Here is a 57,671-nt window from a genome sequence, read left to right on the forward strand (position 1 = left end):
AGAAGATCGGGAGTTACATAAAGTTCTACAACGAGAGCAGATATCAAAAAAGATTAAAGTGCCTGACTCCGATTGAATATCGAAATCAAGCACTATTAACCTAATACCATGATGTTTAATTTAATTAACTGTCTACTTGACAAGGATCAGTTCAAAAATTCGTTCAGGCTTTTGTTTTTTATATCTGTATCTTTTTCAAGGTAGCCTCTTATTATAGCTTCAGTAGGGAGGTGGATATCAAGCTGCAACTTGGATTCTGTCATGCTCTCCAAGACAAATTCAAGTATAATGGCCTCAGGGCTGTCGTGAAGGCAGAGACAAGACCCACCGTACACCATTCCTTTTCAAATGGCGCTTGTAGAAGGCGCTGTCATATCTGTTACGTGCAAATCTATCCAGCTTATGGACGATAACGGTATCAAATAAACAGTTATTGCTATCTTTTATCATCTGAAGAAACTGGGGTCTGTTATCTGTAGTTACAGAGCGTGCTTCATCTTCGTACACTTTAACTATTTGAATTCCATTTCTTTCTGCATACTCTTTGATTGCCCTTGATTGGGCTTTAATAGACCCTTCTCTTTGGTTATCAGAGTTGTAACGGCAATATATAGCTGCTGTCACTTTAATCACCTCGCAAGTACTTTGATTATGACAACTTCATGTAGAATAAATTTAACCCAAAAGAACACCAGTTCGACTGGAGTTCGAAATAAAAGTCACTAGATATACTCTAGTAACTTTTGATTTATGGTTCAAGATAGTTGATATTCTTATTTCGAACATACTATCATAAAGTTCAGTGAAATTAAAGCTTATAGTGGATTACTTTGAAATCAAATTAAATCCATTAACAGGATCCCAGGTATATGAAAGACCCAGATTAGTTACAAAGTCGTAAGTTAGAGGTATATAATTTATATTCTTATAATTGATTATTGGATAAGTATTATTTACCCATAAGTTGTTGACTATTATGCCCTTATTGACTTTTGTTACATATGCAGACATTCCACTCCAAGAAGAGCCATCCGTGAACATATGTTTAAATTGCTTAGTATTCTTAAGTCCAATCGTCCTAGAAAACTTCAAATTACTAGCATCAGTCCAGTTATAATTTATATCAAGATAATATACTATATCAAAAGTTATAGGAATATAGGTTATATCTTTGAACAGAAGTGGAGGATATTTTGCATTTGCAGTGTTTATATTGACTCCATCAATTTTAACCGAAGTATTTGGAACTTTGGCAGAGATTTTTACGGGAGATGTAGCATTACTTCCACCAGAAGTAGAGGGAGTAGAGCTACCGCTATAAGGGCATCTTCCATTTGGATGTAAATGAGCAGGTTTACCTCCGCAGTGGTAGTGATAGTAGCCTAGTCCACTTACATTTTTGTTGTCTCTGTGTCCTCCGGAACTATCGGTTCGTCCGCTGTGTCCAAATGCAACTGATGATGTCAAAAGTGCAAATGATACTGCCAATAATGATGCTTTTTTCATAAAACGCTTTTTTTTCATTTATCAAAACCCCTTTATATATGAATTGGTATTACTTACAAGTTATCTTTAAAACTTTCTGTATACATTAGCTTTAGATTCTAAGAGTTAAAATATCTCAAACACTCCCAATGGCTCAAAATAAACTATGTAGTTATCTACTGTAGCAAATAACCCGTGTTTTTCTCTGTAGTAATTCAGGGCGCTTTCTATAAATTCCTCAGTAACCTCCAGAAAATATGCCAGCTCATGCCTATTTCTCACCCCTGATTTATAGGCATTCACTAAGTCTATAAGGCCTATAAGCTTTTCATATTCCCAGTTATGGGCTGTTTTCTCAAGCTTTCTATTGGAGACTTCCGATTGATCCAGTATGTCCCCCACAGTAGTGTAGTGGTGGCCTAGTTCTTCAGCTATTAAACAGGCCTTTTCTGCATTAGTAAGATTGTTGTTTATGGCAATATTGCTATCAGAATAGAGCCCCTTAAATATTTTCAAATTATATCTTACAGCCCCTTTAATACCTTACAATCCTTAAATTAGAGTATATTTCCACCTATTCCTATAAATAAGCTGATATGAATATCTCATATCAGTAGCTTATCAAAACTATTTACTATACTCTTCTAACAACTTTAGAATATCCCTAGAACATCAAGTTCCTTTAGGGTGGAGCTCCTTGCACCTTCCCAAAGTACAAGCCCCTGTAACTGCCTTTATATCTGAAAGGCTTTTAGCCCCATTATCTATAGCGTCAACTATCTCTTGCTCGGTTACATTGGAGCAGTAGCATATTATAGTGGACATGGTGTTAATCCTTCTTTCTTTTAGAAAGCACATACTTCTTGAAATTCTCAATTTCTTGTAACTCATCTTCGGTATACTCGTCTCCATCGTGATGGGCCGCTATGATATGTACTTCTTCTATATTGCGAACATCCGTCCTGCCTAGAAGGTAGTCTAGAGATACGTTGAAAAAATCAGCTATTTTTTCTAATAACTCTAATTCAGGAACTTGCTTTCCTTGTTCATATCTTGAAATAGAGCTTTTATTCAAAAAAAACTTTTCAGCTAATTTTTTTTGAGTAAGATTTCTTTCTTGTCTTAGCTCTTTAAATCTTTGTTCAAATGAAGTCAAGACAACATCACCACCTTAATATACATTATATTGTAAGTTGCTTAAAAAGAAATAAAAATTGCGTAAGAAGAAACTTTTTTACTAAAGAGGTTGATAGATTGCGTGAAAAGCATATAATAGAGATAATTAAGTTGCATTAAAAACAATTTCCGGGGGTGGAATTTTGGAAAAAGAAAAGTTAATATGGATGAAAAAATTCTAATTAGTATAAAACCTGAAACTAAAGCACATATTTCTGGCTCTTAAAGATTTATAGATTCTAAAAGTGATATGTTGATTCAGATTTCAGATGTTTTTGTTGGAACTCTAAGGAACATTAGAACAGGTAATCTCAGAGCTTCTTTATCACTCTGATAGCATACAGAACTTAAATATATTGTAACTTTTCAAATCAATTCTAGGATAGCATTATCAAGAATACTCGTTTGGTGTCTTTTTATCTTCTTCAATGTGTTCACAAAATGGAGTTATCTATTTAGATTATGCTTATTGTTTGATATAATCTAGAGAAAAGCTAATAACTACAATCAGGGGGTAATGGAGTGGCAGAACTAGGAGCAATAATGACATGGACTTTCACAGGGGAAACAGGGATTCCGAATGAAATAGGAGAAATCCTTGTAGATGGAGAAGTTCCAGAAGTAGCATACAAGACTATAAGGGACGTAGCAGTAATAACAAACAAGAGAATCATAATAGCGGACAAGCAAGGTATAACCGGAAAGAAGGTAGAGGTATATACGATACCTTTCAAGTCCATCGTAATGTACTCAAGCGAAAATGCTGGACTATTAGACTTCAATGCGGAGCTTGAGCTTTGGACTAGGGCAGGCAAGTTCAAGCTGAATCTAAACAGGGGCGTAGATATCAGAAAACTGGACAGGATAATCGGAAAGCACATATTATAGGAAGAAACTCGACACAAATATCAAATGTGTCTGTATCGAGTCTACCATAAAAAGCCTCAAGGCCTGAACAATTAAAAATTCGTTCAGGCTTTTTACATACAGAAAGGAGGAGCCCATTTGAAAAAGCATAAGCAGTTCGGAATAATGGTTGGTTTAAATAAAAAGTCATCTTTTGAAGGTTGGTTCTGCAAGATCGACGACAGAGAAAACGATTTGATGATATCAGTTATATGGGGATATACGACAGATGAAAAGACAAAACATTCCTTTATCCAGTTTCAAGACTCTCTAGAGCATAGAACTAGATATATTCGCTATCCCATTGAAGCGCTGAGCTGGACAGAGGACCCTTTTACGCTGAACATAGGGAAGAATCGACTGTCCCAAGAAGAGATGAAACTTGAATTCGTATCAGAGGGAGTGGAAATCAAAGGTGAGTTTCGCTTTGGAGAATTCGAGACGATAGAGGAATCGTTCCTAAAGCCAAATATAATGGGCTGGCTGAGCTATCTTCCGAATGAATGCAATCACGCCATCATAAGCATGAATCATAGAGCTTGCGGCAGTCTTAAAATAGGTGGCAGTGAGTGGGAGATTTCAGAGGCCGACTCCTATATAGAGAAAGACTGGGGTACAGGCTTTCCAGAGGAGTACGTATGGGTTCAGGACAACAGCTGGGAAGGCAGTTCTGTAGTCTTCAGCTACGCCTCTGTTCCGATGCTTGGAAAGCACAGGAAGGGCTTTTTTCTACTGCTCCACCACAGAGGCAGAGAGTACAGGTTCAGCAGTATAGAGGGAAGCAAGATGCTGGACTTCAAGGCTACAGCGGAAACATTTGAAGCCACAATCAAGAAAGGGAAGTACATATTGAACCTAAAGGCAAGGCAGCTGAACCCAGTGGAACTGGCTTCGCCGGACTCGGGAGAGATGAAGGCCAAGATAAGGGAGTCGCTAGACGGCAGGATTGAGTTGAGTTTAGACGAAAAAAACGGAAGGCTGTTAAGCCTGGAAAGCGAAAGGGCATCTATAGACATCGACTTTGGGAAAGCAGCTGTTTCAGATTAAATTTGCACAACTGAAGATTATCCATTAGAATTGAGAGAGTGATTTGAGGTGTTAGGAATATATAATTTCAGGGGTGGTAATTATGCCAGACAGATTTGCTATGGGCATACATGTAAATATGCTTGCATTGGCGGTGCTTGCTCTCATAGCTTTAAATATAAGAAGACGTCCAGACAGGGAAGACTACGTCCAGAAGACTTACTGGGCTATGGTTATGGCCAACACGGTGATGATACTTATAGACATAGCGGTGGATACGCTAAATGGAAGAGACGGTGAAGCGCTGAGGTCACTTCATATTGGGGTAGAGACTGCTGAGTATGCGCTAATACCGTTAGTTGGGATGATATGGACCACTTATGTGGAGCAGAGGATAGACAGGTACGGAAAGATATCTAAAATGAAGCTTGCCTTGATCGCCGCTCCTTTTGCGATCAACTTCGCCATAGTCATCATGAACCTTGGCAGGGGATTTATGTTCAGCATAGACGAGATGAACGTATACAGCAGGGGGGAGTTTTTCTGGATAAATGTCGTAATCTCCTACATCTACCTGGTGTACTCGTTTGTGAGAATAGTAAAGAATAGGGATTCTATCAGGAGGAGCGACTATAGATCGCTGCTTATATTTCCCTTGCTCCCTTTTCTAGGAGGCATCTTGCAGAGTCTGTTTTACGGTGTCACTCTTATATGGACAAGCACCGCTTTTTCGCTGCTCATAGTCTTTGTAAACGTGCAAAACGATCAGCTGAACAGAGACCACCTCACAGGCCTTTACAACAGAAGACAGCTGGACGGATATCTGACTAGGCATATAAGCAGCGCTGAAAGAGAGAGACTCCTGGGCGGAGTTATGATAGATGTAGACGGATTTAAAGACATAAATGACAAATATGGCCATGTAGAGGGGGACAAGGCGCTCGAGTACATCGGGGAGATACTGATCCGCAGTTTCAGGAGAGAAGACTTTGTAGCGAGGTATGCAGGCGATGAGTTCATGGTGCTTTCAAAGGTGGAAGACTACGGAGATTTAGAGCGAATAGTGGGAAGGCTTAAAGAGTCGATGGACAGCTTTAATAAGTCCAACTACCTTCCCTACAGAATATCTGTAAGCGTAGGCTACGACATACTGGACAAGGACATTTACAAGACTTCGGAGGAATTTGTAAAGCATGTGGACAAACTGATGTACGAGCAGAAGAGGAGAATCACTTGATCATAAGTATACTTCAGAATACTCTGGTGAGATATGCGATGGCTGGGTATAAACTAACGTATGTGAAAATCAAGTCTTGGAATTGCTTAAACTGGAGGAGTGAAATTTGAAGTCTAGAAGGAAGTTGACATCGCTTGCGCTGCTAATTGTAATCATGATGATGGGTGTTAGGACAGCCCACAGCAGCTCGGAAAGCTATCTAAATCTCTCGGGAACAGAGTATTTGTACATAGAGGAGGTAAATCCTATAAAGATATGTGTAGATCCTGACTGGTATCCCTATGAGAAGATAGACGAAAGCGGAAACTACATAGGAATAGCATCTGATCTTATAGAGATTATCTCGGTTCGAACAGGCATAGAGTTCGAAGTGGTTCAAACAGAGGACTGGAATCAGAGTTTGGAGTACTCAAAGCTAGGAAAATGTGATGCTTTAGCTTTTTTGAACGAGACGGAAGAGCGAAGCAAGTGGCTCAAGTTCACAGATACGTACTTCAGCGATCCAAACGTCATAATAACGAGAGAAGATCATCAGCCCGTAACTGACTTAGCCTCTCTTGAGAACAAGAAAGTGGCTTTGCCAGAAGGGACAAGCGTAGAGGAGAGAATAAGGTCGAAGTTTCCGAACCTCGAGATAGTAGTTGTGGACTCGGAGAATACTGCTATAGAGTATGTGGAGAACAGAAAGGCTGATATGACAGTCAGGTCTCTTTCCATGGCTGCGTATGTGATAAAAGAGGAAGGTCTTTTTAACCTGAAGATAGCAGGCGAAATCCCAGGGCTTGACAACAATTTTAAAATAGGCGTAGCTTCTGGAGACGAAGTCTTGGTTGAGATATTGAACAAGGGGATAGCCACCATCACGGATGAAGACCTAGAGAGAGTCAAGAACGAGCATATATCGGTAAATATAGAGAAGACATTCAACTACAAAGCGTTTTTAATTGGGAGCGGAATCTTTGCCACTATTTTCTTGGCGGTGCTGGTCTGGATAAAACAACTTAAATCTTTAAACAACAAGCTTAGATCAAGGCAGGAAGAGCTTTCAATACTCAGCAAGCAGCTGTCAGAGAGCGAGGCGCTCTACAAATCTATACTTAGCGCATCTCCAAACGCCATAATAATTTCAGACAGGGAGGGATACATAAGCATGATCTCGCCAGCTACTATCAGGATACTTGGATATCAAGGCGATGAAAGCCCTGTGGGCAGAAATATTATGGAGCTTTTAGACCGGGATAGCCAGCTGAAGGCCAAGGAAGACATAGAGGCGATATACAGGGGTGAAAGCACAGGCATTGTTGAGTATATAGGAGTTAGAAAAGATAAGAGCAGATTCAATATAGAGTCAAGCAGCGACCTGATAAGGGATGAAGAGGGGAACCCTAAAGACATGGTTTCTGTAGTAAGAGACGTTACAGAGAAGAAGAAGATAGAGGAAGAGCTGAGAAAGAGCGAAGAGAAGTACAGGATGCTCTCGGAGGAGCTTCAAAGAAAAAACGAAGCTCTGAGTGAAAGCTCCATTGTAGATCAACTTACTGGAATAAAAAACAGAAGGTACTTTGACCAGAAGATAAATGAAGAGAAGAACAGGGCTGACAGACAAGGCACAAAGTTCTCTATAATACTCTTTGATTTAGATAAATTCAAGAGTGTAAACGACGCTTATGGACATGACATAGGAGACGATGTCATAGTGAAGACGGTGGAGGTTATTTCCAAGATAATAAGGCAGACAGACAGCTTTGCTAGATGGGGTGGCGAGGAATTCACAGTGCTTATGGAAAACACCGGGATAGAAGGCGCCATAGAGGAAGCTGAGAGAATGAGAAGCGCTGTGGAGAACATAGAGCATCCAGTCGCAGGCAAGGTGACTATAAGTATAGGCGTGTCGGAGTACACCCTTGGAGAGAAGGTGGAGACTCTGTTCAAGAGGGCTGACGAAGCGCTATACGAAGCAAAACGCAGCGGCAGAAACAAAGTCATTTCCAATGTATAGTTTTTTATACAGTCATTCAAGAGAGGAGCATGTAGATGAGAGGAAAGCTACTGAATCCACATACTTTTACGGTAGAGCAAGCGGAGTCGGAAACAGACTCAGATAGGTCGTTGGGACTTTCTTCAGCTGAAGCCAGGAGAAGGCTTGAAACTTATGGGAAAAACACATTAGAAGCAGGGGAGGACGTTTCGGCCCTTAAGATACTATTTGAGAATGTGAACAATATAATAGTCTATCTCTTGATAGCGGCTGCATCAGTGGCCTTCGCTATGGGAGATACGGTGGAGGGATTCTCTGTAATAGTGGCTATACTCATAGCTGTGATTTCTGGATTTGCATCTGAGTACAAGGCCCAGAAGTCGGTTGAGTCGCTTCAGAATATGGTGAAGACATTTTCGAAAGTCAAAAGAGATGGAAAGATAGTTGAAGTGCCATCAGAGGAGCTAGTGGTTGGTGACATCTTGTTTCTAGAAGAAGGCGACTCGGTTGCGGCAGATGCGAGGCTAGCGGAGTCAAACAGTTTAGCGACTATAGAGTCGGCGCTTACAGGAGAATCTGAAGCTGTAAACAAAGACGCGAGTTTTAAAGGAGAAGAGTATATACCGCTGGGAGACAGGTCCAACATGGTCTACACTGGAACGGCTGTGACCAGGGGAAATGCATATGCAATTGTCACAGGCACGGCGATGGATACTGAAATAGGGAATATAAGCAAGCTTCTGAGCGAAAGTGGAGATAACACTACGCCGCTGGAAGAGCAGTTGAACAGGCTGGGAAAGACCCTTATACTCTTAGCTGGAGTGGTTGCGCTTATAGTCACAGTGCTGGGCATTCTCTCCGGCGAGGAGATTTACTCCATGATAAAGATAGGCATAATACTGGCCATAGCAGCTGTGCCAGAAGCGTTGCCGGCAGTTTCCACTATAACTCTTGCAATTGGAATGAGAACAATGGCCTCTCACAATGCACTTGTAAAGAGTCTTCCAGCTGTAGAGACGCTGGGGTCGACAACTGTGATATGCACAGACAAGACGGGAACGCTTACAGAGAATCAGATGACAGTTCAGAAGATATACATTTCAGGTGGAGCAGATTATGATGTGGAAGGCAGCGGGTATGAGCCGAAAGGGCGGATACTCAAAGACGAGGACCTGGTGAATCTCGAAAAAGACGCTGAGCTAGAGAAACTGATAGTTGCGGGCGTACTTTCAAGCAACGCGTCTCTAGTAGAAGAAGAAAGCCAGTACAGAGTGCTGGGAGATCCTACAGAGGGCGGAATAGTTGTGCTTGGAAAGAAAGTAGATGTAGACAGGGAGCGCCTTGAGTCAAGCGGATACTCTAGGGTTGTCGAGGTTCCTTTTGACTCCAAGGCAAAGTATATGGCTACGCTTTATAGGACACTTACCGGTGAAAAGAAGCTTTATATAAAAGGCGCCCCGGATGTGCTCACGGAGATGGCCAGAAACAGTCCTAAAGAGCTTGAGAGGCTGGAAAAGGCAAACGACAGCTTTACAGAGCAAGGAATGAGAGTGCTGGGAATAGGAGCAGTAGAAAACTACAGCGGCGAGGAAAGCGAAAGCTCTGTGAAGCGAGCGCTAGCAGGCGGAATAGATATTCTGGGCTTTATAGGAATACTGGATCCTCCTAGAGAGGATGTAAAGCAGGCAATAGATGAAGCCCAGAGTGCCGGCATAAGGGTCATCATGATTACGGGAGACCACCCTAAGACGGCATCTATAATAGCTGGGCATATAGGCATGAAAAACACAGAGGTTGTTATAACTGGAAGAGAGATGGACGAGATGTCTGACGAAGAGTTGGCTGAAAAGATAAAGTCGACTTCTATATTCGCCAGAGTCTCTCCTGAAAACAAGCTTCAGATAGTCAGGGCTCTCAATATAGCAAAGGAAGTGACCGCCATGACAGGAGATGGAGTGAACGATGCCCCGGCCCTAAATGGGGCGGACATAGGCATATCCATGGGAATTAGAGGCACGCAAGTTGCCAAAGACGCTTCAGACATGATACTTACCGACGACAGGTTCTCGACCATAGTGGATGCCGTAAGAGAGGGAAGGACTATATTCGACAATATAGAGAAATTCGTGTACTACCTTTTCACCTGCAACATAGTCGAGATACTGGCTGTATTCTTGACCATAGTGATTGGGATGCCTATGCCAGTGCTGGCACTTCAGATACTCTGGATGAATCTAGTTGTGGATGTACTTCCGGCTATGAGCCTTTCCTGGGAGGCTGGAGAGAAGGACATAATGAAGCGAAGCCCAAGAAACCCAGAGGAGGCCATAGTCACAAGAAAGTTCCTGATAAAAGTCCTCTGGAACGGCGCGCTCATAGCGTTGGGATCGCTTGCTGTGTTTGGATATGCTCTTTACGCAGGGTACGACATTGAAACTTCAAGGACTATGTGCTTTTCAGCCATGGCATTTGGACAGCTCTTTCACGTATTAAACGCTCGAAAGAAGAATCCTCTGGGGATTGGGAAAGATTTTCTTAAAAACAAGCGGCTAGTGTTGGCTATTGCGAGCTCTTTGGCGCTTCAGGTACTGGCAGTGTACCTGCCTTTTTTCAACAGGGTAATGGACACAAAGCCGCTTAGCTTTTACAGCTGGTGGATAGTGGCTCTGGGATCGATTCTGCCAACCTTGATAATTCAGCTGTCAAAGCATAGGGAAAATGCAAATAAAACAGTGGGTTAAAATAATGGAATCTACAAACTATTGTACAATCAACGGGAATTGAGATATAATAACAGTAGGTATGAGAATGTAATAATGTTTAGGAGGAATCATCATGGCAAGTGGACAAGCTTTAGGAATGATAGAAACTTATGGACTTACTCCTGCGATAGAGGCTGCTGATGCAATGGTAAAGGCGGCTGGAGTGGACTTATGGGGATACAAGTCAATAGGCTCTGGAATAGTGACGGTTATGGTAAGAGGGGATGTAGGGGCTGTTAAAGCTGCTGTAGACGCTGGTACTCGTATAGCAGAGCAGTTTGGAAAAGTGAACGCAGTTCACGTTATCCCGGCGCCACATATAGAGCTAGAGAAGGCATTGGCCGACAAAATGTAAACCAGAGAGATACAGCGATGTATCTCTTTTTTCTTGTCCGCAAATGTTGAAAAAAGATGGAATAAGGTATATCATATTCTAGTGATGATTGGAGGTCGATTTTTTGAAGGCAAAACTAGACAGTTTAAGGGCTCAAGAGGCCATAGAGAAACTCAGGAATATATCAGAAGAGCTGAAAGATATATTTGTAGAGAGAGACAATGTGATAGACAACAGCATAAAGGCGCTTGTGACAGGACAGACGGTGCTGCTTATAGGGCCGCCTGGAACGGCCAAGAGCGCTCTTACAACAGAGCTGTGCAGGCGTATAGACGACGGAAGGTATTTCTCCTGGTTGCTCAACAGGACTTCGGACCCGGCGGAGATACTGGGGCCTTTCAGCATAAAAGAGATGGAAAACGACAAGTTCGTAAGGGTTACAAAGAGCAAGCTTCCAGAGGCGGAGATAGTATTTCTAGACGAGATATTCAAGTGCAACGAGCCTACGCTCAACATACTGCTACCTATAATAAACGAGAAGCTGTTCTACAACGACGGAAATCCGGCGGAGGTTCCGCTTGTGACTCTCTTTGCGGCTTCGAACGAGTTCCCGGAAGAGGATTCGCTGATGGCGCTATACGACAGGATGATATACAGGATGTACGTGGACTACATAGGAGACGTGCAGAACAAGATGATAATGTTCAGGAAATTCCTCGGGGGAAGCAAATCCGACAGGTATACGACTATAAGCTTAGAGGAGCTGGGCTTTCTGAGGGAGGCACTTCAGGAAGTCGAAGTAGACGAGTCGATACTGAAAGAGTATATATATATCATGAACGCCCTTATGCAAGAGGGAGTCACCATATCTGACAGAAGGCAGAACGAGGCGCTAAAGGTGCTGAGAGTAAACGCCCTCTTAAACAAGAGAGACAAAGTCGTGACAGAGGACTTCGAGGCGCTTAGAGACGTGCTCTGGAACGACCTTTCAGACATGGAGATAGTGGAGGAAGTGCTGAAAGAGAGGCTGCTTTCGCCTTTCGAGAAAGAGTACAACGAGGTCGTGGGAAAATACGAGAACATAGTGTCGGCGACCAAAAATATACAGGACACAAGAATGCTGGTTGAAATGAAGGGGTCTGTGGAGATGCTGCTCGGGAAGGTGGACAGGATTCTCAAGGAAAAAGACATAATGGACAAGACAAACCTAAACAAGTTCACAGCTATAAGAAAAGAAATAGATAGGTTCCTAGATACACTCACGGTGCAGATAGGCGATGAAGACGACATGATGTTTTAGAAAAAAACGGGAAGTGTAAAGAGATGGGCAAAGAGAACAAGTCAAGAAACAGCGTAGTAGCTACTGAAATGGAGTTAGACATATACTCCAATATATTTGAGAAGTCGCCTAGGCTCACAGGAGAGCTAGAGGAGTACAGCGAGACTCTAAGGGGTGTTCGCGCACTGTCTGAGGACATCTACCTTATGCTCTTTAAATACGAGCCTGAGATACGAAGTTTCAAGGAGCTAGAGCCAAAGTACAGGCTAAACGGAAAGCTTGTACAGGAGATGGATCAGAACCATGAGATAAAGTCGCTCAGAAAGAGATGTGAATACAAGTACCTTAACTCCATAATAGCTACAGAGATAATGCTGAGAGAGTCGGTAGCGGCGGTAAATGAGAGGCTTGAAAAGAGCCTTACGCTTAAGTCGAAACTCAAGAGCTTGAACAAGGCTGTAGATGAGTACGACAAAAGTCCGTCAGATCCGCTGGAGCTGGAGATAGACAGATATACGGAAGAAGTTTGTGCGGAGCTTGCAGAGACCAACTTCTTCTACAAGGTGCTCTCGGACAGCTACAAGGAGTTTGTAACTGTCTTCAACACCATAAAGAACTGGGGGCTGGACGACGGAAAGCTGACAACTGCTTCTTACGACGAGAAGATGATGGTTGCCGGAAAGCTCAGGAAGCTCAAGAAGGTCAGGGATATCTCGGAGATGGCTGGCAGGTTCAAAGCCTCAGCCAGCAGCCTCCAGAGGAAGAAGACAAAAGAGGATGGAATGGAGATATGTGGAGTCGAGATCGGAAACGAAATCCATAGGGTGCTGCCTTCCGAGAAGATACTGCTTGCAAATGAAAAGACCAAGAGAGGCTTTTTGAAGAAGTACACCCAGAAGGAGCTGCTCTCCTACAAGTACAGAAACAACAGGTCCAAGTCCAAGGGGCCCATAATCTGCTGTATAGACACCTCGTCTTCTATGGAAGGGGAGCTAGAGGTATGGTCCAAGTCTATAGCCATGACGCTTATGGACATAGCTTTCAAGCAGAAGAGGGAATTTGTGGCTGTGCTCTTCTCCTACAAGGTGGGTCAGGTCATAGAGTTCAACAAGAACAGGATAGACCCTTCCAAGATATACGATCTTGCCACGGCTTTCTTTGGGAGCGGGACCAACTTTGTGGAGCCGCTTAACGAAGCCATAAAACTTATAAACACTGCGAAGTACAAGTACTCGGACATAATATTCATAACAGACGGAGAGGCTCCTCTAGACGACGAGTTCATAGCCGAGTTCAAGGAGATAAAGGAGAAAAAGCAGTTCCGAATGATAACTGTGAACGTATCCGACAAGATAGAGCCTGCGCTTGACCAGATAAACGACATACAGATACTCTTAAGAGAGCTGACAGACGAAGCCGTAGACGGCACAAACGAGACTATATTTTCTATATAGTCTCGTTTTTTTGTGCAATCATCACATTCAGGGGTATAAGTCACTATATAAAAGAGGAATGGGGGGATTTCAGTGGATGCCAAACTGGAAAAAATAACGGAGTACTACGAAAAGAGCTGTGTCTACGGGAAGATATACGAGGATAGGTACGAAGGGGTATGCAATCTAAAAGACTACATAGACCCGGACGATTTTTACAATATATACGTGAAGAACATAGGCGGGACAGAGCTGAACGATGAGATATACCTTTTCTCCAAAAAGCTTATACTGAAGCTTTCATTTCAGCTAAAGGCCAACGGTGTTTTTGCAGACTACAAGGTCTACAGAGTTTCAGAAGTACTCAACATAAGGCTAGTAGACGACATAACCTACGGCCAGGAGGTGTCGCTTGACATAGACTTCAAAAACGGAGATAGCATTCAGATCGACAACAGAGAAGACTCAAGCGAGATTGAAGAGGAGTTTGCTCAGAAAAGGAAAGAGATAAACAAGCAGATTCTGGAATCGGTGTTTAGGGATATGATCAAGATACTGATATAGCAGAGACATCCTGAATGCACATGAATAGAAAAAGCAAATATATAAACAAAAATGTATAGATATATACTATTTTTCAAATACAGGGACTTCAAGTATAATCTAAGAGGTTAAAATCCATACAATTTATATGCAATTATAGAGTAGTGGATTCGAGATTATACTAGGAGGAGAAAAAATGTTTAAAAAAAGTATTTCGATTTTACTGGCATTCGCCATGATGTTTGGGCTTGTCGCATGTGACAGCTCAAGCAAAGAGAGCGGAAGCGATGAAAAGCAAGAAGCTTATAAAATAGGTATAGTTACACCGACACTTTCTACAAGTGAGGATGAGTTCAGGGCAGGAGACGAGATGGCGAAAGCATACCCTGACATAGTAAAGCATGTAACTCTGCCAGAGAACTTCAACGCTGAACTAGAGACTGGGATATCTCAGATACTCAGCTTGGCGGACGATCCAGAGATGAAAGCTATAATAGTGAACTCTGGACAGACTGGTCTGCTTCCGGCTTTCGAAAAGCTGAAAGCTGAAAGGCCTGAGATAATAACTATGGCCACTATGCTAGATGAACCTGAGCTGATGTCTAAGTATGTGGACATAAGCTTTTCAACAGACTGGGTGAGAAGAGGAGTTACGATTCCTACTAAGGCCAAGGAAATGGGTGCCAAGACTTTTATCCACTACTCTTTCCCTACTCATATGGCAAAAGAGGTTGTGGCTGCCAGAAGAGACGCAATGAAGAAGACTTGCGAAGAGATAGGACTAGAGTACGTAGAGATAACTACACCTGACCCACAGACAGGGGATGGACCAGCGGCTATGCAGCAGTTCTTGAGAGAGGACATCCCAAGACAGATTGAGAAATATGGAGCTGACACTAATATATTCGGAACAAACTGTCCTATGTACGATGTAATAATAGACGAGGCATTAAAGCAGAAGTTTATAGTGGCTGAGCAGTGCTGCCCAACTCCAACTCAAGCATATCCTACGGTTATGAATCTGGAGATAGAGGAAGCGGACCTTGGAGACTATGACAAGATAAACGAAATGATAAGAGAGAAAGCTGCAGCTGCCGATATGACAGGAAGGCTTTCAGGATGGGCTATGCCTTCACAGATATACGTGCCTAAGTTCGAGATAGAGCTTGCAAAGTATCTCATAGAGAACGACGTGAAAATAGATGAGAAGATCTTAAACAAAGAGTTCATGGATGACTTCTCTGAGAAATCTATGGGAACTAGAGCCGACATGCAACAGGTAAGCTCTGGCATAGACAACTACTACACTCTTATACTGGAGTCAATATACTACTAAAATTGCTATGAGGGATAATCCCTCATAGTATTTTTTATGCACAATTATACAGGGAGGTAGGAGCGAATTGGAAAGCGTACTGAGAGTGGAGAAGCTTCACAAGCGGTTCGGAGAAGTTGTGGCGTTGCACAGCATAGACTTTGAGCTTAAAAAAGGCGAGATACACGGTCTGGTAGGAGCCAACGGGTCCGGAAAGAGCACTTTTATGAACATACTCTTCGGAAGCCAAAACATAAGAGAGAGCGGCGGATACGGCGGGAAGATATTTATAGATGAAAAAGAAGTCGAGATAGTTGACAGCAGAAGCTCCATGAGAGAGGGCATAGGCATGGTGCACCAAGAGCTCTCTTTGATTGGAGAGCTGAGCGTAAGCAGCAATATAAAGCTGAACAGGGAAAACATAGTCGGTGGAACCGAGAGATTCAAGCAATTTGCTATAGTGGATGAAGCCGGAAACAGGAAAGAAGCTTCGGCGGTGCTCTCGAAAGTAGGGGTGGAGATAGACACGGGTGCGAAGGCTAAGAACTACTCTACAAATCTAAAGCAGTTTATAGAGATAGCTAGAGAGCTGGACAACGAAAAGCTGAAGGTGCTCATCTTGGACGAGCCGACCTCTTCGCTGAACGTAGAGGAGACAAATCTGCTCTTGGATCATCTGAGACAGATAGCCTCGGAAGGCATATCCATAATTTTCATATCGCACAGGCTAGACGAAGTGACAGATATCTGTGACAGAGTGACGGTGCTTCGGGACGGAGTGCTGATAAGCCAGTACACAAGAGACGAGTACGACATAAAGCGGATAGCACTCGACATGATAGGAAAAGAAGTCGTGCAGACAGCCAAGACAAGCGGCAGAAGAAGCGAAAATGGAATCTTGAAATTCGACAGAGTCAGCATAAATTCAGGAGACAGAAATCACGAGGATATATCCCTAGAGGTGAGAGAAGGAGAAGTCCTGGGGATAACCGGGCTTGCAGGACATGGTCAGGAGATATTCGGGTATGGAATCATGGGTCTCTACAATTTAGAGGGCAGCGTACTATTTGAAGGCAAGCGGGTATATCCTGGGAAAGACGCCTTCCAAAAGGGGATATATTTGCTTCCAGACGAGAGAAAAGAGCTCGGGCTACTGATAGAACAGAGCGTTTCTGAAAACATGGTGTTTGGATCGCACGTCAGGAGAAAGGAGTTCCTAAAGCATCCATCGCTCGGACCTCTCTCCGGCTTCAACCAAAAGACAATAGACAGCTATGTGGACTCCATGATAGAGAGCTTGAACATAAAGACAAAGAGCAGAAGCCAGACAGTAAGAGAGCTGAGCGGAGGAAACCAGCAGAAGGTCTGCATAGCCAGAGCCATATCTGTAAAGCCCAAGCTGCTCTTTGTAGGGGAGCCGACAAGGGGAATAGATATCTACTCTAAGGAGATAATACTCAAGATGCTCCTAAAGCTGAACAGTGAAGAGAATACAACTGTGGTGATATCTTCGGGAGAGGTCTCGGAGCTAAAGAGAGTATGTGACAGAATAGCCATAATGTACGAGAACAGAGTCTTCGAGATATTCGAGGGCGATTTCGAAAGCGAAGCCTTTGCACTGGCCATGTCTGGAAGGAGAGTGGATTAGATGATGAAAAACAAGATAGGACTTCCGCAGTGGATAATCATATGCTACCTCTTGATACTGCTGGTACTAGTCAAATTCACAGGCATATCCTATATAGACATACTGAACGAATCGCTTGTAAAGTGGGTGATGAACGGGGTCCTTGTGATATCGCTGCTGCCGATGATAAACGTCGGGGCCGGCAGAAACTTCGGCCTGCCTATAGGTATATCTGCGGGCCTTGTTGGGATATGTATAGCGCTGGAGTTCAAGCTTACAGGCTGGACAGGATTTCTGATTTCAATGGCCGGCGGGTCGGCTGTAGCCATTTTATTTGGCTACGTATATTCGCTTGTGCTGAACAGGCTGAAGGGAAACGAGGAGATAGTGGCCACTTTTGCAGGCTTTTCCTTTATACCTGTGATGAACTTCTTCTGGACGTTGGCTCCGTTTAAAAACAGGCAGATGCTCTACCCTGTAGGGGGAGAAGGCCTGAGGCCTAAGATAAATTTGGACCAGTACTTCGGCGGAGTGCTGGACAATTTCATGGTCTTGAGTCTAGGGAGATTGCAGATACCCCTGGGGCTTATAGTCTTCTTTGCGGCCATTGGATACGGACTGTATAGATTTCAAAAGACAAGAATGGGTGCCACAATGGCGGCCATAGCTCAGAACGAAAAGTTCGTACAGCTTTCAGGCGTGGACGTAAACAGGTACAGGACTTATGCTATAATCATGTCAACTGTGCTGGCCGCAGTCGGGATAGCGGTGTATTCGCAGAGCTATGGAATTGTGCATCTCTATGACGGCCCGTTTATGATGGCTTTTCCTGCTGTTTCCGCAATCTTGATAGGGGGGGCAAGCAGAAAGAAGGCGACTGTATTCCAGGCCATGGTCGGAACATATCTTTACCAGACCACTTTTTTGATATCTGTGCCGGTAGCAAACACTTTGCTCATACCGGAGATGGCAGAAGTCATGAGGATGATAATCACAAACGGCATAATTCTCTACGCATTCTTGCATGAAGGGGTGAAAAAAAGTGAGAAAATATAACAGCTACTACGTGCCGATATGTTTTTTTGTACTATCTGTATTGGGAATAATGCTTGCAGAGGTGAGCACAAGCTTTATCCTAGGCGAGCTCTACTCTAGGTTTATCAGAAACGGTGTCTTTCTTCTGGCGCTTATACCTCCTATTATGGCCGGGATGGGAATAAACTTTTCAATCACTGTAGGAGCTATAGCGGCTCAGATGGCCATGGTGGTGGTGATAGATTTAGGGCTTGAAAAGACAGGCGGATTTTTACTGGCCATTGTTTTGAGTGTGCTCTTCGCACTGGTGCTTGGAAATATAATAGGCACTGTGCTGAACAAGGCCAAGGGAAAAGAGATGATAGCCAGCATGGTGATAGGCTTTCTGGGCACCAACATATACCTTCTGATTTTCATGGTGGGCTATGGAACGGTCATAAAGCCGTTTAGTGAAACCACTCTTATAAGCAGCGGAATAGGGGTGAAGAGCATGCTGGATGCGGCTAGGTTCAGATCTCTTTACGAAGGAGTGCTTCCCATAAGAGTTGGAAACGTATCGGGGTCGCTAGTTCCAGTCTTGGCGGTTCTGGTGCTTGGTTTAGCGGTGTGGGGCCTTACAAGGTCTAAGCTAGGCTACCATATGAAAGCCGTTGGAGAGGACCAGACTCTGTCTGAAAAGGCCGGCATAGACGTAGACAGGGTGAGAAAGAGCTCTATAGTACTGTCTACGGTGCTTGCCTCACTTGGACAGCTTATGTTTATACAGAATATGGGGGTCTTGAACGTGTATACGGGACATCTGAATCTAGACGTCTTTTCAGCTGCTGCACTGCTTGTAGGAGGAGCGACTTTAAAAAACGCCAGCGTAAAAAACGCCTTTATAGGCATACTGCTTTTCCATACGCTCTTCATAGTCTCGCCTATGGCTGGACAGAATCTGTTTGACAATGTAGCGCTTGGAGAGTACTTCAGAAGCTTTCTGGCATACGGAACTATAGTCTTTGCCTTTGTAGTGAACTTGAGGAGGGAGTCCGAAGCTTAAGTTGTTACGTATTGTTCACAATTAGGAGCTTTATACTCTCTTGTCAACCATGATATAATTAAAAAGATTACTATTATGAAAATTCAATGGAAAACAGGAGGAAGACTATGAAATTCAAGAAGCTATTAGCTATAGGCATGAGCCTTACGCTTTCGGCTGGACTATTAGCTGGATGTGGAAGTAGCGGTTCAGAGGAGTCGGATGTAATCAAAATAGGAGGAATAGCTCCGACTACAGGACAGGTTTCTGTCTATGGAAATGCGGCTGTTAGAGGATATCAACTTGCAGTTGACGAATACAACGAAAAAGGCGGAGTGCTAGGAAAGCAGATAGAGCTAGTTGTATACGACGACAAAGGTGACAACAACGAGGCTGTAAACGCCTACAAGAAGCTTGTCACAAGCGACAAAGTAGATGCAATAATAGGTGGAGTAATAAGCACGAACACGCTTGCAGTTGCACCGCTTGCAGCTAGAGAGGGAATACCTATGATATCGCCTACGGGAACTGCAGACGATATAACTAAAGCCGGAGAAAACATATTCCGTTCTTGCTTTACAGATCCTTTCCAAGGTGAGATAGTGGCGAGATTTGCACTAGAGGACCTAGAGGCTAAGAAGGCCGCGATACTGTTCGACCAAGAGGGAGACTACGGAAGAGGGCTTGCAGATTCTTTCGAGAAGACTTTCAGCGAAGCTGGAGGAGAGATAGTGGCAAAGAAAGGCTTCAACCCTAACGACAAAGACTACAAGTCAATACTTACAGAGATAAAAGCAACTAATCCAGACGTTATATTTATCCCAGCTTACTACAACTCGGTTTCGCTTGTGGGAAGCCAGATAAAAGAAGTAGGCATAGATGCGACACTGCTAGGTGGAGACGGATGGGACGGAGTAATCGAGATAGATAGCGAAGCTGTTGAAGGCGGATACTTTGCAAACCACTACGCTACAGACGACCCTAATCCTGTAGTTCAGAACTTCATAGAGTCATACAAGGCGAAGTACGATGGCGAAAGTCCAAAGTCTTTTGCTGCACTTGGATATGATGCGGCAGTTACACTTTTCGAAGCTATGGAGAAGGCTGGAACTACTGACAAGGCAAAGGTAGTAGAGGCGCTTAAAGCTACAGACCTTGAGCTTGTTTCAGGAAAGACTAAGTTTGACGAAGTTGGAAACCCTATAAAAGAGGTTTCTATAATTCAGGTAGTAGATGGACAGTACAAACTAGCTACTAAAAAGTAAAGCTTTAAATCTGAGGAAACTATTTTTAGTTTCCTCTTACTTTGTTTATGAGTCAAAGCAGAAGGAGGGAAAATTATGGAGAAACTTATCCAGCAGTTGATAAACGGGCTTCATGTAGGCAGCATATACGCCCTTATAGCGCTAGGCTATACTATGGTGTATGGAATAATCAAGCTTATAAACTTTGCCCATGGAGATATTCTTATGATAGGCGCCTTTTTAGCCTATTTCATGCTTTCGTCGGGACTTCCGATATGGGCCGTAATAGTCATCAGTGCTATTTTGTGCGCCCTTATAGGTATGGCCATAGAGAAGTTTGCATACAAACCTCTCAGGAATGCGCCTAGGATTTCGGCTCTTATAACCGCCATAGCGGTCAGCCTTTTTATACAGAATCTATTTATGATACTATTCAAGCCTGATCCAAAGCCTTTTCCTAAGACAGTTTCACTGGGAAGCTTGAGTTTAGGCGGTATAAGGCTAGATGGAATAACTATACTGACAATAGTCGTTTCAGTTGCGCTTATGATTGCGCTTGAGATATTTATAAACAAGACCATGATTGGAAAGTCAATGAAAGCGACTTCGCAGGACAGCAAGGCCGCTTCTCTTATGGGAATAAATATAAACAGAACTATATCTGTCACTTTTGCAGTCGGATCTATGCTAGCTGCAATAGGAGGAATACTTTTCAGCATGGCATATCCGCTTATAGACCCTTATATGGGAACTATGCCAGGACTTAAAGCCTTTGTAGCCGCAGTGCTTGGAGGCATAGGTGTGATACCTGGAGCCATGATAGGCGGATTTATAATGGGAATCGCAGAGAGTCTTACAAAGGCTTATATTTCAAGTCAGCTTTCAGATGCTGTAGTATTTGGAATACTGATAGTGGTTCTACTTGTAAAGCCGGCAGGATTGCTTGGAAAGAACACTAAAGAGAAAGTATAGAAAAGAGGTGAGACAGATATGAACAACAGGAAAAAGAGATATGCTATAAATACGGCCCTTGTGCTGGCACTGTTTGTAGTGCTGAACACCCTCATAAGCGTAGGCGTGATAGACATGTACTACGAGGGGATAATAATGATGATCGGAATAAATATAATACTGGCTACGAGCCTCAACCTGACTACAGGATTCCTAGGTCAGCTTGCACTGGGACATGCAGGGTTTATGGCTGTAGGAGCATATGCATCGGCGCTCTTTACACTGAATGCCGGCGCGGGGCTTCCAGACATACTGCTTCTAGTGATTTCGCTCTTGATAGGAGGGCTTATGGCAGGGCTTTTCGGTGTTGTGGTTGGAATACCTGCGCTTAGGCTTAGAGGAGACTATCTGGGTATAATAACGCTTGGATTTGGAGAGATGATAAGAGTCCTGCTTATAAACCTGGAGATAACAGGCGGGCCGCTGGGACTTAGGGGAATATACCCGTTGACTGACTTTACGAATATATTCTGGATAATGGTGATAGTGGTCGTAGTCATATTCTCGCTTATGAACTCTAGACATGGAAGAAGCATAATCTCGATAAGAGAGAACGAGATAGCGGCAGATGCTGTAGGTGTGCCTACAGAGTTCTACAAGGTGTTCACTTTTGCGCTTTCTGCATTCTTTGCAGGAGTTGCAGGCGGGCTCTTCGCCCACTACATGATGGTGCTAGACCCTAAGAAGTTCAACTTCATGTTCTCTATAGAGATACTGGTTATAGTGGTGCTTGGAGGAATGGGAAGCATAACGGGATCTATAATAGCGGCCATAATACTGACAGTGCTTCCAGAACTGCTGAGAGATTTTTCAGACTACAGACTGCTTATATACGCAGTTATGCTGCTTGGAATAATGCTGTTCAAGCCGTCGGGACTGCTTGGGACTAAAGAGTTCAGCTTTATAAGGAAGAGAGACAAGGAAGATATGAAGACGGAAGGGCTCGGAGGTGAAGAATAATGGCCATACTAGAGGCTAAGAGCATAGGGATACAGTTTGGCGGCCTTAAGGCTGTAGACAGTTTCGACCTTGAGATATACGAAGACGAGATAGTGGGGCTTATAGGCCCTAACGGCGCCGGAAAGACTACTACTTTCAACATGCTGACAGGAGTATACGTTCCCACTAGCGGAGACATAACTATAAACGGAGAGAGCGTAGTTGGGCTTAAGCCCTACCAGATAGTCAGAAAGGGAATAGCTAGGACTTTCCAGAATATAAGGCTATTTGAAAACCTATCTGTAATAGACAATGTGAAAGTGGCTTTCCAGAAAAACATGACCTACAGCATAGTGTCAGCCATATTAAAGCTTCCAAAGTACTGGGTAGAGGAGCGCGAAGTGGATGTGAAGGCGAGAGAGCTTCTAGCTATATTTGGAATGGAGGACTTGGCCGACGTCACAGCCAAGAACCTGCCTTACGGAAAGCAGAGAAAGCTGGAGATAGCCAGAGCGCTTGCTACAGACCCCAAGATACTGATGCTTGACGAGCCGGCTGCCGGCATGAACCCTCAAGAGACAAAAGAGCTGATGGAGTCCATAGCTCTTATAAAAGAGAAGTTTAAAGTCTCTATACTCTTGATAGAGCACGATATGAACTTGGTAATGGGGATATGCGAAAGGCTTGTGGTGCTGAACTACGGGACTATGCTTGCAAAGGGAACACCTGAAGAGATAAAGCAGAACCCTGAAGTCATAAAGGCGTATCTAGGAGAGTAGAGGAGGCGGAGAGATGCTAGTTGTAAACGATTTAGATGTGTACTACGGCATGATACATGCCATAAAGAACATAAGCTTCGAAGTTAAATCTGGAGAGATAGTCACGCTTATAGGGGCCAACGGCGCTGGAAAGACGACTATACTCCAGACAATATCTGGACTCATAAAGCCCAAGTCTGGGAATATAGAGTACAGAGGAAGAGATATAACGAAGTCGGAGTCTTTCAAGATAGTGAAAAACGGCATAGCTCAGGTTCCGGAGGGGCGAAGGGTGTTTACCCAGATGACTGTAGAGGACAATCTAGAGCTTGGCGGATTCACTGTGAAAGACAAGTCCAAGATAGAAGAGGGAAAGATAAGGGCTTACGAGATGTTCCCAAGGCTCAAGGAGAGGCGAAAGCAGCTGGCTGGAACTCTCTCGGGAGGAGAGCAGCAGATGCTCGCCATAGGAAGGGCGCTTATGTCAAACCCTCAGATACTGCTGATGGACGAGCCTTCTATGGGACTTGCCCCGATACTTGTAAGAGAGATATTCAGCATAATAGAGAGGATAAACGCCACAGGCATGACTGTCCTGCTAGTAGAGCAGAATGCCAATATGGCGCTCTCAATCGCAGACAGGGCTTACGTGCTTGAAACAGGAAAGATAGTTCTCGGAGGAGATGCGAAGGATCTTCTGGGGAACGAGGATATAAGAAAAGCATACCTTGGAGGATAAAGCCAGAGTTCAAACTCTGGCTTTTCTTTGTATACTTGTAAAGCAAACTCCGATATAATAAAGTCTATAGAAAAGTTTGGAGGAATATATGGGAAGATATTTTGATTCAATGGAAACGGTACTGAAAAATGGACTCAAGGTTGTAACTATAAAAAACGGAGAGCTGATATTCTCATCTCAGCTTGGGGTGAAGGTAGGGTCCATGTATGAGAGGGAAGATGAAAAGGGGCTTAGCCACCTCATAGAGCATATGCTCTTCAAGGGGACTGAAAAGCGAAGCAACTTTGACATAAACAGCGACATAGAGGAGCGAGGTGGAAGCTACACTGCTTACACCACCTACTCAGACACTATATACGGCATAACTGGCCTTTCGGAAGAGCTAGAGCCATCGCTGGACATCATATCTGATATAACTACTCACCCTACATTTCCGGTGGAGGAATTTGAAAAAGAGAAGTCAGTGATTATATCTGAAATCAGAAGCGGGCTGGACGATCTGGAAAACTACAGCTATTCGCTTGCGCACAGGCTTGCATTCGACAAGAGCTTTCTGAAATGGGATATAGCTGGGAATGAAAAACTCTTGAGGGGATACACCATAGATCAGGTCAGGGATTTCTACAGAAGATACTACAGACCCAACAACGCTGTGCTGACGGTGGTGTCGCCGTATGACCACGGCGAAGTGGTAGAGCTTGCGGAGAACTACTTCGGGTCATGGGAAGCTTCCGAGGTCGAGGAGCTCAAGATAGAAGATGAAGCAAACAGGGCAATAGAGGGGATAAAGCACAAGAAAGACATAGAGCAGAGCACCATAATCTACATGTACACTTTCTACGAGCTTACGAGAAGGGAAGAGATAGCGCTTGAAATCCTGAACTACAGGCTGGGGGAGAGTCCGAACTCCATACTGTTCAAGGAGCTAAGGGAAGACCTGGGGCTTACCTACGAAGTCTACTCTGACATGGACGCAAGCGACCACGTAAAGCTGCTGAACATCTACACATCGCTTCACGCAGAAGATGTAGAGACGGCTAGAGGGAGAATAGACGCAATAATAGACGGCCTTAAAGATGGTCACCTAATAGAGGATAGGAATATAGAGATAATGAAGAAGGTCATAAAGACGGCGATAGCCTCTACTATGATAGATCCTGAGAGCCTCTGTAACTACGTACTTGGTCAGCTTGTCTCGAATAAAAATCTCCATGCCTTTGAGGAAGACCTAGAGACGCTGAACAGCATCACAAAAGAAGAGATCATAGCTGTAGCCAGAAAAGTGCTTGAAGACCCTACCGTTCAGATAGTCTACAACGAAGGTGATTGATTTGAAGGAAATAGCTGATAAACTGACTTCAAATAAAAAGTGCAGCTGTCTGCTGGTGTTTAAAGGCGGAAAGACGGTGTATGAAAAGTACAGCGGCAGAGTGAGCCGGGATACTATACACCCCATAAACTCCATCACCAAGACAGTTGTTTCGATCTTGATGGGTATAGCTGTGGACAAGGGCTATATAGGGAGCTTGGATGACGACATAAGCGTATACGTTCCGGGAGCGCAGCGGGTCAGCATAAGAAGTCACCTGACCATGACCTCTGGCATGGACTGGAGCGAAGGGCTTATAAGAAAAGCATCGTGGAAAGAGTATATATGCTCGAAGGAAATAGCAGAGGAGAGAGCTGGAGTATTCCAGTACAACGGTGGCTCTTCGCATCTGCTGGGGATTGCGATTTCAAATGCTTCGGGAATGAGCCTTGAGGACTTTGCAAAAGATCATCTATTCAATCCGCTAGGCATAGAGCTTATGGAAGATGTGCCAGAACTTGAGTACAGACTGAGCAGCTACAGTTGGAAGAGGGCGCTGGCTTGGGATAGGGACCCAGAGGGATACAATATAGGCTCGTTTGGACTTAGCCTAAAGGCTGAGGATCTTCTGAAGCTAGGGGTTCTTATTCTAGGCGGAGGAATCTGGAATGGGAAAAGAGTAGTCTCTAGGGAATATATAGAGGAGATGATAAAGCCTCATGTCAAAGCCGGTCTTCTTCACTACGGCTATCATATATGGGTCAAGAAGACAAGGGGAGTGGCTACAGTCTCTGCGCTTGGCTATGGAAATCAGTACCTTACAGTGCTGCCCGAGCATGATGCAGTAATAGTCATACTGTCTGAAAGCGACGGAGAGCAGTCCTCTGAAATAGAAAAACACCATGGCGAGCTTATAGGCGCTGTTTCAAAGATATTATAGTCTTATGTTGTTTGAATAGACAAAGTCATAAGCTGCCAGCACACTCCGATTTGATAAATACACTAGAACCGCTCAAACACCGGATTAAAACGCATTTTCGTTTGTTCTGTATTTATAACAAGTCTCCATGACGCTGCTCAGCTACTATGACTTTGCTGTATTCTACTTAACAAGTATCTATATATACTGAAAAGCAAAAAGAGAATCCAATTGGATTCTCTTTTTTATGCTTATTCAGCGCTGAATAGATCGCTCATGCTGTAAAGGCCTGCTGGCTTTCCAGTCATGTAGTGAGCAGCTCTTACAGAGCCGACTGCAAATATCTTCTTAGACATAGCAGTGTGCTTTATCTCCACTATCTCGTCCACTCCAGCAAATATAACTGTGTGCTCTCCAACTATAGAGCCGCCTCTTACGGCGTGAACTCCAATCTCGTTAGGTGTCCTCTTAGTGTCGTTCCCAACACGTCCGTGGACGAAACTCATTTGACCGTTCAACTCTTCGTTTGCGGCATCTGCAAGCATCCTGGCAGTTCCACTAGGTGAGTCCACTTTCTTGTTGTGGTGCTTTTCTATTATCTCTATGTCGAAACCAGGGAGCGAGTTCACAGCCTTTCTCAGAAGGTCTATAAGCACGTTCACCCCGAGCGACATATTTCCAGAGAAGAGGATAGGCGCTTTTTTCGAAGCTTCTCTCATGCTCTCCAGCTCATCTTCAGAGTACCCTGTAGAAGCTATAATAGCCGGGATACCTGTTTTCACAGAGTAGTCGAGTATGCTAGGAAGCGCCTCCGGCTTAGAGAAGTCTATTATGGCGTCAGCCTCTCCGCTGAACTCGCTTATGTCCTTGAATACAGGGTAGCTGTTTTCAACTCCGTCAAACAGGTCTACACCTGCGACTATTTCAGCACCTGGATCTTCTGCTACAACTCCGTCTATAACTCTTCCCATGACGCCGTTGCATCCGCAAAGTATAATCTTAGTCATAAAACCCCTCCTTATAGTAGGTTCAGTTTCTTCATAGCTGCTGCAAGCACAGCTTCGTTGTCCTCGGCCATAGGCGTTAGAGGGAGTCTCATAGGTCCAACTCCTCTTCCCATGAGGTTAAGGGCAGCTTTTACAGGTATAGGGTTAGGCTCTATGAAAAGTGTGTCTATAAACTCCTTGTGGCTTACCTGTAGTTTTCTAGAAGTCTCTGTATCTCCTTCTAGGAAAGAGAATACCATGTCATGAGTTTCCTTAGGAAGCACATTTGCAAGTACAGATATAACGCCACAACCTCCTATAGATAGAAGTGGAGTTATGAGGTCGTCGTTTCCAGAGTAGATCGCGAAATCCTCTCCGCATAGAGCTGCTATCTCTATGGCAAGCCCTATATCACCTGAAGCCTCTTTTACACCTACTATGTTCTTGTGCTTAGAAAGCTCGTATACCACGCTCGCTGGCATATTCACGCCTGTTCTTCCCGGCACGTTGTAGAGTATAATCGGGATATTCACTGCATCAGCTATAGCTGTGAAGTGAGCTACGAGCCCGCTCTTAGAAGCCTTGTTGTAGTATGGAGTGACCGAGAGTATACCGTCTGCCCCTACTTCTTCACAACGCTTAGATAGCTCTACGCCGTGTGCAGTGTGGTTGCTTCCGGCTCCAGCTATTACAGGGATTCTTCCGGCTACTTTTTTCACAGTGTACTCTATTGCAGAAATCTGCTCTTCGTCTGTAAGGGTAGAAGCTTCACCTGTAGTGCCGCATATTATTATGGCGTCTGTGCTGTTCTCTATTTGGAATTCGATAAGCTCGCCTAGCTTGTCGAAGTTTATGCTCATATCTTCGTTGAAAGGTGTTATTATGGCAACACCTGAACCTTTAAACAATGTCATGCTGTCGTCCTCCTGTAGTTACAGTCTATTATTGCATTTTCTTTACGAGCAGCTCGGCTATTTGAACTGTATTTGTAGCAGCTCCTTTTCTTATGTTGTCAGCTACAACCCATAGGTTTAATCCGTTCTCTATGCTCTCGTCTCTTCTGATTCTTCCTACAAACACTTCGTCGTGACCGTCAGCAGTTACCTGCATTGGGTATACGTTGTTTGCAACGTCGTCCTGAACTACTACACCTTCGGCGCTTTCAAGCACTTTGAAGACTTCGTCCATCTCGAAAGAGTTTTCAAACTCAAGGTTTACAGATACAGCATGTCCGTTTCTCACAGGAACCCTAACTGTAGTTGCAGTGATCTTAAGAGAGTCGTCGTGAAGTATCTTCTTAGTCTCTTCTATCATCTTCATCTCTTCTTTAGTGTAGCCGTTTTCCATAAATACATCTATATGTGGAAGACAGTTGTAAGAGATAGGGTGTGGATAGTTGTCAGTAGTTCCGTTTTCAAGGTCTGCTATACCTTTTACTCCTGAGCCAGAAACAGCCTGGTAAGTAGAGTAGATGATTCTCTTTATCTTGAAAGCCTTGTGAAGCGCCTTAAGTGGAGGCATCATCTGTATAGTAGAGCAGTTAGGGTTAGCTATTATTCCAGAGTTCCAGTCTATGTCTTCAGGGTTTACCTCAGGCACAACTAGAGGAACGTCATTCTCCATTCTCCAAGCGCTGCTGTTGTCTACAACTATAACTCCTTTAGACTTAGCGATAGGAGCGAACTTCTTGCTTATATCTCCTCCGGCAGAGAAAAGAGCTATGTCGATGTCTTTGTCGAAAGAAGACTCAGTAAGCTCTTCCACAGTGTACTCGTTGCCCTTTACAGTCACCTTGTTTCCAGCTGACTTGGCTGAAGAAAACAGATACAGGTTTTCAAAAGGGAAGTCTCTTTCCTCTAGAACCTTTATAAAAGTAGTTCCAACCATTCCAGTAGCTCCAACTATTGCTAAATTTACTTTTTTCATTTATATATCACCTCGTATTTTATTTGTAGAATCTAATTCCATAGAATTATAGCATATTAATCATCCGATTTCCAATTTAGTTACAGCACATCATTTCTTACAAGATCTTCAAGCGTCTCTCTCTTAACTGCAAGTCTTGCCGAACCGTCTTTTACGAACACCACGGCAGGTCTTCCGTTTCTATTGTAGTTGCTAGACATGCTGTAAGTGTAGGCTCCTGTAGTGGAAACTGCAAGCAGATCTCCAGGCACAGCCTCTGGAAGTTCGATATCTTTTATTATGATATCTCCAGATTCGCAGCATTTTCCGGCTACAGTGTAGGTCCTTGTGCTCTTCTCGTTCATCTTGTTGGCTATGGCACCTTCGTATTTGGCAGAGTAGAGGGCAGGCCTTGGATTGTCAGTCATTCCGCCGTCTATGAAGATGTAGTCTTTCCCGCCGTAAGTCTCTTTAGTTCCACCGATTTCGTAAAGTGTAGTTCCTGCATTTGAAACCATAGATCTTCCAGGCTCTATCATTATCTTGAGGCTTGGAAGTCCGACTTCTGAAAGCTTCGACTCCACGTTTGAAACAAGGTGCTTAAGGAAAGCTCCAAGCTCCATAGGATCGTCTTCCTCAGTGTAGTAGACTCCGAATCCACCACCTAAGTTAAGCGCTTCTACAGTGACTCCAGTCTTCTCCTTCACATCCACCGCGAAGTCCACCATGGCAAGAGCTGCCTGTATAAACGACTTCTCCTCGAATATCTGAGAGCCTATGTGGCAGTGGAAGCCTTTGAAGTCGAACGCATCGCTCTCTGAGAGCTTCTTTGTAAGTGCATATATGTCCTCGTCGTATATAGACTCTCCGAACTTAGAGTCCAGCTTTGAAGTCTTTATATAGTCGTGAGTGTGTGCATCTATTCCAGGGTTGACCCTTAATAGTACGCTCTGAGTCTTTCCTTTTTCCTTAAGCATAGCTTCAAGTGTATCTATCTCTTGTCTGTGGTCAAGCACTATAGTTCCTAGTCCGTGCTCTATAGCTAGTTCAAGCTCTGCCCTAGTCTTGTTGTTTCCATGGAAGTAGACCCTCTCCATAGGGAAGCCCGCCTTTATTGCAGTGTATATCTCTCCGCCAGACACTACGTCCATGCTTAGGCCCTCTTCGCTTATAAGCTTGGCCATGGCCACGTTCAAGAAAGCTTTTGAAGCGTATATAACCTCTGTGCTCAGTACAGAAGATTTGAAGTTGTCGGCAAACAGTTTGCAAGTCTCCCTTATATAAGCTTCATCCATTATATAGAGTGGAGTTCCGAACTCTTTCTTTAGTTCATAAACCGACTTTCCTCCTATTTCAAGTACACCTTCGCTGTTTGTCTTCATAGTTCCGAATAATTTCATACAATCACCGCTTTCTATTTAGTTTTTATAATAAAAAAAGACTACGAGCAAAAGGCACTCATAGTCTCTAGTTTACAAAGTTCATAAACAAACCTTCTGCCCTCGATATGATAAGTACTCCAACAGGAAACTGGGCAAACCCCTGTTGACAGTACTATACTTGTTCAGCATAGTCCCAACACATAAAATGCATTTCGGCGATTTCACCTTTCGTCGATAGACTACTCTTTAAAACCGCGGCCTCTTTATCACACCGTAATCTTTAATTGTTTCAATAAATATTAGCAGATAAAACAGTAGGTGTCAAGAGAAAACACCTGGATATAAAAAATATAAAGTCAAAAAAATCTACCTAGGGAACTGGACAAGTTATATAATGAAGAAAAAGAGCAAAGCGAAAATCAAAGTAGAAGAGGGGTTGAGCATATGTTGCTGAAAGACGAGTGGAGAGAAGAGATAGTCGAGAACAGGGAGTTTCTGCATCGAATACCGGAGCTTGGATTCAAGGAGTTCAAGACTTCTAAATATATATTCAAAAAACTGAAAGAGTACGGGTATCAAGTGGAAAAGGTGGCCGGGACTGGAGTGGTTGGATTCAGGAAAGGCACAGACTCTAGCGACAGCACCATAGCCTTTAGGGCCGACATGGATGCGTTGGCGCTTAGAGAGCAGACAGGGCTTGCTTTCTCATCTGTGATGGAGAACAGGATGCATGCCTGCGGTCATGACGGGCATATGGCGATACTGCTTGGGCTTGCAAGATACGTTTCAGAGCTCCCAGAGATAGGTAAGAACATACTTCTTATCTTCCAGCCGGCAGAGGAAGGGCCTGGAGGGGCTGAGGTGATAGTGAGAAACAATTTGCTGAAAAAGTACTCTGTAGAGGCCATATTCGGGCTTCACATACACCCGAGCGTGGCAGAGGGGATGATTGCGGTAAACCATGGACCTATAATGGCCGAATGCGGAGAGATAAATATAAGAGTGAAGGGAAGAGGCGGACATGGGGCCATGCCTGAAAAGGGGATAGACTCGATATACGTGGCCTGCCAGCTTATAAACAGCTACCAGAGCATCATAAGCAGAAATATAGAGGCAGTCGAGGGCGGAGTCATAAGCGTAGGCAAAATAGCTGGAGGAGAGGCCAGAAACATAATGGCCGAGGAGGTGTGCTTTGAAGGCACTATCAGGGCATACAGAGAAGACGTGTACGAGACCATAAAGAGGCGAATATCAGAGATAAACAGGGGATTTGAGCTGGCCCATGGGGTGGAGATAGAGGAGTATATAGAGGATATGTACCCGGCGGTTGTAAACGACTTTGCGCTCTACAACAGGATGTTAGAGGCTTTCGAAGAAGAGGAGATAGAAGTGCTCAAGCCCATGATGATAGCTGAAGACTTCTCCTACTACCAGAAGGAGGTGCCAGGGCTGTTCTATATACTTGGATCTAGAAACGAGGAAAAGGGATATGCATACCCGCTGCATCACTGCAAGTTTAACTTCGATGAAAATGTACTTTACAGAGGCGTAGAGTCGCTTGTCAGGATTGCTAAAATGATGGGAGTCGCAGTGAAATAGCCGTCAAACAAAAATGCAAGAACTAAAAAAAAACTTGCAACACATATTGTCAATATCTATGGATTATGTTAGAATATTTTTAACAATTGAATACAATATGTAAAATAATAAACTGAGAAATCGATGAAATGCGAATAATGCACTATAAAAGATACAGTTTAAAAAGAGTCGGGAAAACATGTTCAAAAGAAACAATGAATGTTCTAGAGTTAAACTTGCAAGAATCGGTGCAGGTCGGATAAACCTAGAAAGAGGAGGAAAGAGCTAATGATGAAAGACGAGAAGAAGCTTTACAAGGATATATTTCCTTACAGCGAAGTGCCTAAGACGAGATTTGACAATGTACTTGTACCTATGGACCTTCAGGAAGAGGTCTGGGTTACAGACACTACATTTAGAGATGGACAGCAGTCGATGGCTTCATTTGAAGTGGAGCAGATATCTAAGATATTCGACTACCTTCATATAATAGACAATGGATCGGGGATAATAAGACAGTCGGAGTTTTTCCTTTACACAGATAAAGACAGAAAGGCTGTAGAGGTATGCCAGGAGAAGGGGTACGAGTTCCCGGAGATAACATCTTGGATAAGAGCCAAGGCTGAAGACCTTAAGCTTGTAAGGGATATGGAGATAAAAGAGACAGGCATGCTGATGTCGTGCTCAGACTACCATATATACGACAAGCTGGGAATGAACAGAGAAGAGGCTCTTAGATACTATGTGGAGATGGCGAGCAAGGCTATAGAGTACGGAATAAAGCCAAGATGCCATCTTGAGGACATAACTAGGGCAGATTTCTTCGGATTTGTAATTCCACTTGTACAGGAGCTTATGAAGCTTTCAAAGGATTCAGGTGTGGACGTGAAGATAAGAGCTTGCGACACATTGGGGCTAGGAGTTCCTTACAACGGAGTGGAGCTTCCAAGAAGCGTGCCAGCCCTTATACATGGTCTTAAGAACTACGGTGGAGTTCCGTCAAGGCTTATGGAGTGGCATGGACACAACGACTTCTACAACGTAGTCACAAATTCTGCGACGGCTTGGATGTACGGATGCAACGGTGTAAACGGAACTGTATTCGGGATAGGGGAGAGAACAGGAAACTGCCCTATAGAGGCCATGATGATAGAATATGGACAGCTGAAAGGCAATATGAAGAGCCTAGACCTTACGCATATAACTGAGCTTGCCAACTACTTCAAGTCTGAGCTAGGATATGAAGTACATGAAAAGACGCCTTTCGTAGGAGACGACTTCAACGTGACAAAGGCTGGGATACATGCAGACGGGCTTCTCAAGAACGAGGAGATTTACAATGCCTTCGACACCAGAAAGATACTGGGAAGGCCTCCGCTAGTGGCTGTAAACCAGTACTCAGGGATGGCTGGAATAGCGGCTTGGATAAATGGATACTTCAACCTTGAAGGAGAGGCGAAGTACGGCAAGAAGGACGAGGCCATCTTGCCTATAAAGGCTTGGGTAGACGAGCAGTACGAAAATGGAAGAACTACTGTGATCAGAAACGACGAGCTTAAGAAAGTAACACTAGAGCATATAGCTGAATTAAATAAATAGAAAAATTGGAGGGGATGTATTTGAAACTTACAGTTGCACAGAAGATAATAAAAGAACATCTAGTTACAGGAACTATGGAAAAAGGAACAGAGATAGGTCTTAGAATAGACCAGACTCTTACTCAGGACTCTACAGGGACTATGGCATACCTTCAGTTTGAAGCTATGGACGTAGACAGAGTTAAGACTAAGAAATCAGTTGCATATATAGACCACAACATGCTTCAGGCAGGGCCTGAGAATGCAGACGACCACGCATATATCCAGACAGTTGCCAAGAAGCACGGAATATACTTCTCTAAGCCTGGAAACGGGATATGCCACCAGGTGCACCTAGAGAGATTCTCAGTGCCAGGGCAGACTCTTATAGGCTCAGATAGCCACACACCTACTTGCGGTGGAATAGGAATGCTATCTATAGGGGCAGGCGGACTTGACGTTGCAGTTGCAATGGCAGGAGGAGAGTACTTCATAACTATGCCTTCTATGGTAAAAGTAGAGCTTAAAGGAAAGCTTAAGCCTGGAGTGTCTGCGAAAGACATAATACTTGAAGTGCTTAGAAACTTCACTGTAAAAGGCGGAGTGAACAAGATATTCGAATACTGTGGAGAGGGAGTTAAGTCGCTTTCAGTACCGGACAGAGCCACTATAACTAACATGGGAGCAGAGCTTGGAGCCACTACTTCTATATTCCCGTCAGACGAAAATACTAGAGCTTTCCTAAAGGCTCAGGGAAGAGAAGATGTATTCATGGAGCTTTCAGCAGACGAGGGAGCGGAGTACGACGAGGAGCTAGTTATAAACCTAGACGAGCTGGAGCCGCTAATAGCTTGCCCACACAGCCCAGACAGCGTTGTGAAGGTAGCTGAGGTAGCTGGAAAGAAAGTAAACCAGGTTGCCATAGGAAGCTGTACAAACTCATCTCTTACAGATATGATGAAAGTTGCCAAGATACTTGAAGGAAAGACAGTTGCAGAAGACGTTTCGCTTGTAATATCTCCTGGATCTAAGCAAGTTCTAAACATGCTTGCAGAGAACGGAGCGCTTGCCAAGCTTGTAGCTGCGGGAGCTAGAATACTGGAGAGCGGATGCGGACCTTGCATAGGAATGGGACAGGCTCCTAAGACTGACGCTGTATCGCTTAGAACTTTCAACAGAAACTTCAAGGGAAGATCTGGAACAGTTTCAGCAGATGTATACCTTGTAAGCCCAGAGGTTGCGGCAGTTGCAGCTATAACAGGAGTTATAACTGATCCAAGAGAGTATATAACAGACTTCAGCGACATAGCTATACCTGAGAAGTACACAGTAAACGACAACCTTGTAGTGAGCCCGGCGGAAGACGGAAGCAGTGTAGAAGTAGTTAGAGGACCTAATATAAAGCCATTCCCTAAAGGTGGAGCTCTTGCAGAGAACCTAGTTGGGAAAGTGCTTATAAAGGTAGAGGACAATATAACTACTGACCACATAATGCCTTCAAATGCAAAGCTGCTTCCTTACAGATCGAATATACCTTACCTTGCAGACCACTGCTTGGTGCCTTGCGACCCAGACTTCCCTTCTAGAGCTAAAGAGAACGGCGGAGGGGTAATAGTTGCAGGAACTAACTATGGACAGGGATCTAGTAGAGAGCACGCAGCGCTTGCACCACTTTACCTTGGAGTGAGAGCTGTAGTGGCGAAATCTTTTGCTAGAATACACAGACAGAACTTAATAAACAATGGAATTGTGCCTCTAGTATTTAAGAATGAAGCAGATTATGATACTATAGACTTATTAGACGAGTTGGAAGTCGCAAACGTAAAAGGTCAAATTTCTGGATCAAGCCTTGTGCTAGTGAACAAGACTAAAGGACTTGAGTACGAGATGGAGATAGACCTGACTGAAAGACAGCAGAAGATGCTAGAAGCTGGCGGACTTCTCAACTTGATGAAAGAAAGCAACAAATAGAGAAAAATCATTCAAATATAGATAATCGGGTCCAAGGGGCTTGATTATCTATATTTTGTATACTTAAGAAAAGGGTGGATAGAATTGGACGCCAGAGACAGAATATTGGATGCAAAAAAAATAGTGGTAAAGGTTGGGACGACTACCCTTACTCACGAGAGCGGAAAGCTAAACCTCAACAGGATAGAGAAGCTTGCAAGAGTTCTTTCCGACTTAAACAACAGCGGAAAGCAGTTTATACTGGTTTCTTCTGGAGCTATAGGAGTCGGGGTTAATAGACTTAATTTAGACAGAGCAGATATGACTCTGCCTGAAAGGCAGGCTTCGGCCTCAGTTGGACAGGCAATACTTATGAAGATATACCAGAAACTCTTTGGAGAGTACAATCAGACTGTCTCCCAGATACTGCTTACAAAAGACATAATGGATAACCTAGAGGGCAAGCAGAACGCTGAGAACACGATGAATACTTTGCTGGAGCTTGGGATAATTCCCATAGTCAACGAAAACGACACTATTTCTACTTTTGAAATCCAGTTTGGAGATAACGACACTCTTTCGGCTACAGTGGCTAGCCTGGTGGATGCTGATCTCTTGATACTTCTCTCAGACATAGATGGGCTCTTTACAGCTGACCCTAGGAAAGATCCAGATGCCAAGATAATATCAGTTGTAGAAGAGGTCACAAGAGAGGTTGAATCGCTTGCATCTGGAAGCGGAAGCGAGTTTGGAACAGGAGGCATGATCACAAAGCTGACTGCGGCCAAGATATGCGGAAAAGAGGGAATAGACACTATAATAGCCAACGGCGAAGACCCTTCCATTATTTACAACATATTAGATGGGGAAGAGATAGGGACGCTATTTCTCTCGCGCTAAATAAAGTTACTGAGACGGAAAAAAATATGTAAAAATCACTCTGTTTGTGGTAATATTTTTAAAAGTGATATACGGGAGGAGATTTTTTTGAGTACATTAAACGAGATAGGAAAGAGAGCAAAGGAAACCAGCTTTGTACTAGGCAAACTCTCTACTACAGATAAGAATGCGGCTTTAAAGAAAGCGGCAGACAAGCTGATATCTGAGTCGGAGAGGATACTAGAAGCCAACAGACTAGATCTTGAAGCCGCTGAAGCTAACGGTGTAAAGGGGTCCCTCTTGGACAGGCTTACACTAGATAATGAGAGGATAGAATCCATGGCAAATGGCCTACTAGAGCTTATAAACCTAGAAGACCCAGTCGGAGAAGTTCTATCTATGAAGAAGAGGCCAAATGACCTTGTGATAGGCCAAAAGAGAGTTCCACTTGGAGTAGTGGGCATAATATACGAAGCTAGACCTAATGTAACAGTGGATGGATTCGGACTGTGTTTGAAAACTGGAAATGCTGTCATACTGAAAGGCGGCAAGGAGGCCATAAACTCCAATATAGCCATAATAGACATAATACAGGAATCTCTTGAGGAGTCGGGAATACCTAGAGATGCTGTACAGCTTATAAAGAGCACCGACAGACAGTCTACAACAGAGCTTATGAAGCTGACAGAGTACCTCGACGTGCTTATACCTAGAGGTGGAAGTGGACTTATAAAGGCAGTGGTGGAAAACAGCACTGTGCCTGTGATAGAGACAGGAGCTGGGAACTGTCATGTATATATAGATTCTCATGCAGACGTTTCAAAGGCCATACCTATAGTGGTAAACGCCAAGACCCAGAGGCCGGGAGTATGCAACGCAATAGAGCATGTACTGATTCACAACGACAAGCTGGAAGAGTCGGCGCTTGAGATATACAAAGCGCTTTCGGAAAAAGGCGTGGAGGTAAGAGGCGACGAGAGATTCAGAGCCTATGCTAAAGACGCAGTGGAAGCTACAGAAGACGACTGGAAGACAGAGTACCTAGACTACATCATATCCATAAAGACAGTGGATTCTTTCGACGAGGCTGTTTCGCATATAAATGCACACAGCACAAAGCACTCTGAATCCATAATAACAGAGGATTACAGCAGCGCGCAGAGATTCCTAGACGAGATAGACTCGGCGGCTGTGTATGTAAATGCTTCCACCAGATTTACGGACGGATCGGAGTTTGGATTTGGAGCAGAGATTGGAATAAGCACACAGAAGCTTCACGCCAGAGGGCCTATGGGGCTTAAGGAGCTTACTTCGACCAAGTATATAATATACGGAAACGGACAGATAAGAGGATAAAAGCTTAAAATACGAAGAAGAGAGGTGTTTGGATTGAAGAAATTTAAAAGAATACTGGTTGCAAACAGAGGAGAAATAGCCATAAGAGTATTCAGAGCTTGTGCAGAGCTTGGAATAAGATCGGTGGCAATCTACTCGAAGGAAGACAAAAACTCGCTTTTCAGAACAAAGGCGGATGAATCATACCTTATAGGAAAGAACAAAGGTCCTGTAGAGGCTTACCTCAACATAGACGAGATAATAAGCCTTGCCCTTAAGAAAGGTGTGGATGCAATCCACCCTGGATACGGATTCCTTTCAGAGAACACAGAGTTTGCAAGAAAATGCGAAGAGGCGGGCATAGAGTTCATAGGGCCTACTCACGAGATGATGGACAGCCTTGGAGACAAGATAAAGTCCAAGATGGTTGCGAACAAAGTGGGCGTACCTACTATACCTGGTATAGAGAAGGCAGCCAAGACAGAAGAAGAGGTAAGAGAGTATGCAGAGTACTGCGGATACCCTGTAATCCTTAAAGCCGCTGCAGGCGGTGGAGGAAGAGGTATGAGAATAGTCAGAACTCCTGAAGAGCTAATACCTGAGTACCACAGTGCCAAAAACGAAGCCAAGAAGGCTTTCGGAATAGACGACATATTCGTAGAAAAATACCTTGAAAAGCCTAAGCATATAGAGGTGCAGATACTTGGAGACAAGCACGGAAACATAGTTCATCTCTACGAGAGAGACTGCTCTATACAGAGAAGACACCAGAAAGTTGTGGAGTTCACGCCAGCGCTATCAATAACAGAAGAGCAGAGACAGAACATCTGCGCCGACGCAGTCAAGATAGCTAAAGCTGTGGACTACAGAAGTGCGGGAACAGTTGAGTTCCTTATGGACGTAAACGGGGACCACTACTTTATAGAGATGAACCCTAGAATACAGGTTGAGCACACTGTAACAGAGATGGTGACAGGAATAGACATAGTTCAAAGCCAGATACTAGTTGCGGAAGGGTACAGCCTTGACTCTGAGATGATAGGAATAGAGTCTCAAGAGAGCGTACAGCCTAGAGGATTCTCTATACAGTGCAGGGTTACGACAGAAGACCCTCTAAACAACTTCGCTCCTGACACTGGAACTATAGACATGTACAGAACAGGTTCTGGACTTGGAGTTAGACTTGACGGAGGAAACGGATTTACAGGCGCTGTCATAAGCCCTTACTACGACAGTCTTCTTGTAAAGACGACTTCATTCGGAAGAAACTTCCCAGACGCAATCAGAAAAGTAAAGAGAGCGCTTAAAGAGCTTAAGATAAGAGGCGTCAAGACAAATATACCGTTCCTTATAAACGTGCTCAACCATTCAGACTTTGAAGCGGGAATCTGCGACACTGGATTTATAGAGAACAACCCTGAGCTATTCAAGATAAGCACAGAGGCAGACCTTGAGCTTAGACTGCTTAAGTATATAGGCGAGAAGTCTATGAACACAAAGTCAAGGGAGTTTATGGAAAAGTTCGATGTTCCAGTTATCCCTAAGGTAGAAGTGCCTGCAGATCTAAGAGGAACAAAGCAGATACTTGACGAAAGAGGACCAGAAGGCCTTGTCGAGTGGATAAAGGGAACTAACAGACTACTTCTTACGGACACTACTATGAGAGACGCTCACCAGTCGCTTATGGCTACACGTGTTAGGACAAACGACATGGTGAAGATAGCGAAACCTACATCGGTTCTAGCTAAAGACCTTTTCTCGCTTGAGCTTTGGGGTGGAGCTACTTTCGACGTGGCGTACAGATTCCTGAAGGAGTCTCCATGGGAAAGACTTGAACTGCTCAGAAAGAAAATACCTAATATCCTGTTCCAGATGCTGATAAGAGGGGCGAATGGAGTCGGATACAAGAACTATCCAGACAACGTGATAAGAGACTTTATAAAGGAGTCTGCTGAGACTGGAATAGACGTATTCAGAGTTTTCGACTCGCTCAACTGGCTAAAGGGAATGGAAGTAGCAGTAGACGAAGTCTTGAAGACTGGAAAAGTGGCTGAGGCCTGCATCTGCTACACAGGAGATATCCTGGATGACAGCAGGGACAAATACACTCTTGACTACTATGTAAAGACTGCAAAAGAGATAGAGAAGATGGGAGCCCACATACTTGCTATAAAAGACATGGCGGCGCTTCTAAAGCCTCATGCTGCAAGCAAGCTTGTAAAGGCGCTTAAGCAGGAAATAGGAATACCAATCCACTTCCACACTCATGACACAAGTGGAAATGGAGTTGCATCTGTGCTGATGGCGGCAGAGGCCGGAGTCGACATAGTTGACACTGCATTCAACAGCATGGCAGGACTTACAAGCCAGCCAGCGCTTAACTCTGTAGTTGCAGCGCTTGAAAACACTGACAGAAGCACAGGTCTTTCGTTAGATGGACTTCAGGAGATATCAGACTACTGGAGCGCTGTGAGACCAGTTTACTCTCAGTTCGAGTCTGGACTCAAGTCTGGAACTACTGAGATATACAAGAACGAAATACCAGGCGGACAGTACTCAAACCTCAAGCCGCAGGTGGAGAGCTTCGGAATAGGACATAGATTCGAAGACGTCAAGAAGATGTACAAAGTTGTAAACGACATGCTGGGAGATATAGTAAAGGTTACTCCTACTTCTAAAGTAGTTGGAGACATGGCCATATTCATGGTTCAAAACGACCTTACTCCAGAGAATATATACGAGAAGGCGAAAGACATGTCTTTCCCAGATTCAGTTGTATCTTACTTCCAGGGAATGATGGGTCAGCCTATAGGAGGATTCCCAGAGGAGCTTCAGAAGCTTGTGCTTAAAGGGGAAGAGCCTATAACTTGCAGGCCAGGAGAGCTATTAGAGCCAGAGGATTTCGATGCAATAGAGAAGTATCTGACAGACAAGTACAAGATTGAATTCAGTAAGAAAGACGTGCTTGCATACGCGCTCTACCCTAAGGTGTTCGAGGAGTATGTGGAGTATGTGTCTAAGAACGGAAGCTTCACAAAGATGGGAAGCGACATCTACTTCTACGGACTGAACGAAGAAGAGACTTGCGAGGTGGAGATAGAAGAAGGAAAGGTGCTTATAATCAAGCTTCTTGAAATAGGAAGACTAGATGATCAAGGTTATAGAACACTTTACTTCGAGGTAAACGACACTAGAAGAGCTATAAAGATAAAAGACGAGAACAGCATAATAGCGGCTGGAATAACAGTTCAGGAGTCTAGAATGGCTGATCCTGACAACAAGAAAGAGATCGGAGCCAGCATACCTGGTACTATAATAAAAGTGCTTGTAAGCGAAGGTGATGAAATCAAAGCCAACCAGACTGTTGCAGTTATAGAGGCCATGAAGATGGAGACAAACGTGGTTGCTTCAGAAGATGGAGTGGTAGAGTCTGTGCTCATCTCTCCAGAGCAGAGCGTAAAATCTGGAGAACTGCTTGTTACACTTAAGTAGGTAGATAGAGGAAAGTGAAAGGCTATTGAGACGAATTGAGTTTCAATAGCCTTTTTATCTATGAATACATTTACACGATAATATAAATCAAGTAGAATAAATATGAAGGTTTTTCTATTTTGTAACATATTGAAATAGTTAAGATTTCGTAAAATATAAGTGATGGGAGGAAATAGACTTGAAGAGTTATATTGGAATATTTACGCTGCTCTATGCCTTCTGGATAATTCTTTCCGAAAGGGTTGAAGTTGAAAGCTTGACAGTTGGAGCTGTAGTATGTGTAGGGGTACTACTTTACAACTCCAAGATAATAGAGCGAAAGCGAAAGTCCAGCTTTAAAAAAGTATGGCTTTTATTTAGGTTTGTCGGGGTACTCTTAAAGGAAATAGTCATATCCAACTTCCAGGTTGCTGCCATAGTGCTAGGGAGAAAGTTGGAGATAGATCCTCAGGTTTTCGAGTACAGAACGGTGCTTAAAACAGACAAGTACAGGACAGTGCTTGCCAATGCAATAACGCTTACGCCGGGAACGATAACTCTAGCCATAGATGGCGACAATCTCACCATACATGGGCTGAGAAAAGAGAATATAGATGGCGTGGTAGACTCCGAAATCGAAAAAATACTTATCCAAATTGAAGGAGCTTAGAATGGACGAAAAAATACTCATATCATCTACTATAGCGTTGTCGATTACTATAGTGATCTGCTTTATAAGGGCCATAAAAGGACCTGAGCTGGCAGACAGGCTTATATCTATAAACGTAATCGGGACGAAGACGATTGTACTTATATCCGTGGTGTCTTTTATAATAAAAGAGTCCTACTTCATAGACATAGTGCTGGTATATGCGCTTATAAGCTTTCTGGGATCAGTCGTCATATCCAATTTGATATCTGAGGAGGGAAAGAGATGAAAACTGTAGTAGTGGCACTGCTCTTGTACGGAGGAGTATTCTTCTTCCTTGTGGGGAGCATTGGCCTTATAAGGTTTCCTGATGCACTCACTAGAGCACATGGAGCGGCCAAATGCGATACGCTAGGAGCGATGCTTTCGCTTTCGGCACTTGTGGTATACGATGGGATAACCTTTTCAAGCTTCAAGCTCATAGTGACTATAGTATTTCTCTGGCTGACAAATCCTACGGCAACGCATCTAATAGGAAATAGCGTGTTTTCAAAGACAAAAGGGATGGGGGACTAGGGATGGAATTGTTTTCAATTGTAATGATACTTTTTTTAATAGGGGCAGCTATAGCTGTTTCACTTATAAAGGACATGCTGGGAGCTATTATAGTTTTCATGGTCTACAGCCTTATAATGGCCATACTCTGGGAACAGCTGAACGCGCCGGACCTCGCCATAACAGAGGCGGCAGTGGGAGCTGGGGTCACAACCATACTTTTTGTGATAAGTCTTAAGAGGATTAGGGGAATGAAGAGATGAGAAAAATACTTGCAGCCATTCTGACAGCGACTATAATAGGAATACTTCTCTTGGGGGTGGATGAACTCCCAGAATTCGGAAATCCAAAGAACCCCACAAACAACTACGTTTCGGAGAGGTATATAGACAAGGGGATAGAGGAGACCGGAGCCAAGAACATAGTGGCCGGCGTAATCCTCGACTACAGGGCATTCGACACTTTCGTGGAAGCCACAGTGCTGTTTACATCTATAATAATAATAATCAGCATACTTAAGCCAGATTCAAGAAAGCCAAAAGAGGACGGTGAGGAGAGTTGATCTTAAGAGAGATAGGGAAGACGATACTTCCCTTTATACAGGTATTTGGTGTATACGTAATACTATTTGGGCATATATCGCCGGGAGGAGGCTTTGCAGGTGGGACTATACTCGGCGCGAGCCTCATACTTTCCAAGATAATAGACAGCGAGCATAGATTTACTAGAAGACTAAGCTTCAAATTGCTCCTTAGGACAGCTACAATCTGCATAATGACATATGGAATTGTAAAGGGATATAGCTTTATAACAGGCGGAAGCCATATAGACGCTCCGCATCTACCTAAAGGCGTTGCGGGCAACATACTAAGCGGAGGATATATACTGCCTCTTAACATAGCTGTCGGTATAATCGTGGCTATAACTATCTACATTTTCTACAATCTATTTAGCGAAGGGGAATTCTAATGATAAAGCTTCTAGATAACTACGTTGAGACAGGAGCCATAATACTATTTGGAGTGGGCTTTGCCACTATGCTTATAAACAGCAATCTCATAAAGAAGATAATAGGCATGAATATAATGGACACGGCCATATTCCTGTTTTTCATAGCTAAGGGCTATATCCCGGGCAAAGAGGCGCCGCTTGTTGTGGGAGACTACAAAGGCGTGGAGGCGTATATAAATCCAATCCCAACATCTCTTATGCTTACAGGGATAGTTGTGGCTGTCAGCATGACGGCTTTTTTGCTTGCGCTGACTGTGAAGATAAACGAGAAATACGGAACTATAGAACTAGACGAAATATTGAAAGGAGGCAGAGATGAAAGTAGATAGCTTTCCACTGCTGATGGTACTGCTGTTTTATCTGTCGGCATTTATAACTATACTGATTTACAAAAATGAGATAGCGAAGAAAATAGCCATGTGCTCATCTGCTGTAGGCGTAGTTCTTTCGTTTTTCGTGATGATGGAAACAGTGCGAAACGGAAGCTTCATATACAACGCAGGTCATTTCGAAGCGCCTTGGGGTATAGAGCTCTATGTTGGAAGGATAGAGGGCATAATAAGCTTTGCACTCATGTGCATATACCTGCTCATAAGCTGGAGCTCTCTTTACATCATAGACGCAGAGGTAGACGAGAGCAGAGTCAAGCTCTACTACTTTCTCTGCAATATACTTATAGGCTCTGTGATGGGGGCTGTGTTTACAAACGACATATTCAACGCATTTGTATTTATAGAGGTGGGAACGCTTGCATCTTGCGGCATAATAGTGGTCAAGAACCAGAAAGAGAACTACTTGGCCACGCTCAAATACCTTATACTCAGCAGCTTGGGGTCGGGACTCTTTCTGATGGGGGCTTCATTTATATACTCGATAACTGGAAACCTCAACTTAAGCTATATAAACGCCGAGCTTTCCAAAGTCAGCGGCGACTACCCTACAGTGATACTCATAGCCACAGGGCTTTTCACGGTGGGACTTGGGATTAAAAGCGCTATGTTTCCGCTTCACACCTGGCTTCCAGACGGGCACTCCTCTGCACCTACGAGCTCTTCAGCACTGCTATCGGCCATAGTCTTGAAGGCCTTTGTGCTTCTCTATATAAAGATACTCTACAGAGGCATAGGGGTGGACTCTATGGAGATAGAGCTTGTATTTGAAATACTGCTGGTGCTTGGAAGTGCCGGAATGATAGTGGGATCTCTTATGGCCATAGCTCAGAAAGAGCTTAAGCGGATGATAGCCTACTCTACAGTTGCGCAGATGGGGTATATCTTCTTCGGAATAGGGCTTGGAACAAAGTCAGGACTTGCCTTTGCGATCTACCATATAATAGCCCATGCCTTTGCCAAGAGCATACTCTTTATAACGGCAGGCAATATGGTCAAAAAGGCCAAGAGCAAGTATATAGAGGATCTCCACGGCATAGGGAGAGAGATGCCTCTTACTATGGGTGTGTTTACTGTAGCTTCGCTTTCAATGGTGGGGATACCTATACTGCCAGGGTTTGTGAGCAAGTGGAATCTGGCTCTTGAGACAATAGAGCTTGGAAGATATGTGCTGCTGGCTGTTGTGCTTGTGAGCGGGCTCTTAAACGCACTCTACTACTTCCCGTTTGTAATAGGCGGGTACTTCAGAGACAAGAAGTCAGGAGAGCTGGACTACAGCCGAAGGCTTTCGCTAAAGGAGAGGATACCTCTCTACATCATGACTGCGGGCATGGTATATGCAGGGGCAGCTTCGAACGAGATAATAGAGCTGTTTAAAGCTGCATTAGGCTAAGAAGGCGAGGTGAGAATATTGACAAATTATCTGATACTGGGACCGATACTGTTTCCGATGGCGATTGCCATAGCCATGATATACATGAATTTCAAGACAGAGAAGCAGAGAAACATAGCGGCGGTTTCGCTTGTCGGCTGCAATCTGCTGATACTCCTGCTGGCTTCAATATACGGAGCAGAGCGGTTTGACCTGGTCAAATACAACGAATTTATAAACATATACTTCAGGATAGACAAGCTGAGTCTGCTGTTTGCCTTTCTAGCGTCGATTCTCTGGTTTTTTGCGACGATATACTCCACCAAATACATGAGTCACGAGGGTGGAGAGAAGAAGTTCTATATATTCTATATAATGACGCTCGGAGTCACTATGGGTATAGCTTTCTCCGGGAATCTATTCACGCTCTACATTTTCTACGAGCTGTTGACGCTTTCCACTTACCCTCTAGTAATCCACTCGGGTACAGAAGAAGCTCTGGAGAGCGGAAAGAAATACCTGATATACTCTTTCCTTGGAGCGACTATGGTTGTGACGGGAATGCTCTTTATCTACAGCTACACCCACAACCTGGACTTCACTCCGTTTGGAGTTTTCGGAGACAACGGGGAGATACTGGACGGGAAGCTCCTCTTCGTATACGTGATTACTTTTCTGGGCTTTGGAGTCAAGGCGGCTCTTGTGCCGTTCCACTCATGGCTTCCTAACGCCATGGTGGCCCCTACACCGGTGAGTGCATTGCTGCACGCCGTTGCGGTAGTTAAATCTGGTATTTTCGCCCTTATAAGGATAAGCTACTTTATATTCTCTCCACTTATAATCAAACAGATAGGCGGACATATATTCCTGATAACACTTATAGCCATAACAATACTCATGGGGTCTTTCTTGGCGCTGCACCACGACAACATAAAGAAGAGGCTTGCATACTCCACTATCAGCCAGCTGGGATATATACTGCTTGGAATAGCCCTTATGAACAAGGACTCTCTTATGGGAGGACTTCTTCACCTCATAAACCATGCGCTGATAAAGATAGTGCTCTTCTTCTGCGCTGGAGCTATATACTTCAACTCAGGCAAGAAGAACATAAGCGAGATAAAGGGCATAGGCAAGAAAATGCCTATAACCATGTGGTGCTTTGCTATAGCGTCTATCTCGCTTGTGGGGATACCGCCTACAAACGGGTTTGTAAGCAAGTGGTACTTGGCGCTTGGAGGCCTCAACGAGGGCAGCCTTCTGTTTGTGGCCATACTGCTTATAAGCGCTTTCTTTACAGCATCCTACCTCATGCCAATAGTCGTAGTGGCATTTTTCGGAAAGCCTGAGACAGAGGAACAGAAGAGCCAAGAGCTTGAGATGAAAGACTTGAATGAAGCTCCTATTGCAATGCTAGTTCCGATAGTAACTCTTACTGTGCTTATAGTCCTTACGGGGATATTCCCCAATCCGATTATAAGGTATGTTGAGAGGCTTGTGATGGAGATAATATAAGGAGGCGAGGCTATGTACTACAAGGTTTTACTTATGACTCTGCTTGTTCTGCCAGCCGTGGGAGGTGTACTAGCCTTTCTCATAGGAAGAAAGAGCGAGAAGGCCAGAGACTTTTTCAACGTGTTGCTTACAGGGATGGAGTTCTTGATACTGACGTCTATGTACAGCGAGGTCAGAAGAAACGGCATAGAGATATCGGTTCCTGACGTAATGGGAACGGGATTCCACATAAAGCTAGACACAATGAGGTATATATTCACTTGGATAACTGTATTTGTGTGGTTTTTGACGACTGTATACTCCACTCAGTACCTTATAAACTACAAGAACAGAAACAGGTACTACGCTTTCTTCCTGCTGACACTTTCAGCTACAGTCGGAGTCTTTGTATCTGAAAACATAGTGAATCTGTTCACTTTTTTCGAGATAATGTCGTTCACTTCCTATATACTGATAATCCACGACGAAGACAGGTACGCTCTAGACGCTGGAAAGTCCTATATAGGTATGGCAATAGGAGGGAGCCTTATACTCCTTATGGGTATCTTCCTGGTGTTTGACTACACCGGAGCTATAGACCTATCGGATATACAGAAAGAGATGGCTCTTATGGGGGATATCAAGTACTTTATAGCAGGACTGCTGCTTACGGGGTTCGGAGTCAAGGCATCTGCTTTTCCACTTCACGTATGGCTTCCTAAAGCCCATCCTGCGGCACCCACTCCTGCAAGTGCTATACTTTCAGGGATACTGATAAAGACGGGGATATTTGGCATCATGATAGTGGCCATAAATATAATGGGCGGAGACGAGAGGATATCATATGTGCTCACCACTATAGGCATGATAAACATGGCTCTCGGAGGCATTCTAGCCATGTACCAGAGAAATATAAAGAGCGTATTGGCCTACAGCAGCATGAGCCAGTCTGGCTATATAATATTCGGAATAGGGCTTGTGGGAATACTGAAAGAGGATGGGTATATAGCGGTGTACGGAGCCCTTTACCATATAGTCAACCACGCCATATTCAAGGTGCTTCTGTTCTACGTGGCAGGACTTATATACATGGTGCTACACGAGCTGAGCATAAACAAGATAAAGGGATTTGGAAAGTACAAGCATTTCCTGAAACTGCTCTATTTAATAGGTTTTTTCTCCATAATAGGTATGCCCGGCTTCAACGGCTTTGTCAGCAAGACAATACTGCATGAAGCGCTGGCTGAGGCGCACAGTATAACCCATAGTGCATACTTCACGGTGGCCGAAGTTGTGTTTACGGCGAGCAGTGCGTTCACAGTCGCTTACCTCTCTAAGATATTCTTCTCGGTATTTATGTACGACAATCCAAAGTACCAAGGCCAGCACAAGCGGTTCATAACCAAGAGGGCACTTCTCCCAATTGCGGTGCTAAGTGCATGCACGCTCTACATCGGGTTGAAGCCTGGTTTTGTGATGGAGATAATATCCGAGGCGGCCAAGTCGTTCGGAGTCGAGGGAACACATGAGCTTCACATATACTCATCGCACACTGTGGCAAGCTCCCTGAAGACGATTGGAATAGGGATAGCTGTGTACGTGCTCTTTATAAGAGGGTATCTGCTGAGGAATATAAACGGCACTATAGACTATATAAACCCTTCGCTTGAATGGTTCAGCCTTGAGAAGAACATATACAAGCCTATGATACTTGGTATATACAGATTTGGATCCAAGCTCTTCCACGCAGTTGACAACATCTTTATAGGAGGCGCTACAAAGATAACGGGGTCTATTGAAAAAGTACTCATAAAGGAGATAAGTCCTGTGGAGATCAAGAGAAAGCTTTACATGATGGTCAGAGGCCTTGACAGCGCAGTAGGCGACCAGATAGACTTTGAAAAAATCACAGTGAGAGAGCTTATACTGAATGCAAGACTTAGACTAAACAGCATAACCTACTCGCTCTTTATATTCGCCATAATACTGAGCGTAACTCTACTGCTTTTGATGCTGTACTATTAGGCCTGTTGAAAACAGACGAGTTTTATTGTATAATTACTAGACAGATGAAAGACGGACCCCTGCCGGACTAGCGAGCAGGGGTGTTTTTTACATATTAAAAGGAGGCCGTGAAAATGAAGCTTTTAGAGGAAAAGATAAGAAGCGAAGGAAGAATTTCAGAGGGAGGAGTGCTCAAGGTAGACTCATTTCTGAACCATCAGCTAGACGTTGAATTCTTGAACGAGATGGGAAAGGAGTTCAAGAGACTTTTTTCAGATGTAGAGATCACAAAGATACTGACAATAGAGGCTTCAGGAATAGCTATAGCCAGTATAGCTGCGCAGTATTTCGGAAACGTGCCAGTCGTATTCGCGAAAAAGACAGAGTCCAAGAACCTAGACGCCGACACTTACGACAGCGACGTGTTCTCTTTTACAAAGGGCAAGACTTACAAGATAAAGGTTTCAAAGAAGTACATGAACAAGGGCGACAAGGTGCTTATACTAGATGACTTCCTAGCCAATGGCTTTGCGACTCTGGGCATGATAGACATAGTCAAGAAGGCTGAAGCCGAGGTGGCTGGAGTAGGGATAGTCATAGAGAAGTCTTTCCAGTCTGGAGGAAAGATACTGAGAGAGCTTGGCGTGAACCTTCACTCGCTGGCTAGAATAGAGTTTGACGAAAAAAATCAGATAATATTCAATGAAAATGATTAACAAACAAAGGTCTGAATAGTATAATAGTATTGTTATAATACATACAAGTAAAACGGGGGATTATGATGATACTAGATTGGAAACGCTTTTTGCTTCCGTATGAGCAGGCTGTAGAGGAGCTGAAAGTCAAGTTCAAGAGCATTAGAAGCGAGTACAGAAAGATGGGGCAGTATTCTCCTATAGAATTTGTGACAGGTAGGGTAAAGGCCATGTCCAGTATAGTGGAAAAATCTGAGAGGCGCAATATACCGCTTGACCGCATAGAGGAAATGGAGGACATAGCAGGTATAAGGATAATGTGCCAGCTTGTAGACGACATAGAGAAAGTGGTATCGCTTATAAGGGACAGGGACGGAAAAGACCTTAAGATAGTCTATGAAAAAGACTATATAGAGAATATAAAAGAGAGCGGATACAGAAGCTACCATATAATAGTCAGCTACAGAGTGCAGACAGCCATAGGCGAAAAGGAGATTCTAGCCGAGATACAGGTCAGGACACTCGCCATGAACTTCTGGGCTACAATAGAACACTCCCTAAACTACAAATTCAACGAGCAGATTCCAGAGGACATAAAGATGAGGCTTAAAAACTCGGCCGAGGCGGCTTTTCTCCTAGACAAGGAGATGTCAGAGATAAAGGACGAGATAATAGATTCTCAGGGCATGTTCCAGCAGAGGTCTTCCATAATAGCGGATATACTGTATAGGATACAGGATCTGTATTCTCTAAATATATCTAGAGAGGACCTGGAGAGCATAGAAAACGAGTTTTGGAAGGTAAAGAGCAATAAAGACCATGCAGAGATAGAGGAATTCAAAAACAAACTAGATGTCATGATAAAAAACAAAAAGTCTTAGGAGTCCCTAGGACTTTTTTGTTGGACTTGAGTGGGGAGGAGAAATAGCTTTGAAAAAAACATACATCGTCATAGACAGCACTTCTTACGCCGAGGCGGAATTTATAGAGAAGCACGGAATAGAGGTGGTTCCGCTCTCTGTAGAGCTAGGCGGAGAGGTGTTCAAGGAAGGCCTCCCGGGGACTTACGGGGAATACTACGAAAAGCTGAAAGCTTCAGGTGAGTTTCCGACTACATCACAACCGGCCGTAGGCGACTTCCAGCAAGCTTATGAGAGGCTGTTCGAAAGAGGCGCAGACAGAATACTTGTAATCACATTCTCTTCGGGACTGAGCGGCACAAACAACAGCGCCAAGTTGGCGGCCGACCTTATGGAAGGCAGAGAGATAAAGGTGATAGACAGCTTTACGGCGGCCGGGATATACAGGTATATAGTGGAGAAGAGCGTGGAGCTTCTAGAGAGTGGCGCTGAGCTTGAGGATATAGAGAGCGAAGTGAAGCGGATAAGAGACTCGAGCAATATAGACTTGACGGTCGATACGCTGGAGTACCTGAAGCGCGGAGGAAGACTGACAAATATACAGGCCATGGTAGGAAGTCTGTTGAGCATAAAACCAGTAGTATCTCTTCTTGAGGGAAGGCTCTTAGGCAACGGAAAGTTTCGCGGGAAAAAGAAGGCGCTGAAAGAGATAGTGGACAGGATACCGGAAAACCCTGTACATATAACAGTCCACCATGTGCAGTGCTTAGAGGAGGCTAGGAAGATAGCGGACGAACTAGCGGAGAAGTACATAGACACGGAGATAGTCATCTCGGAACTTGGACCTGTCATAGGGTCGCATCTTGGACCAGGTGGAATTGGAGTGTGTACAGTGTATAAAAAATAGCCAGACATATGTCTGGCTATTTTTTAGATAAACTAAGTATAAAGTCCTCGTATTTTCTAAGGTTGTCCTTAGAGTAAGCATCTTTCCAAAGGGTGGCTCTCAAGATCTTGTCTGACTCTTCGTCGAGATTCTGGAAAGAATCTGTATAAAGCTTGTTGAATATATTAGTGATATAAAGACCTGCGTCAAAATCCTCAAGCTCGTCTATTTTGTTCAGCTCGATAGTCTCTTTCATCTTCTGCTCTAGCTTGGCTAGGAATTCAACCTTATCTTCTTTTGAAGCAACCAAAATATCTCCCCCTAAATAAATCTTTGTAAGTAGATTATACACTAAAAATTGCACAATTGGAAGATTAGCAATAAGGGTATATAATAGGAGAAGATAGAGAAATAAAGAGGGGTGGATATGTTGAGCATAGAGGCGGTAAACAAATACTATATATCAGATGGGAAACTTTTAGAGATAGAGAATACAGCGGAGTTCAAGTCTATAAGAGGACCTCTTGTGTACGAGGTAAACAGAGTTATGGACGGAGTGGTGCTATTTGAAGAGGGGCATGTCAAGAGGCTCAAGGACTCGCTCGAGATGCTGGGGCATGAGATGCAGTACTCTGAAGAACAAGTGGATCAGATGATGGCCCAGCTTATAGAGGCCAACGAGGTGGAGAACCAGAACATAAAGATAGTCTACGGCAACCTAGAGGACAGAGAGCACAAGATGCTGCTCTACTTTGTGAAGTCTCATTATCCTGACAGAAGCGTGTACTCGAAAGGTGTAAAGACAATACTGTTTGAGTCCGAGAGGGAGAACCCTAACGCCAAAGTGGTAGACCAGAGCCTTAGAGACAGGATAAACGAGAAGATAGCAGAGGAAGGGGCCTTCGAGGCACTTCTGGTGGATGAAAATGGATATATCACAGAGGGAAGCCGCTCCAACTTCTTCTATATAGTGGACGGAAAACTCTACACTCCGCCGGCCGAGAAGGTGCTGCTCGGGATTACAAGAAGAGAGGTTATAGCGGCCGCGCAAGAAAGAGGCATAGAGCTCGAGGAAAAGCCACTTCGCGCAGCAGATATAGAGAGCGTAGACGGGGCTTTTGTGACAGGCACTTCGATAGATGCGCTTCCGATAGCTCAAGTGGGAGATATAATGCTCGACACGGCCAATAACGAGATTATGAAGAGCATAATAGAAGGGTACAACAAGAGGGTGGAAGACTATGTAGCAAAAAAGAAGACCGATTAAGGTCTTCTTTTTTATGCTTCTTGGTCTATCATCTTGTTTATGGCGTCTAGATATGCCTTTATGCTCGATTCGACTATGTCTGTACTAAGCCCTCTTCCAGTGAATGACTTGCCATCGCTGCTTATCTTTACAGTGGCCTCTCCCTGCGAGTCGTTTCCTTCTGTGACTGCGTCTAGCGAGAAGTCATCAAGCGTGAAGTCTAGATTGACTATCTTGTTTATGGCGTTGTAGGCCGCATCTATAGGGCCGTCTCCTGTGGCCACTTTCTCTTTGACTTTTCCGTCACGCTCAAGCTTCACCACAGCTGTAGAAGTTATGGAAGATCCGCTGTTTATCACGAAGTTTACAAGCGATATAGCCTCAGGCGAAGAGATGGACTCTTTTCTGACTATGGCCTCTAAGTCCTTGTCGTATATCTTCTTTTTCTTGTCTAAGAGTACCTTGAACTGCTCGAAAGCCGAGTCAAGCTCTTCTTGCTCCAAGCTGAAACCTAGAGACTCAAGCCTGTCTTTGAAGGCATGTCTTCCGGAGTGCTTTCCAAGCACCATATTGGTCTTTGAAAGCCCCACAGACTCAGGAGTCATTATCTCGTAAGTGGTTCTCTCTGCAAGCATTCCATGCTGGTGTATTCCAGACTCGTGTGCAAAGGCATTTTCTCCGACTATGGCTTTGTTAGGCTGAACAGAGACACCTGTTATAGAGGAAAGTAACTTGCTGCTCTTCATTATCTCTGTAGTGACTATTCTAGTCTCGGCTTTGAAGAAATCAGGTCTTGTGTTAAGGGCCATTACGACTTCCTCAAGCGCAGCGTTTCCAGCTCTCTCTCCGATTCCGTTTATAGTACACTCAACTTGAGTGGCTCCAGCTCTTACAGCTGAAAGACTGTTCGCAACTGCCATTCCAAGGTCATTGTGGCAGTGGACAGATATGTCGGCCTTGTCTATATTAGGCACATTGTCTTTAAGGTGCTTTATGATGCTGAAGTACTCCTCAGGAGTTGTATATCCAACTGTGTCAGGTATGTTCACAGTAGTCGCTCCCGCCTTTATGACCTCTGTTACCACTCTTGTCAAGAAGTCAAGATTTGTTCTAGAGGCGTCCTCTGCCGAGAACTCTATGTCAGAGCAGTATTTCTTGGCGTACTTCACCATGTTCACAGCTCTTTCAAGCACTGCGTCCGGCTCCATTTTCAACTTGTACTTCATATGGATGTCTGAAGTGGCTATAAAAGTGTGGATTCTAGGGCTTGCAGCGTGCTTAAGCGCTTCCCAAGCCTTGTCTATGTCTTTCTCAAGCGCCCTTGCAAGGCTGGCCACAGAGCAGTTCTTTATCTCTTCGGCCACAGTCTTTACAGACTCGAAGTCCCCAGGCGAAGCTATGGCGAATCCCGCCTCTATTATATCTACGTTCAATCTCTCAAGCTGCTTTGCAAGCACTATCTTCTCCTTTAGGTTCATAGTGCATCCAGGAGACTGCTCCCCATCTCTCAAACTAGTGTCGAATATCTTTATTCTTTTAGACATTGTGTTTTCCTCCGTTTCCGTATTCGTAAAATAAAAAAAGCCCGTCCTTACAACAAAATAAGGACGGGCGTATATTCCCGCGGTACCACCTTAATTACAGCTTCCGCTGTCTCTTAGGATGTCTTTAACGCAGACCAGACGTCAGACCCTACTGGTGTTTCAGGTCTGAGGCTCAAGAGTGAGTGTAATTATCCCAAGTGTCAGTTTTCACCATCCACCGACTCTCTGCAAGCTTGGAGTTAAGTACTTGTCTCTTTCACAGCCATTTATTAACGTTAGAAGTATTCTAGCAATAAAGGCATCTAAAGTCAAGAGGGAAATTTTCAAAAAAAATGGGTCTCAGTTGACATATGATAAATTCGGTAGTAGAATTCTAGTAATATAAAATTTAAAAAACACAAGAGGAGGTGGCATAGATGCTTGTTGCAGAAGCCATAGTAAAATGTCTAGAGAGAGAAGGTGTTGAAGTCGTCTTTGGATATCCAGGTGCACATATAGCTCCTATATACGACGTAATGAGGGAGCGAGGGATGAAGCATGTGCTCGTCAGAAACGAGCAGTCGGCAGCCCACAACGCCAACGGATACAGCAGGGCAAGTTCCAAAGTCGGCGTATGCATGGCTACCTCAGGGCCGGGAGCTACAAACCTCATAACTGGAATAGCAACTGCATATATGGACTCCGTTCCTATGGTGGTTATAACAGGGCAGGTTCCGCTTAAGCTGATTGGAACAGATGTATTCCAGGAAGCCGACATAATAGGAGCTACAGAGCCTTTTACCAAGTACAACAGACTTATACAGAGCAAGGAAGAAGTGCTTGAAGCCATAAAAGAGGCTTTCCACATAGCTAGAACGGGAAGGCCGGGTCCGGTGCTGCTGGACATACCAGAGGACATTCAGATAGAGAAGCTTGAAAAGTTCGAATACCCTGAAGAAGTCAACATAAGAGGCTACAACCCTGTGTACGAAGGTCATGTTGGACAGATAAAGAGAGCTGTATCCAGGATAAAGAAAGCCAAGAGGCCTGTGATATGCTCAGGTGGAGGGATTATAAACGCCGACGCCAAAGAGGAGCTCCAAGCCTTTGCGGACAGGCTGGGCATACCTGTAGCTACTACTTTTATGGGCACGGGAAGCTACCCTACAAGAGGAGAGAACTATATAGGAGCTGTGGGCACTCATGGTGATATATATGCAAACAAGATAGTCTATGAAGCCGACCTCGTAATAATAGTGGGATCAAAGGTTTCAGACAGGTCGAAGCTAAGCAATATAGCTGACGCTGCGACGATAATCCATATAGATATAGACTCGGCCGAGATAGGCAAGAACTTGGACGTGGACATACCTGTAGTGGGTGATGCAAAGCAGATAATAGCGGAGATAGACAGCAGGATAGATTCGCTTGACATAGAGGGCTGGAGAGAACAGGCCAAGTCTCTGAAAGAGCAGTATAAGCGTGAGGTTACAGTTACAAAGTATGTAAACCCTATGGAGGCCATGAAGTTTGCCTCTAGGAATATGGGCGAAGACCTTATAGTCGTTACAGACGTAGGTCAGAACCAGTTCTGGGCCACTAAGAACTTCGAGATGTACGGCAAGAGAAAGCTGCTTGGCTCGGGCGGGCTTGGAACTATGGGATACAGCTTGCCGGCTTCGATAGGGGCCAAGTTCGGATCTCCTGAGAGCGAAGTCATATGCACAGTGGGAGACGGCGGAATTCAGATGCTTCTGGCTGAGCTGGGAGTCATAACAGAGGAAGAGCTGGACATAAAGATAGTGGTCTTCAACAACTCGAGGCTTGGAATGGTGAGAGAGCTTCAGGACAAGAGGTATGGAAAAGGCAATACAAGCGGAGTTGTATTCGAGAAGTCGCCTAATTTCGTGAAAATAGCGGAGGGCTATGGAATCGAAGGGCGAAGGGTTTCTACAGACGAAGAGTTCAGAGAGGCCTTTCTAGAGATGATGAAGTCAGAAAAGGCATTTTTGATAGAGGCAAAAGTCGAAACAGAGTTTGAAACATTGTAGGGGGTGTCTAAAATTAAACATATACTTTCAGTGCTAGTGGAAAATCAGTCAGGTGTGCTAAGCAAGATTTCAGGGCTTTTTACAAGACGAGGATACAATATAGACAGTCTTTCAGTAGGAGAGACAGAAGATCCAGAGATATCTAGGATGACCATAACTGTAAGAGGAGACGACCAGATAGTCGAGCAGATAGTAAAGCAGCTTAACAAGCTTGTGGACGTGATCAAGGTAGTGGAGATAGAAGCTTCAGAAGCTGTGTGCAGAGAACTACTGCTCATAAGGGTCAAGGCGGATCCAGACGACAGACCGGCCATAATAGGCATAGCCGATATATTCAGGGCCAAGATAATAGACGTTCAAAGCGACAGCCTTATACTCGAGCTTACAGGAGCGGAGGACAAGCTGGAGTCGTTCACAGAGATGCTCAAGCCTTACGGCATACTGGAGTATAACAGAACCGGAATCACGGCTTTGAAGAGGGGAAAGTTTGTCAAATAGATAAAAACAGTTGACAATACAAAATGTAATGGTATATATTGATTGTATGGACAAGATATTCAGGAGGGTGCGATTATGAAAGAGCTTATAAACAAGTTCATTGAGAATCAAACTTCATATTACCTTTATTTTTTTAGCTGGGGCTATTACTTTTTTAGCGCCGGAGCTTTGTCATACAAAAAAATAAGCGGTAATACGACTGATGGGTCTATAGATGGAATATATGCATACGTTTAAAACGCCGGTACAAGGTGTTTATATTTCGGATAAGTGAATTCAAAGAGCCTCATTGCGGAGGCTCTTTTTTAATACTATTTTATAGGGGGAGAAGACATGATAATAGTTCTAAAAGAAAACACGTCAAAGGAAGAGAAAGACAAGCTTATAGCCAAGATGACAGAGCTAGGGCTGAGAGTGCATGAGTCGGAGGGCAGCAGACATCATTTAATAGGATTGGTAGGTGACACTAGCGTGATAGATAGAGAGCAGATAAAAGCAAACAGAAGTGTAGAGAGTCTTGTGCAGGTGCAACAGCCTTACAAGCTTGTAAACAGGGCGTTCCATCCGGAAGACACGATTATAGACGTAAACGGAAGCACAGTAGGCGGAAACAAGATAGCGATTATGGCGGGGCCTTGCTCGGTGGAGAGCGAAGAGCAGATACTCACCATAGCCAAGTCCATAAAAGAGACAGGGGCCACTTTCCTAAGAGGGGGCGCGTTCAAGCCTAGGACTTCACCTTACAGCTTCCAGGGAATGGGCGTAGAGGGGCTGGAGCTTCTAAAGCTTGCAAAGGCTGAAACAGGACTTCCTATAGTGAGCGAGATAATGTCAAACGAGTACCTAGACAGATTCATAGAAGACGTGGACGTGATACAGGTAGGGGCTAGAAATATGCAGAACTTCGAGCTGCTTAAAGAGCTTGGAAAGACTAACAAGCCGATACTCCTGAAGAGAGGCCTTTCTTCTACAATAGAGGAGCTGCTTATGTCTGCCGAGTATATAATGGCCGGAGGAAACAAGGACGTGATACTCTGCGAGAGGGGAATCAGGACTTTCGAGAACTTCACTAGAAACACACTAGACCTAAGCGCCATACCGGCGATCAAGAAGCTTTCGCATCTTCCTGTAATAGTGGACCCAAGCCACGCTGCTGGAATGTGGTGGATGGTAGAGCCTCTTTCAAAGGCAGCTGTAGCAGTTGGAGCAGACGGACTTATGATAGAGGTTCACAACAGCCCTGAGACGGCTAAATGCGACGGACAGCAGTCCATAACTCCTGAGAGATTCAAAGAGATA

57 protein-coding genes, 1 riboswitch and 1 other annotated feature (1 of these 59 running past the window's edge) are annotated in these 57,671 nt (G+C 44.1%); of the genes, 45 read left to right on the plus strand and 12 right to left on the minus strand.

What is annotated here, in order from left to right:
- Nucleotides 1-17: 17 nt before the first annotated feature.
- A complete protein-coding gene (locus EUAN_RS13080; RefSeq protein WP_425388419.1) occupies nucleotides 18-104 on the plus strand; it encodes an IS3 family transposase in 87 nt (28 codons plus the stop codon).
- Between the two features lie 42 nt (nucleotides 105-146).
- Here EUAN_RS13080 and EUAN_RS12890 read toward each other — a convergent pair whose 3' ends face one another.
- From EUAN_RS12890 to EUAN_RS09140, 6 genes are all read right to left on the minus strand, one after another.
- Nucleotides 147-338: a hypothetical protein gene (locus EUAN_RS12890; protein ID WP_071063910.1), complete on the minus strand. Its 192-nt coding sequence runs from the start codon at nucleotides 336-338 to the stop codon at nucleotides 147-149.
- Nucleotides 295-633, minus strand: coding sequence for a recombinase family protein (locus tag EUAN_RS12265; protein ID WP_342669843.1), 339 nt, complete (start codon nucleotides 631-633; stop codon nucleotides 295-297). The genes EUAN_RS12890 and EUAN_RS12265 overlap by 44 nt, the downstream gene beginning before the upstream one ends.
- Before the next feature lie 192 nt (nucleotides 634-825).
- A complete protein-coding gene (locus EUAN_RS12805; protein ID WP_071063912.1) occupies nucleotides 826-1,524 on the minus strand; it encodes a YHYH domain-containing protein in 699 nt (232 codons plus the stop codon).
- An 87-nt stretch (nucleotides 1,525-1,611) separates the two neighbouring features.
- Entirely contained in the window at nucleotides 1,612-2,001 is a 390-nt protein-coding gene (locus tag EUAN_RS09135; protein WP_211266339.1) for an ImmA/IrrE family metallo-endopeptidase, read from the minus strand.
- 156 nt (nucleotides 2,002-2,157) lie between these two features.
- The gene (locus EUAN_RS12270) at nucleotides 2,158-2,310 is read right to left on the minus strand and encodes a (2Fe-2S)-binding protein (RefSeq protein WP_084655872.1); all 153 of its coding nucleotides are present in this window, start codon (nucleotides 2,308-2,310) and stop codon (nucleotides 2,158-2,160) included.
- Nucleotides 2,311-2,314: 4 nt separating this feature from the next.
- Nucleotides 2,315-2,641, minus strand: a complete 327-nt coding sequence (locus EUAN_RS09140; RefSeq protein ID WP_071063916.1) for a helix-turn-helix domain-containing protein — start codon at nucleotides 2,639-2,641, stop codon at nucleotides 2,315-2,317.
- 542 nt (nucleotides 2,642-3,183) lie between these two features.
- Between EUAN_RS09140 and EUAN_RS09145 the strand changes: the two genes are divergently transcribed.
- The 20 genes from EUAN_RS09145 to EUAN_RS09240 all read left to right on the plus strand — a co-directional run bounded on the left by EUAN_RS09145 (nucleotide 3,184) and on the right by EUAN_RS09240 (nucleotide 26,097).
- Nucleotides 3,184-3,549, plus strand: coding sequence for a PH domain-containing protein (locus tag EUAN_RS09145; RefSeq protein WP_071063919.1), 366 nt, complete (start codon nucleotides 3,184-3,186; stop codon nucleotides 3,547-3,549).
- 117 nt (nucleotides 3,550-3,666) lie between these two features.
- Nucleotides 3,667-4,614 (plus strand): tocopherol cyclase family protein, encoded by a 948-nt coding sequence (locus tag EUAN_RS09150; protein WP_071063921.1) that lies wholly within the window; start codon nucleotides 3,667-3,669, stop codon nucleotides 4,612-4,614.
- An 82-nt stretch (nucleotides 4,615-4,696) separates the two neighbouring features.
- On the plus strand, nucleotides 4,697-5,830 hold the full coding sequence (locus EUAN_RS09155) for a GGDEF domain-containing protein (RefSeq protein ID WP_084655873.1): 1,134 nt from the start codon (nucleotides 4,697-4,699) through the stop codon (nucleotides 5,828-5,830).
- Between the two features lie 106 nt (nucleotides 5,831-5,936).
- A complete protein-coding gene (locus tag EUAN_RS09160) occupies nucleotides 5,937-7,829 on the plus strand; it encodes a diguanylate cyclase (RefSeq protein ID WP_071063923.1) in 1,893 nt (630 codons plus the stop codon).
- Nucleotides 7,830-7,864: 35 nt separating this feature from the next.
- The gene (locus EUAN_RS09165; RefSeq protein WP_071063924.1) at nucleotides 7,865-10,549 is read left to right on the plus strand and encodes a cation-translocating P-type ATPase; all 2,685 of its coding nucleotides are present in this window, start codon (nucleotides 7,865-7,867) and stop codon (nucleotides 10,547-10,549) included.
- 94 nt (nucleotides 10,550-10,643) lie between these two features.
- Complete coding sequence (locus EUAN_RS09170; RefSeq protein ID WP_071063928.1) at nucleotides 10,644-10,925, plus strand: BMC domain-containing protein; 282 nt, start codon at nucleotides 10,644-10,646, stop codon at nucleotides 10,923-10,925.
- Nucleotides 10,926-11,028: 103 nt separating this feature from the next.
- Nucleotides 11,029-12,204, plus strand: coding sequence for an AAA family ATPase (locus tag EUAN_RS09175; protein ID WP_071063930.1), 1,176 nt, complete (start codon nucleotides 11,029-11,031; stop codon nucleotides 12,202-12,204).
- A gap of 23 nt (nucleotides 12,205-12,227) precedes the next feature.
- The gene (locus tag EUAN_RS09180; protein ID WP_071063932.1) at nucleotides 12,228-13,637 is read left to right on the plus strand and encodes a vWA domain-containing protein; all 1,410 of its coding nucleotides are present in this window, start codon (nucleotides 12,228-12,230) and stop codon (nucleotides 13,635-13,637) included.
- A 72-nt stretch (nucleotides 13,638-13,709) separates the two neighbouring features.
- Nucleotides 13,710-14,180: a hypothetical protein gene (locus EUAN_RS09185; RefSeq protein WP_071063934.1), complete on the plus strand. Its 471-nt coding sequence runs from the start codon at nucleotides 13,710-13,712 to the stop codon at nucleotides 14,178-14,180.
- A gap of 175 nt (nucleotides 14,181-14,355) precedes the next feature.
- Nucleotides 14,356-15,495, plus strand: coding sequence for a DUF3798 domain-containing protein (locus tag EUAN_RS09190; RefSeq protein ID WP_071063936.1), 1,140 nt, complete (start codon nucleotides 14,356-14,358; stop codon nucleotides 15,493-15,495).
- Between the two features lie 67 nt (nucleotides 15,496-15,562).
- Nucleotides 15,563-17,122: a sugar ABC transporter ATP-binding protein gene (locus tag EUAN_RS09195; RefSeq protein WP_071063938.1), complete on the plus strand. Its 1,560-nt coding sequence runs from the start codon at nucleotides 15,563-15,565 to the stop codon at nucleotides 17,120-17,122.
- On the plus strand, nucleotides 17,123-18,157 hold the full coding sequence (locus tag EUAN_RS09200; protein ID WP_084655875.1) for an ABC transporter permease subunit: 1,035 nt from the start codon (nucleotides 17,123-17,125) through the stop codon (nucleotides 18,155-18,157).
- Nucleotides 18,144-19,178, plus strand: a complete 1,035-nt coding sequence (locus tag EUAN_RS09205) for an ABC transporter permease subunit (RefSeq protein WP_071063940.1) — start codon at nucleotides 18,144-18,146, stop codon at nucleotides 19,176-19,178. The genes EUAN_RS09200 and EUAN_RS09205 overlap by 14 nt, the downstream gene beginning before the upstream one ends.
- A gap of 107 nt (nucleotides 19,179-19,285) precedes the next feature.
- Nucleotides 19,286-20,422 carry an ABC transporter substrate-binding protein gene (locus EUAN_RS09210; RefSeq protein WP_071063942.1) on the plus strand — a complete coding sequence of 379 codons (1,137 nt, stop codon included), beginning with the start codon at nucleotides 19,286-19,288 and terminating at the stop codon, nucleotides 20,420-20,422.
- 75 nt (nucleotides 20,423-20,497) lie between these two features.
- Complete coding sequence (locus tag EUAN_RS09215; RefSeq protein WP_071063944.1) at nucleotides 20,498-21,373, plus strand: branched-chain amino acid ABC transporter permease; 876 nt, start codon at nucleotides 20,498-20,500, stop codon at nucleotides 21,371-21,373.
- 18 nt (nucleotides 21,374-21,391) lie between these two features.
- A complete protein-coding gene (locus EUAN_RS09220) occupies nucleotides 21,392-22,372 on the plus strand; it encodes a branched-chain amino acid ABC transporter permease (protein WP_071063946.1) in 981 nt (326 codons plus the stop codon).
- A complete protein-coding gene (locus EUAN_RS09225) occupies nucleotides 22,372-23,130 on the plus strand; it encodes an ABC transporter ATP-binding protein (protein ID WP_071063948.1) in 759 nt (252 codons plus the stop codon). The genes EUAN_RS09220 and EUAN_RS09225 overlap by 1 nt, the downstream gene beginning before the upstream one ends.
- A 13-nt stretch (nucleotides 23,131-23,143) precedes the next feature.
- Nucleotides 23,144-23,848 carry an ABC transporter ATP-binding protein gene (locus tag EUAN_RS09230; RefSeq protein WP_071063950.1) on the plus strand — a complete coding sequence of 235 codons (705 nt, stop codon included), beginning with the start codon at nucleotides 23,144-23,146 and terminating at the stop codon, nucleotides 23,846-23,848.
- A gap of 88 nt (nucleotides 23,849-23,936) precedes the next feature.
- On the plus strand, nucleotides 23,937-25,178 hold the full coding sequence (locus tag EUAN_RS09235; protein ID WP_071063952.1) for a M16 family metallopeptidase: 1,242 nt from the start codon (nucleotides 23,937-23,939) through the stop codon (nucleotides 25,176-25,178).
- Between the two features lies 1 nt (nucleotide 25,179).
- Nucleotides 25,180-26,097: a serine hydrolase domain-containing protein gene (locus tag EUAN_RS09240; protein ID WP_071063954.1), complete on the plus strand. Its 918-nt coding sequence runs from the start codon at nucleotides 25,180-25,182 to the stop codon at nucleotides 26,095-26,097.
- Nucleotides 26,098-26,327: 230 nt separating this feature from the next.
- Here the strand turns inward: EUAN_RS09240 and dapB are convergent, their stop codons facing one another.
- The 4 genes from dapB to lysA all read right to left on the minus strand — a co-directional run bounded on the left by dapB (nucleotide 26,328) and on the right by lysA (nucleotide 30,367).
- Nucleotides 26,328-27,083, minus strand: a complete 756-nt coding sequence (gene dapB, locus EUAN_RS09245) for a 4-hydroxy-tetrahydrodipicolinate reductase (protein WP_071063956.1) — start codon at nucleotides 27,081-27,083, stop codon at nucleotides 26,328-26,330.
- An 11-nt stretch (nucleotides 27,084-27,094) separates the two neighbouring features.
- Nucleotides 27,095-27,976, minus strand: coding sequence for a 4-hydroxy-tetrahydrodipicolinate synthase (gene dapA, locus EUAN_RS09250; RefSeq protein WP_071063958.1), 882 nt, complete (start codon nucleotides 27,974-27,976; stop codon nucleotides 27,095-27,097).
- Nucleotides 27,977-28,004: 28 nt separating this feature from the next.
- The gene (locus EUAN_RS09255; protein ID WP_071063960.1) at nucleotides 28,005-28,988 is read right to left on the minus strand and encodes an aspartate-semialdehyde dehydrogenase; all 984 of its coding nucleotides are present in this window, start codon (nucleotides 28,986-28,988) and stop codon (nucleotides 28,005-28,007) included.
- 80 nt (nucleotides 28,989-29,068) lie between these two features.
- Entirely contained in the window at nucleotides 29,069-30,367 is a 1,299-nt protein-coding gene (gene lysA, locus EUAN_RS09260; protein ID WP_071063963.1) for a diaminopimelate decarboxylase, read from the minus strand.
- A gap of 105 nt (nucleotides 30,368-30,472) precedes the next feature.
- Nucleotides 30,473-30,621: riboswitch (Lysine riboswitch) on the minus strand.
- A gap of 172 nt (nucleotides 30,622-30,793) precedes the next feature.
- Here lysA and EUAN_RS09265 point away from each other — a divergent pair.
- The 19 genes from EUAN_RS09265 to EUAN_RS09355 all read left to right on the plus strand — a co-directional run bounded on the left by EUAN_RS09265 (nucleotide 30,794) and on the right by EUAN_RS09355 (nucleotide 51,075).
- A complete protein-coding gene (locus EUAN_RS09265) occupies nucleotides 30,794-31,948 on the plus strand; it encodes a M20 metallopeptidase family protein (protein WP_071063965.1) in 1,155 nt (384 codons plus the stop codon).
- Between the two features lie 267 nt (nucleotides 31,949-32,215).
- Nucleotides 32,216-33,526 carry a beta/alpha barrel domain-containing protein gene (locus tag EUAN_RS09270; RefSeq protein ID WP_071063967.1) on the plus strand — a complete coding sequence of 437 codons (1,311 nt, stop codon included), beginning with the start codon at nucleotides 32,216-32,218 and terminating at the stop codon, nucleotides 33,524-33,526.
- A 20-nt stretch (nucleotides 33,527-33,546) separates the two neighbouring features.
- Nucleotides 33,547-35,475: an aconitate hydratase gene (locus EUAN_RS09275; protein WP_071063969.1), complete on the plus strand. Its 1,929-nt coding sequence runs from the start codon at nucleotides 33,547-33,549 to the stop codon at nucleotides 35,473-35,475.
- A gap of 105 nt (nucleotides 35,476-35,580) precedes the next feature.
- Nucleotides 35,581-36,354: a glutamate 5-kinase gene (proB, locus tag EUAN_RS09280; RefSeq protein WP_245674480.1), complete on the plus strand. Its 774-nt coding sequence runs from the start codon at nucleotides 35,581-35,583 to the stop codon at nucleotides 36,352-36,354.
- Nucleotides 36,355-36,441: 87 nt separating this feature from the next.
- Complete coding sequence (locus tag EUAN_RS09285) at nucleotides 36,442-37,689, plus strand: glutamate-5-semialdehyde dehydrogenase (RefSeq protein ID WP_084655877.1); 1,248 nt, start codon at nucleotides 36,442-36,444, stop codon at nucleotides 37,687-37,689.
- Nucleotides 37,690-37,722: 33 nt separating this feature from the next.
- Nucleotides 37,723-41,160: a pyruvate carboxylase gene (locus tag EUAN_RS09290; protein ID WP_071063976.1), complete on the plus strand. Its 3,438-nt coding sequence runs from the start codon at nucleotides 37,723-37,725 to the stop codon at nucleotides 41,158-41,160.
- A gap of 178 nt (nucleotides 41,161-41,338) precedes the next feature.
- Nucleotides 41,339-41,809, plus strand: coding sequence for a Na+/H+ antiporter subunit E (locus tag EUAN_RS09295; protein WP_071063978.1), 471 nt, complete (start codon nucleotides 41,339-41,341; stop codon nucleotides 41,807-41,809).
- Nucleotide 41,810: 1 nt separating this feature from the next.
- Entirely contained in the window at nucleotides 41,811-42,077 is a 267-nt protein-coding gene (locus EUAN_RS09300) for an MrpF/PhaF family protein (protein ID WP_211266340.1), read from the plus strand.
- Nucleotides 42,074-42,364 (plus strand): monovalent cation/H(+) antiporter subunit G, encoded by a 291-nt coding sequence (gene mnhG, locus EUAN_RS09305; protein WP_071063979.1) that lies wholly within the window; start codon nucleotides 42,074-42,076, stop codon nucleotides 42,362-42,364. Before EUAN_RS09300 ends, mnhG begins: the two co-directional genes overlap by 4 nt.
- Before the next feature lie 23 nt (nucleotides 42,365-42,387).
- Complete coding sequence (locus EUAN_RS09310; protein ID WP_211266341.1) at nucleotides 42,388-42,606, plus strand: hydrogenase subunit MbhD domain-containing protein; 219 nt, start codon at nucleotides 42,388-42,390, stop codon at nucleotides 42,604-42,606.
- A complete protein-coding gene (gene mbhE / locus EUAN_RS09315; RefSeq protein WP_071063983.1) occupies nucleotides 42,603-42,905 on the plus strand; it encodes a hydrogen gas-evolving membrane-bound hydrogenase subunit E in 303 nt (100 codons plus the stop codon). Before EUAN_RS09310 ends, mbhE begins: the two co-directional genes overlap by 4 nt.
- Complete coding sequence (locus tag EUAN_RS09320; RefSeq protein WP_071063984.1) at nucleotides 42,902-43,312, plus strand: MnhB domain-containing protein; 411 nt, start codon at nucleotides 42,902-42,904, stop codon at nucleotides 43,310-43,312. The genes mbhE and EUAN_RS09320 overlap by 4 nt, the downstream gene beginning before the upstream one ends.
- Entirely contained in the window at nucleotides 43,312-43,683 is a 372-nt protein-coding gene (locus EUAN_RS09325; protein ID WP_071063986.1) for a sodium:proton antiporter, read from the plus strand. The genes EUAN_RS09320 and EUAN_RS09325 overlap by 1 nt, the downstream gene beginning before the upstream one ends.
- The gene (locus EUAN_RS09330) at nucleotides 43,670-45,136 is read left to right on the plus strand and encodes a complex I subunit 5 family protein (protein WP_071063988.1); all 1,467 of its coding nucleotides are present in this window, start codon (nucleotides 43,670-43,672) and stop codon (nucleotides 45,134-45,136) included. The genes EUAN_RS09325 and EUAN_RS09330 overlap by 14 nt, the downstream gene beginning before the upstream one ends.
- 18 nt (nucleotides 45,137-45,154) lie before the next feature.
- A complete protein-coding gene (locus EUAN_RS09335; protein WP_084655879.1) occupies nucleotides 45,155-46,630 on the plus strand; it encodes a complex I subunit 5 family protein in 1,476 nt (491 codons plus the stop codon).
- Between the two features lie 12 nt (nucleotides 46,631-46,642).
- Nucleotides 46,643-48,634 carry a complex I subunit 5 family protein gene (locus EUAN_RS09340; RefSeq protein ID WP_071063990.1) on the plus strand — a complete coding sequence of 664 codons (1,992 nt, stop codon included), beginning with the start codon at nucleotides 46,643-46,645 and terminating at the stop codon, nucleotides 48,632-48,634.
- Between the two features lie 113 nt (nucleotides 48,635-48,747).
- Nucleotides 48,748-49,329, plus strand: coding sequence for a xanthine phosphoribosyltransferase (locus EUAN_RS09345; RefSeq protein WP_071063992.1), 582 nt, complete (start codon nucleotides 48,748-48,750; stop codon nucleotides 49,327-49,329).
- Between the two features lie 62 nt (nucleotides 49,330-49,391).
- Complete coding sequence (gene yjbM, locus EUAN_RS09350) at nucleotides 49,392-50,189, plus strand: GTP diphosphokinase (RefSeq protein WP_071063994.1); 798 nt, start codon at nucleotides 49,392-49,394, stop codon at nucleotides 50,187-50,189.
- Nucleotides 50,190-50,238: 49 nt separating this feature from the next.
- Nucleotides 50,239-51,075 (plus strand): DegV family protein, encoded by an 837-nt coding sequence (locus EUAN_RS09355; RefSeq protein ID WP_071063996.1) that lies wholly within the window; start codon nucleotides 50,239-50,241, stop codon nucleotides 51,073-51,075.
- Nucleotides 51,076-51,091: 16 nt separating this feature from the next.
- Here EUAN_RS09355 and EUAN_RS09360 read toward each other — a convergent pair whose 3' ends face one another.
- Complete coding sequence (locus EUAN_RS09360) at nucleotides 51,092-51,364, minus strand: hypothetical protein (protein WP_071063998.1); 273 nt, start codon at nucleotides 51,362-51,364, stop codon at nucleotides 51,092-51,094.
- A gap of 117 nt (nucleotides 51,365-51,481) precedes the next feature.
- Between EUAN_RS09360 and EUAN_RS09365 the strand changes: the two genes are divergently transcribed.
- A complete protein-coding gene (locus EUAN_RS09365) occupies nucleotides 51,482-52,321 on the plus strand; it encodes an aminotransferase class IV (protein ID WP_084655880.1) in 840 nt (279 codons plus the stop codon).
- A gap of 11 nt (nucleotides 52,322-52,332) precedes the next feature.
- On the opposite strand, the gene EUAN_RS09370 is transcribed toward EUAN_RS09365, so the two are convergent.
- Nucleotides 52,333-53,919 (minus strand): 2-isopropylmalate synthase, encoded by a 1,587-nt coding sequence (locus EUAN_RS09370; RefSeq protein WP_281182092.1) that lies wholly within the window; start codon nucleotides 53,917-53,919, stop codon nucleotides 52,333-52,335.
- Nucleotides 53,901-54,113: a binding site (T-box leader), on the minus strand. It overlaps the preceding gene by 19 nt.
- Before the next feature lie 147 nt (nucleotides 54,114-54,260).
- On the opposite strand from EUAN_RS09370, the gene ilvB reads away from it, so the two are divergent.
- The 4 genes from ilvB to aroF form a co-directional block, all read left to right on the plus strand.
- A complete protein-coding gene (ilvB, locus tag EUAN_RS09375) occupies nucleotides 54,261-55,874 on the plus strand; it encodes a biosynthetic-type acetolactate synthase large subunit (protein WP_071064002.1) in 1,614 nt (537 codons plus the stop codon).
- Nucleotides 55,875-55,877: 3 nt separating this feature from the next.
- Nucleotides 55,878-56,372, plus strand: a complete 495-nt coding sequence (ilvN, locus tag EUAN_RS09380; protein ID WP_084655881.1) for an acetolactate synthase small subunit — start codon at nucleotides 55,878-55,880, stop codon at nucleotides 56,370-56,372.
- Nucleotides 56,373-56,447: 75 nt separating this feature from the next.
- Entirely contained in the window at nucleotides 56,448-56,609 is a 162-nt protein-coding gene (locus EUAN_RS12695) for a hypothetical protein (protein ID WP_169817372.1), read from the plus strand.
- Nucleotides 56,610-56,705: 96 nt separating this feature from the next.
- A protein-coding gene (gene aroF / locus EUAN_RS09385) for a 3-deoxy-7-phosphoheptulonate synthase (RefSeq protein ID WP_071064004.1) crosses the window boundary here: on the plus strand, nucleotides 56,706-57,671 show its 5' portion. The gene runs 48 nt beyond the window's last position; only the first 966 of its 1,014 coding nucleotides appear in the window; the start codon lies at nucleotides 56,706-56,708; the stop codon falls past the right edge of the window.

This window comes from Andreesenia angusta, from assembly GCF_001855385.1.
Lineage (GTDB): Bacteria > Bacillota > Clostridia > Tissierellales > Gottschalkiaceae > Andreesenia > Andreesenia angusta.

Excerpts from the sequence above, each read along its gene's own strand:
- EUAN_RS12890 (WP_071063910.1), bottom strand. The coding sequence starts at position 338 with ATGGTGTACGGTGGGTCTTGTCTCTGCCTTCACGACAGCCCTGAGGCC.
- EUAN_RS12805 (WP_071063912.1), bottom strand. The coding sequence starts at position 1,524 with ATGAAAAAAAAGCGTTTTATGAAAAAAGCATCATTATTGGCAGTATCA.
- EUAN_RS12270 (WP_084655872.1), bottom strand. The coding sequence starts at position 2,310 with ATGTCCACTATAATATGCTACTGCTCCAATGTAACCGAGCAAGAGATA.
- EUAN_RS09155 (WP_084655873.1), top strand. The coding sequence starts at position 4,697 with ATGCCAGACAGATTTGCTATGGGCATACATGTAAATATGCTTGCATTG.
- EUAN_RS09165 (WP_071063924.1), top strand. The coding sequence starts at position 7,865 with ATGAGAGGAAAGCTACTGAATCCACATACTTTTACGGTAGAGCAAGCG.
- EUAN_RS09170 (WP_071063928.1), top strand. The coding sequence starts at position 10,644 with ATGGCAAGTGGACAAGCTTTAGGAATGATAGAAACTTATGGACTTACT.
- EUAN_RS09180 (WP_071063932.1), top strand. The coding sequence starts at position 12,228 with ATGGGCAAAGAGAACAAGTCAAGAAACAGCGTAGTAGCTACTGAAATG.
- EUAN_RS09190 (WP_071063936.1), top strand. The coding sequence starts at position 14,356 with ATGTTTAAAAAAAGTATTTCGATTTTACTGGCATTCGCCATGATGTTT.
- EUAN_RS09200 (WP_084655875.1), top strand. The coding sequence starts at position 17,123 with ATGATGAAAAACAAGATAGGACTTCCGCAGTGGATAATCATATGCTAC.
- EUAN_RS09210 (WP_071063942.1), top strand. The coding sequence starts at position 19,286 with ATGAAATTCAAGAAGCTATTAGCTATAGGCATGAGCCTTACGCTTTCG.
- EUAN_RS09215 (WP_071063944.1), top strand. The coding sequence starts at position 20,498 with ATGGAGAAACTTATCCAGCAGTTGATAAACGGGCTTCATGTAGGCAGC.
- EUAN_RS09220 (WP_071063946.1), top strand. The coding sequence starts at position 21,392 with ATGAACAACAGGAAAAAGAGATATGCTATAAATACGGCCCTTGTGCTG.
- EUAN_RS09225 (WP_071063948.1), top strand. The coding sequence starts at position 22,372 with ATGGCCATACTAGAGGCTAAGAGCATAGGGATACAGTTTGGCGGCCTT.
- EUAN_RS09230 (WP_071063950.1), top strand. The coding sequence starts at position 23,144 with ATGCTAGTTGTAAACGATTTAGATGTGTACTACGGCATGATACATGCC.
- EUAN_RS09235 (WP_071063952.1), top strand. The coding sequence starts at position 23,937 with ATGGGAAGATATTTTGATTCAATGGAAACGGTACTGAAAAATGGACTC.
- dapB (WP_071063956.1), bottom strand. The coding sequence starts at position 27,083 with ATGACTAAGATTATACTTTGCGGATGCAACGGCGTCATGGGAAGAGTT.
- dapA (WP_071063958.1), bottom strand. The coding sequence starts at position 27,976 with ATGACATTGTTTAAAGGTTCAGGTGTTGCCATAATAACACCTTTCAAC.
- EUAN_RS09255 (WP_071063960.1), bottom strand. The coding sequence starts at position 28,988 with ATGAAAAAAGTAAATTTAGCAATAGTTGGAGCTACTGGAATGGTTGGA.
- lysA (WP_071063963.1), bottom strand. The coding sequence starts at position 30,367 with ATGAAATTATTCGGAACTATGAAGACAAACAGCGAAGGTGTACTTGAA.
- EUAN_RS09265 (WP_071063965.1), top strand. The coding sequence starts at position 30,794 with ATGTTGCTGAAAGACGAGTGGAGAGAAGAGATAGTCGAGAACAGGGAG.
- EUAN_RS09270 (WP_071063967.1), top strand. The coding sequence starts at position 32,216 with ATGATGAAAGACGAGAAGAAGCTTTACAAGGATATATTTCCTTACAGC.
- EUAN_RS09300 (WP_211266340.1), top strand. The coding sequence starts at position 41,811 with ATGGACGAAAAAATACTCATATCATCTACTATAGCGTTGTCGATTACT.
- mnhG (WP_071063979.1), top strand. The coding sequence starts at position 42,074 with ATGAAAACTGTAGTAGTGGCACTGCTCTTGTACGGAGGAGTATTCTTC.
- EUAN_RS09310 (WP_211266341.1), top strand. The coding sequence starts at position 42,388 with ATGATACTTTTTTTAATAGGGGCAGCTATAGCTGTTTCACTTATAAAG.
- mbhE (WP_071063983.1), top strand. The coding sequence starts at position 42,603 with ATGAGAAAAATACTTGCAGCCATTCTGACAGCGACTATAATAGGAATA.
- EUAN_RS09325 (WP_071063986.1), top strand. The coding sequence starts at position 43,312 with ATGATAAAGCTTCTAGATAACTACGTTGAGACAGGAGCCATAATACTA.
- EUAN_RS09330 (WP_071063988.1), top strand. The coding sequence starts at position 43,670 with ATGAAAGTAGATAGCTTTCCACTGCTGATGGTACTGCTGTTTTATCTG.
- EUAN_RS09340 (WP_071063990.1), top strand. The coding sequence starts at position 46,643 with ATGTACTACAAGGTTTTACTTATGACTCTGCTTGTTCTGCCAGCCGTG.
- EUAN_RS09345 (WP_071063992.1), top strand. The coding sequence starts at position 48,748 with ATGAAGCTTTTAGAGGAAAAGATAAGAAGCGAAGGAAGAATTTCAGAG.
- yjbM (WP_071063994.1), top strand. The coding sequence starts at position 49,392 with ATGATGATACTAGATTGGAAACGCTTTTTGCTTCCGTATGAGCAGGCT.
- EUAN_RS09365 (WP_084655880.1), top strand. The coding sequence starts at position 51,482 with ATGTTGAGCATAGAGGCGGTAAACAAATACTATATATCAGATGGGAAA.
- ilvB (WP_071064002.1), top strand. The coding sequence starts at position 54,261 with ATGCTTGTTGCAGAAGCCATAGTAAAATGTCTAGAGAGAGAAGGTGTT.
- EUAN_RS12695 (WP_169817372.1), top strand. The coding sequence starts at position 56,448 with ATGAAAGAGCTTATAAACAAGTTCATTGAGAATCAAACTTCATATTAC.